Origin of the sequence: Thauera aminoaromatica S2, from assembly GCF_000310185.1 — a bacterium.
Lineage (GTDB): Bacteria > Pseudomonadota > Gammaproteobacteria > Burkholderiales > Rhodocyclaceae > Thauera > Thauera aminoaromatica.
Map to the genome: position 1 here is coordinate 1 of NZ_AMXD01000013.1, position 51734 is coordinate 51734.

At 62.6% G+C, this 51734-nt stretch carries 43 protein-coding genes and 3 pseudogenes; 8 read left to right on the plus strand and 38 right to left on the minus strand.

The window, feature by feature from the left end; genetic code table 11:
- The 7 genes from nadD to C665_RS03925 form a co-directional block, all read right to left on the minus strand.
- The coding region (nadD, locus tag C665_RS03895; protein WP_004300673.1) for a nicotinate-nucleotide adenylyltransferase at positions 1-527 on the minus strand (527 nt) is incomplete at its 3' end.
- Complete coding sequence (locus tag C665_RS03900) at positions 517-1320, minus strand: BPSS1780 family membrane protein (protein WP_245537136.1); 804 nt, start codon at positions 1318-1320, stop codon at positions 517-519. The genes C665_RS03900 and nadD, both read right to left, overlap by 11 nt.
- A 13-nt stretch (positions 1321-1333) precedes the next feature.
- Positions 1334-2341 carry a BPSS1780 family membrane protein gene (locus C665_RS03905; protein ID WP_004300677.1) on the minus strand — a complete coding sequence of 336 codons (1008 nt, stop codon included), beginning with the start codon at positions 2339-2341 and terminating at the stop codon, positions 1334-1336.
- A gap of 50 nt (positions 2342-2391) precedes the next feature.
- Positions 2392-3348, minus strand: coding sequence for a homoserine kinase (locus C665_RS03910; protein ID WP_004300679.1), 957 nt, complete (start codon positions 3346-3348; stop codon positions 2392-2394).
- Positions 3349-3378: 30 nt separating this feature from the next.
- Positions 3379-3945 carry a DNA-deoxyinosine glycosylase gene (locus C665_RS03915; RefSeq protein WP_004300681.1) on the minus strand — a complete coding sequence of 189 codons (567 nt, stop codon included), beginning with the start codon at positions 3943-3945 and terminating at the stop codon, positions 3379-3381.
- Positions 3942-4262 (minus strand): DUF2782 domain-containing protein, encoded by a 321-nt coding sequence (locus C665_RS03920; RefSeq protein ID WP_004300684.1) that lies wholly within the window; start codon positions 4260-4262, stop codon positions 3942-3944. The genes C665_RS03915 and C665_RS03920 overlap by 4 nt, the downstream gene beginning before the upstream one ends.
- Positions 4263-4307: 45 nt before the next feature.
- A complete protein-coding gene (locus C665_RS03925; RefSeq protein ID WP_004300686.1) occupies positions 4308-5033 on the minus strand; it encodes an LOG family protein in 726 nt (241 codons plus the stop codon).
- Positions 5034-5056: 23 nt separating this feature from the next.
- Between C665_RS03925 and polA the strand changes: the two genes are divergently transcribed.
- Positions 5057-7876 (plus strand): DNA polymerase I, encoded by a 2820-nt coding sequence (gene polA, locus C665_RS03930; protein WP_004300688.1) that lies wholly within the window; start codon positions 5057-5059, stop codon positions 7874-7876.
- 285 nt (positions 7877-8161) lie between these two features.
- The gene (msbA, locus tag C665_RS03935) at positions 8162-9922 is read left to right on the plus strand and encodes a lipid A export permease/ATP-binding protein MsbA (RefSeq protein ID WP_004300689.1); all 1761 of its coding nucleotides are present in this window, start codon (positions 8162-8164) and stop codon (positions 9920-9922) included.
- A gap of 390 nt (positions 9923-10312) precedes the next feature.
- Here the strand turns inward: msbA and rfbC are convergent, their stop codons facing one another.
- The 4 genes from rfbC to C665_RS03955 form a co-directional block, all read right to left on the minus strand.
- Complete coding sequence (gene rfbC / locus C665_RS03940; protein ID WP_004300691.1) at positions 10313-10849, minus strand: dTDP-4-dehydrorhamnose 3,5-epimerase; 537 nt, start codon at positions 10847-10849, stop codon at positions 10313-10315.
- Complete coding sequence (gene rfbA / locus C665_RS03945) at positions 10846-11724, minus strand: glucose-1-phosphate thymidylyltransferase RfbA (protein ID WP_004300693.1); 879 nt, start codon at positions 11722-11724, stop codon at positions 10846-10848. The genes rfbC and rfbA overlap by 4 nt, the downstream gene beginning before the upstream one ends.
- A 331-nt stretch (positions 11725-12055) precedes the next feature.
- Positions 12056-13609: a phosphomannomutase gene (locus C665_RS03950; protein WP_004300695.1), complete on the minus strand. Its 1554-nt coding sequence runs from the start codon at positions 13607-13609 to the stop codon at positions 12056-12058.
- A 223-nt stretch (positions 13610-13832) separates the two neighbouring features.
- A complete protein-coding gene (locus C665_RS03955; RefSeq protein ID WP_004300697.1) occupies positions 13833-14396 on the minus strand; it encodes a Uma2 family endonuclease in 564 nt (187 codons plus the stop codon).
- A 98-nt stretch (positions 14397-14494) separates the two neighbouring features.
- On the opposite strand from C665_RS03955, the gene C665_RS21055 reads away from it, so the two are divergent.
- Together C665_RS21055 and C665_RS03960 are read left to right on the plus strand one after the other, a co-directional pair.
- The gene (locus tag C665_RS21055) at positions 14495-14650 is read left to right on the plus strand and encodes a hypothetical protein (RefSeq protein WP_245537137.1); all 156 of its coding nucleotides are present in this window, start codon (positions 14495-14497) and stop codon (positions 14648-14650) included.
- Positions 14651-14662: 12 nt separating this feature from the next.
- The gene (locus tag C665_RS03960; protein WP_004300702.1) at positions 14663-15136 is read left to right on the plus strand and encodes a Uma2 family endonuclease; all 474 of its coding nucleotides are present in this window, start codon (positions 14663-14665) and stop codon (positions 15134-15136) included.
- A 145-nt stretch (positions 15137-15281) separates the two neighbouring features.
- On the opposite strand, the gene C665_RS03965 is transcribed toward C665_RS03960, so the two are convergent.
- From C665_RS03965 to C665_RS21065, 8 genes and pseudogenes are all read right to left on the minus strand, one after another.
- Entirely contained in the window at positions 15282-15758 is a 477-nt protein-coding gene (locus C665_RS03965) for a PD-(D/E)XK nuclease domain-containing protein (protein ID WP_012586153.1), read from the minus strand.
- Between the two features lie 155 nt (positions 15759-15913).
- Positions 15914-17077, minus strand: a complete 1164-nt coding sequence (locus tag C665_RS03970; RefSeq protein ID WP_012586151.1) for a glycosyltransferase family 4 protein — start codon at positions 17075-17077, stop codon at positions 15914-15916.
- 78 nt (positions 17078-17155) lie between these two features.
- Positions 17156-18292 carry a non-hydrolyzing UDP-N-acetylglucosamine 2-epimerase gene (wecB, locus tag C665_RS03975; protein ID WP_004300708.1) on the minus strand — a complete coding sequence of 379 codons (1137 nt, stop codon included), beginning with the start codon at positions 18290-18292 and terminating at the stop codon, positions 17156-17158.
- Positions 18293-18403: 111 nt separating this feature from the next.
- Positions 18404-19531: a UDP-2-acetamido-2,6-beta-L-arabino-hexul-4-ose reductase gene (wbjC, locus tag C665_RS03980; RefSeq protein ID WP_004300710.1), complete on the minus strand. Its 1128-nt coding sequence runs from the start codon at positions 19529-19531 to the stop codon at positions 18404-18406.
- Positions 19532-19535: 4 nt separating this feature from the next.
- Positions 19536-20582: a polysaccharide biosynthesis protein gene (locus C665_RS03985; RefSeq protein WP_004300712.1), complete on the minus strand. Its 1047-nt coding sequence runs from the start codon at positions 20580-20582 to the stop codon at positions 19536-19538.
- Between the two features lie 3 nt (positions 20583-20585).
- Positions 20586-21776 carry a glycosyltransferase gene (locus C665_RS03990; protein WP_040828529.1) on the minus strand — a complete coding sequence of 397 codons (1191 nt, stop codon included), beginning with the start codon at positions 21774-21776 and terminating at the stop codon, positions 20586-20588.
- Complete coding sequence (locus C665_RS20605) at positions 21773-23119, minus strand: polysaccharide biosynthesis protein (RefSeq protein ID WP_004300716.1); 1347 nt, start codon at positions 23117-23119, stop codon at positions 21773-21775. The genes C665_RS03990 and C665_RS20605 overlap by 4 nt, the downstream gene beginning before the upstream one ends.
- Before the next feature lie 437 nt (positions 23120-23556).
- A pseudogene (locus C665_RS21065) lies at positions 23557-23862 on the minus strand (transposase); the annotation flags it as partial.
- Between the two features lie 93 nt (positions 23863-23955).
- On the opposite strand from C665_RS21065, the gene C665_RS04000 reads away from it, so the two are divergent.
- Positions 23956-25278, plus strand: coding sequence for an ISL3 family transposase (locus tag C665_RS04000; RefSeq protein ID WP_004300719.1), 1323 nt, complete (start codon positions 23956-23958; stop codon positions 25276-25278).
- A 215-nt stretch (positions 25279-25493) separates the two neighbouring features.
- On the opposite strand, the gene C665_RS04005 is transcribed toward C665_RS04000, so the two are convergent.
- The 9 genes and pseudogenes from C665_RS04005 to C665_RS04030 form a co-directional block, all read right to left on the minus strand.
- The gene (locus tag C665_RS04005) at positions 25494-26531 is read right to left on the minus strand and encodes an IS5 family transposase (protein WP_004265463.1); all 1038 of its coding nucleotides are present in this window, start codon (positions 26529-26531) and stop codon (positions 25494-25496) included.
- A 119-nt stretch (positions 26532-26650) separates the two neighbouring features.
- Positions 26651-27049, minus strand: a pseudogene (locus C665_RS21070) (transposase); the annotation flags it as partial.
- Between the two features lie 81 nt (positions 27050-27130).
- Positions 27131-28384 (minus strand): O-antigen ligase family protein, encoded by a 1254-nt coding sequence (locus C665_RS20610; protein ID WP_157277015.1) that lies wholly within the window; start codon positions 28382-28384, stop codon positions 27131-27133.
- Positions 28385-28406: 22 nt separating this feature from the next.
- Complete coding sequence (locus C665_RS20615) at positions 28407-29405, minus strand: glycosyltransferase family A protein (protein ID WP_004300721.1); 999 nt, start codon at positions 29403-29405, stop codon at positions 28407-28409.
- Positions 29406-29465: 60 nt separating this feature from the next.
- Positions 29466-30503: an NAD-dependent epimerase/dehydratase family protein gene (locus C665_RS04010; RefSeq protein ID WP_004300723.1), complete on the minus strand. Its 1038-nt coding sequence runs from the start codon at positions 30501-30503 to the stop codon at positions 29466-29468.
- A 148-nt stretch (positions 30504-30651) separates the two neighbouring features.
- Positions 30652-31749 carry an MraY family glycosyltransferase gene (locus C665_RS04015; protein WP_040828533.1) on the minus strand — a complete coding sequence of 366 codons (1098 nt, stop codon included), beginning with the start codon at positions 31747-31749 and terminating at the stop codon, positions 30652-30654.
- 29 nt (positions 31750-31778) lie between these two features.
- On the minus strand, positions 31779-35561 hold the full coding sequence (locus tag C665_RS04020; protein ID WP_004300727.1) for a YjbH domain-containing protein: 3783 nt from the start codon (positions 35559-35561) through the stop codon (positions 31779-31781).
- 4 nt (positions 35562-35565) lie between these two features.
- On the minus strand, positions 35566-36246 hold the full coding sequence (locus C665_RS04025) for a YjbF family lipoprotein (RefSeq protein ID WP_004300729.1): 681 nt from the start codon (positions 36244-36246) through the stop codon (positions 35566-35568).
- A gap of 248 nt (positions 36247-36494) precedes the next feature.
- On the minus strand, positions 36495-36806 hold the full coding sequence (locus C665_RS04030) for a hypothetical protein (RefSeq protein WP_004300731.1): 312 nt from the start codon (positions 36804-36806) through the stop codon (positions 36495-36497).
- Between the two features lie 243 nt (positions 36807-37049).
- Between C665_RS04030 and C665_RS04035 the strand changes: the two genes are divergently transcribed.
- From C665_RS04035 to C665_RS04045, 3 genes are all read left to right on the plus strand, one after another.
- On the plus strand, positions 37050-39461 hold the full coding sequence (locus C665_RS04035) for an SLBB domain-containing protein (protein ID WP_083854676.1): 2412 nt from the start codon (positions 37050-37052) through the stop codon (positions 39459-39461).
- A gap of 3 nt (positions 39462-39464) precedes the next feature.
- Positions 39465-40694, plus strand: a complete 1230-nt coding sequence (locus C665_RS04040) for a GumC family protein (RefSeq protein WP_004300736.1) — start codon at positions 39465-39467, stop codon at positions 40692-40694.
- Positions 40695-40926: 232 nt separating this feature from the next.
- Positions 40927-41292 (plus strand): diacylglycerol kinase, encoded by a 366-nt coding sequence (locus C665_RS04045; RefSeq protein ID WP_004300738.1) that lies wholly within the window; start codon positions 40927-40929, stop codon positions 41290-41292.
- Positions 41293-41313: 21 nt separating this feature from the next.
- On the opposite strand, the gene C665_RS20040 is transcribed toward C665_RS04045, so the two are convergent.
- The 10 genes and pseudogenes from C665_RS20040 to C665_RS04070 all read right to left on the minus strand — a co-directional run.
- Positions 41314-42705 (minus strand): undecaprenyl-phosphate glucose phosphotransferase, encoded by a 1392-nt coding sequence (locus tag C665_RS20040; RefSeq protein ID WP_211207574.1) that lies wholly within the window; start codon positions 42703-42705, stop codon positions 41314-41316.
- Positions 42706-42757: 52 nt separating this feature from the next.
- Positions 42758-43924 carry a glycosyltransferase family 4 protein gene (locus C665_RS04055; RefSeq protein WP_040828531.1) on the minus strand — a complete coding sequence of 389 codons (1167 nt, stop codon included), beginning with the start codon at positions 43922-43924 and terminating at the stop codon, positions 42758-42760.
- 2 nt (positions 43925-43926) lie between these two features.
- The gene (locus C665_RS20045; RefSeq protein WP_004300743.1) at positions 43927-44931 is read right to left on the minus strand and encodes a glycosyltransferase family 4 protein; all 1005 of its coding nucleotides are present in this window, start codon (positions 44929-44931) and stop codon (positions 43927-43929) included.
- Positions 44897-46192, minus strand: a complete 1296-nt coding sequence (locus C665_RS20050; protein WP_083854677.1) for an O-antigen ligase family protein — start codon at positions 46190-46192, stop codon at positions 44897-44899. The genes C665_RS20045 and C665_RS20050 overlap by 35 nt, the downstream gene beginning before the upstream one ends.
- A 137-nt stretch (positions 46193-46329) precedes the next feature.
- Positions 46330-47055, minus strand: a complete 726-nt coding sequence (locus C665_RS20055) for a glycosyltransferase family 25 protein (RefSeq protein ID WP_082047821.1) — start codon at positions 47053-47055, stop codon at positions 46330-46332.
- A 43-nt stretch (positions 47056-47098) separates the two neighbouring features.
- Positions 47099-48343, minus strand: coding sequence for a flippase (locus C665_RS20060; RefSeq protein ID WP_004300746.1), 1245 nt, complete (start codon positions 48341-48343; stop codon positions 47099-47101).
- 87 nt (positions 48344-48430) lie between these two features.
- Positions 48431-49264 (minus strand): Wzz/FepE/Etk N-terminal domain-containing protein, encoded by an 834-nt coding sequence (locus C665_RS20065; protein WP_082047823.1) that lies wholly within the window; start codon positions 49262-49264, stop codon positions 48431-48433.
- 9 nt (positions 49265-49273) lie between these two features.
- Complete coding sequence (locus C665_RS21335; protein ID WP_306414993.1) at positions 49274-49651, minus strand: cupin domain-containing protein; 378 nt, start codon at positions 49649-49651, stop codon at positions 49274-49276.
- Positions 49652-49776: 125 nt separating this feature from the next.
- Positions 49777-50724 (minus strand): annotated as a pseudogene (locus C665_RS21340) (mannose-1-phosphate guanylyltransferase); the annotation flags it as partial.
- A 187-nt stretch (positions 50725-50911) separates the two neighbouring features.
- Positions 50912-51734 (minus strand): HipA domain-containing protein (locus C665_RS04070; protein WP_040828535.1); only part of this gene is annotated, 823 nt, incomplete at its 5' end.

The window sequence follows — 51734 nt, forward strand, 5'->3', positions numbered from 1 at the left end:
CGGCCCGCGCAGGCGGCGTCGAGCGCGGGCGACAGGGTGGCGGGCCAGCGCCGGCCGTGGGGCGCGTAGCCGGGGCGGTTGGCGACCGCGATGTGGGCGAGCGCGAACAGATCGGTCCAGCGGTGCCAGGTCGGCAGCCCGGCGAAGGCGTCGGCGCCAAGGATCAGCACCAGCGGCTGCTGCGGGCCGATCTCGGCGCGCAGGCGCTCGAGGGTGGGCACGGTGTAGCTCTTCTGCTGCGCGCGCACCTCGCCGTCGTCCACGCTGAAGCCGGGGTTGCCGGCGGTGGCGAGCCGTGCCATGGCGAGGCGGTCCTCGGCGGTGCTGCCGGGCTCGCCGCGGTGCGGCGGCTGGCCGGCGGGGATGAAGCGCACGCCGTCGAGGCCGAGCGCCTCGCGCGCTTCTTCGGCGAGGCGCAGGTGGCCGGTGTGGATGGGGTCGAAGGTGCCGCCGAGCACGCCGAGCGGGGCCCGGGCGGGCGGCTCGAAAGCGGCTCTGGCCGGCGAAGGCGCGGGCTCAGTCGCCATCGCGCGCGTCGTCGAGTGCGGCGGGATCGCGCGCGGGGTTGCTCTCGGGGAGGCCGAACACGTCGCGGGTGGCGGTGTAGAAACTCGCGAACACGATCGGCAGGATGATCAGCGGCACCGGCAGCGCGGCCACGCTGCCCAGCGTGGGCGAGAGCAGGCCGAGCACCGCGACCACGAGGCCGGGCAGCAGGCCGGCGAAGATCGCCAGCCCGAGCGCGTAGGCGACGAAGGGCCGCCAGTTGCGCAGGCAGGCGTAGAAGCTGAAGAACATCGCCTTGGGTGCGGGCAGCTTCCACCAGCCGGCGAGCGCGGGCGCGAACCAGTAGGCCATCATCACCGGCGTGCTCAGCACCAGGCCGACCACCAGGGTGAAACCGAGCGAGGAGTCGGCCGCGGCCTGCGCGTCCATGTCCTCGCCGCGCATCACAGCGGCCAGGCTGCCGTCGTCGACCAGCATCACCAGCATCAGCACCACCAGGGTGGCCGCGAGGTAGAGCCCGCCGACCACCACCAGGCCCTGCAGGTTGGACTTGAAGCCGGAGAAGAGCACGTCGGGACCGGTCTTGCGTCCGCCGTCGATGGCGCGGCAGGCGTTCAGCACGCCGACCGAGAGCGCAGGCATCAGCAGCGAGGCGACGAGCTGGCCGAGCAGCGGCACCAGGCTGATCACGATGATCGAGAGCAGGTAGCCGAAGGTGGCGAAGGTGAGCAGCGCCGGATTGCGCCGCCACAGCTGCAGGCCTTCGCGCAGCCAGGCCCAGCCGCGCGGCATGGGGAGTTGTCGTGCTTGCATTCGTTTCCAGGGGTCAGGGTTTCGGGGGCGTGTCCGCTGGCGCGGAGTCGGGAGCCGGATCGGATTCGGGGCCGGGCGCGGGGGCGGGAGTGGAGCCGGGCGCGAGGTCCGGGTGGGGGCCCGGTTCGGGAGCGGGCGGTGCCGCGGAGGTGGCTGCGTCATCGGGCGCGGGGTCGGCCGCAGGCGCGAGCAGCACGGGGGCGGGCGGGACGCTTTCGCCCGACGTCGCCCCCGCTGCGGGCGCGGGCGGGGCCGCGGGGGCCGGCAGCAGCGGCGAGAAGGTCTCCTTCCACGCCGCGTAAAGCGCGCCGGCGATCATCGGCACCAGCACCAGCATGCCCAGGCCGGCGGGGATCATCGCCACCCACACCAGCACGTAGAGCAGCGCGGCGAGCACCACGAAGGCGAGCAGGTTGTGGAAGCAGGCGCGCGCGGACAGCCTCATCGCATCCAGCGGCGCGACCTCGTGCAGCATCACCAGCGCCGGGGCGAACCACAGCGCCATCATCAGCAGGGCCCACAAAACGGTGAACACCACCACGCCGAGCATCATGCCGCCGGCGGCGACGCCCGCCCCGGCGATCGCGCCGAGCGCGCCCGCCGCCGCGCCGGTGAGCATCGCGCTACCGCCGATCGCGGCCGCGGCCAGCGCCGCGAGCAGCAGGCCGAGGAGGTGGAAGAGGCCGACCAGCAGCAGGTTGCCGGCATGCTGGCGCAGGCCGTCGAAGAGCTGGCCGACGTGCAGGCGCTCTCCGCGGTCGAGTGTGCGCGCACCGGAGAGCATGCCCGCGACGAGCACCGGCAGGGTCACGGGTGCGGCCGCCCAGCCGAGGAAGGGCACCATGCCGAGCGCGGCGAGGATCACGAAGAAGATCAGCGCCTGCAGCGCCCACACCAGCGGCGCCCGCATGAAGATGCGCCACCCGGCGGCGAGCCAGTCGAGGGCGTGGCCGGGCACCACGTCGCCGGGGGCGGGCGGCGGCGGATGCGGGCGGCGGGGCGGGGGCAGGGTGGCGTTCATCGGCGTCGGGTCGGGGATGGGGCGGGCGTGACAGAGCGGGCGGGGCGGCGTCAGCGCGGCAGGGGCGGCGCCGTGGCGATGCGCAGGCGCAGGATGTCGCGGTACTCGTTCGGGTCCTTCACCAGCACCATCTCGCCCGCGCGCGGCAGGTGGAAGTCGGCCGCGCGCGACATCCAGAAGCGCAGCGCGGCCGCGCGCAGCATGGCCGGCCAGGCGGCGCGCTCGGCGTCGGTGAAAGGGCGCTCGGCGTGGTAGGCGTCGAGCAGCGCGGCGGCACGCTCGGCATCCAGCCCGCCGTCGGGGGTGGAGCACCAGTCGTTGACGGTGACGGCGACGTCGAACAGCAGCGCGTCGTAGCCGGCGAAGTAGAAGTCGATGACACCGCCGATGCGCACCCCGCCGTCGGCATCGGTGTCCCACAGCACGTTGTCGCGGAAGAGATCGGCGTGGATCGCGCCGGCGGGCAGTGCGGCGACGTCGATCGTGGCCTGGAAGGCGATCTCGGCGTCGAGCAGGGTCTGTTCGTCGGCGGGCAGGAAGGGCCGCAGCACCTGCGCGGTGGCGGCGCGCCAGGCGGCGCCGCGCGGGTTTTCCTGGCGGCGGCCGTAGGACTGGCCGGCCAGGTGCAGGCCGGCGAGCATGGCGCCGACCCTCCCGCAGTGCGCCAGGCCGGGGCTCATCTCGGAGCGGCCCGAGAGCCGTACCACCAGTGCGGCGGGGCGCTCCTGCAGGGTGCCGAGGTATTCATTGTGGCGGTTGGCGATCGGGCCCGGCACGGGCAGGCCGTGGCGCGACAGGTGCGCCATCAGGTGCAGGTAGTAGGGCAGCTCGGCGCGCGGGATGCCCTCGAAGAGCGTCAGCACGTAGCGCCCGAGCGTGGTGGTGACGAAAAAGTTGCTGTTCTGCACGCCGGCCGAGATGCCCTCGAGTTCCACCAGGCGGCCGATGGCGTAGTCCTTGAGCCAGTCGGCGAGCACGGATTCGGGAACGGGGGTGAAGACGGACATGCGGACTCCGGGTAAGACGGTCGGATGGGGTCAGGCGGCCTGGGCGGCAGGGATCTCGATGCGGGCTGCGGCCGCGCGGTGCGCTGCAGCCTTCACGACCTGCCAGGCGGCGAGCTTGGCCTCCAGCCCGCGCGCGGCGTGTGCCGGGCTGGTCGAGGGCAGGCGGGTGAAGTGCAGCGGCGGCAGCGCGATGCGGCCGCGCACATGGCGGCGGAAGGCGGTCTCGGCGGCGGTGCCGTTGAAGAAGACGTGGCCGATGTCGGGGCAGGCGGCGAAGAGGCCGGCGAAGTCGTTGGCCTCGATGCTGTCGGGCGCGATCGCGCTGTCGAGGCTGCCGGCGCGCTCGCAGCGGCCGATGACGTCCCACAGCGCGACGCCGGCGGCGGCGAGGCGCTCGAGCCGCTGCGCGTAGGGGAGTTCCGCTCCGGCGCCGAAGAGCGCGCCCATGATCGGCCAGAAGGCGTTGCGCGGATGCGCGTAATACTGCGCGGCGGCGAGCGAGGCCGTGCCGGGCATGCTACCGAGCACCAGCACGCGCGCGTCGGCGCGGAACAGCGGGGCAAAGCTGCGCACCAGCGGTGCGGCGGTCGTGCTCACCAGGACTTGATCACCCACATCGGCACGGCGAGTTCGGGCGTGCCGTCGTGGCGCACCATCTGGCCGTTGCCTTCCTTGTCGATCAGGTAGTAGGGCACGCCGTGGGGCGGTGTGACCTTGACCATGTAGAGCTTGCCGCGCAGGCGGTATTCGGTGACGGTGTCCTCGCCGCGCTTGACGATGGTGACCTCGGGTTCGTCGGCTGCGCCCTCGGCGGGCATCGGCGGCGGCTCGGGGATCGGTTCGAGGTTCGCGGGCTGCTGGGCGAAGGCCGGCACGGCGGCGGCCAGCCACAGGACGATCAGGGTGCGGCGCATGATGTTCTCCGGAAGATGCTGCAATTCTAGCCGGTAATGCGGCACTCAAAGGTTCAGCATCATCTCGCGCTCGGCCGGAAGGGGCTGGAAACCGCGCCGCTCGTAATGCTTGAAGATGGCCTCGACCACCTCCTCGGGCTCGTCGATCACCTGCACCAGGTCGAGGTCTTCGGCGTTGATCATGCCTTCGGCGACCAGGCGCTCGCGCAGCCAGTCGAGCAGGCCCTGCCAGAACGGGCGGTGCACCAGGATGATCGGAATCTTGCGGCTCTTCCTGGTCTGGATCAGCGTCATCGCCTCGAGCAGCTCGTCGAGGGTGCCGAAGCCGCCCGGCATCACCACGTAGGCGGTGGCGAACTTCACGAACATGAACTTGCGCGCGAAGAAGTGCTGGAAGGTCTGCGAGATGTCCTGGTAGGGGTTGGCGGCCTGCTCCAGCGGCAGCTGGATGTTGAGCCCCACCGAGGGACTCTTGCCGAAGAAGGCGCCCTTGTTGGCCGCCTCCATGATTCCCGGACCGCCGCCCGAGATCACCGCGAAGCCCGAATCCGACAGCAGGCGGGCGATCTTTTCGGTGAGCATGTAGTACTTGTGGTCGGGCGGCGTGCGTGCGCTGCCGAAGATCGAGACCGCCGGCCGGATCGCCGCCAGGCGTTCGGTCGCCTCCACGAACTCTGCCATAATCCCGAAGATCCGCCAGGATTCGCGCGCGTTGAAGCGCGGTGCGGTGCTGTCGGGCACGCTGCGGGGGAGTTTGTCTTTCGCGGTCATGTTGTTGTTCTCTAGGATTCGGAATGCCCACCCTGCTGCTCGTCGACGGCTCCAGCTATCTCTATCGCGCCTTCCATGCCCTGCCCGACCTGCGCAATTCGCAGGGCGAGCCGACGGGCGCGATCCGGGGGGTGCTGTCGATGCTAAGGCGGCTGGAAAGCGACTACAAGGCAGAATTTCGCGCCTGCGTCTTCGACGCCAAGGGCAAGACCTTCCGCGACGACTGGTATCCCGAATACAAGTCCCACCGCCCGCCGATGCCCGACGACCTGCGCGCGCAGATCGCGCCGCTGCACGAGGCGGTGCGGGCCGAGGGCTGGCCGCTGCTGTCGGTGGAGGGCGTGGAAGCGGACGACGTCATCGGCACGCTCACCCGCCTGGCGCTCGAGCGCGGCTGGGAGGTGGTGATCTCGACCGGCGACAAGGACCTCACCCAGCTCGTGCGCCCCGGCGTGCGCTGGGTCAACACGATGAGCGAGGAAGTGCTCGACGAGGCCGGCGTGGCGGCCAAGTTCGGCGTTCCGCCGGAGCGCATCGTCGACTACCTCGCGCTGGTGGGCGACACGGTGGACAACGTGCCGGGCGTGGAGAAGTGCGGTCCCAAGACCGCGGTGAAGTGGCTGACCGAGTACGGCACGCTCGACAACCTCGTCGCCAACGCCGACAAGGTGGGCGGCAAGGTCGGCGAGAACCTGCGCAGGCATCTGGACTTTCTGCCGCTGGGCCGGAAGCTGGTGACGGTGGCGACGGATGTGGAGCTGCCGGTGGGGCTGGACGAGCTGCCGGCGCGCGCGGACGACAAGGCGGCGCTGCGCGCGCTCTACGAGCGCTTCGAGTTCAAGTCATGGCTGAAGGATCTGGATGGCGGTGCGGAGAGTGTCGCCGCCTCGAAGGCCGCGTCCGATGCGCGCCGCTTCGACCGCCAGGAAAATCGGGGACAGACCCCGATTTCCGAGGCTGCGACCACGACGCCAGGGGAGGGCGGGGTGTGCGCAATCTCCGCGGATGAGCAAATGAAAGACCTGACCCCGGTCTATCTTCCCATCCTCGACTGGCCGACCTTCGACGCCTGGCTGGCGAAGATCTCCGCTGCCGAGCTCACCGCCTTCGACACCGAGACCACCAGCCTCGACCCGATGGCGGCCAGGCTGGTCGGGATGTCCTTCGCGGTCGAGCCGGGCGAGGCGGCCTACCTGCCGCTGGCGCACCGCGGTGCCGCGCAGTTGCCAGAGGCGCCGGAGCAGTTGCCGCTGGACGAGGTGCTCGACAGGCTCAGGCCCTGGTTCGAATCCGACCGGCACGCCAAGCTCGGGCAGAACCTCAAGTACGACGCCCACGTGCTCGCCAACCACGGTATCGCGCTGCGCGGCATCGCGCATGACACCCTGCTCGAATCCTACGTGCTGGAGAGCGACAAGGCGCACGACATGGATTCGCTCGCCAAGCGCCATCTCGGCCTCGCGACGATCCCTTATACGGAGGTCTGCGGCAAGGGTGCCAAGCAGATCGGCTTCGACGAGGTCGATGTCGCGCGCGCCACCGAATACGCCGCCGAGGACGCCGATGTCACCCTGCGCCTGCACCAGCACCTGTGCCCGCAGCTCCAGGCCCTGCCGCAGCTCGAAGCGCTTTACCGCGAGCTCGAGATGCCGGTGCTCGGCGTGCTGCAGCGCATGGAACGCACCGGGGTGCTGATCGACCCCTTCCTGCTCGGCCAGCACTCGGAGGAGCTCGGCCGCCGCCTGTACACGCTCGAGGGCGAGGCACATGCGCTCGCCGGCCAGCCCTTCAACCTCGGCTCGCCCAAGCAGCTCGGCGAGATCCTGTTCGGCAAGCTCGGCCTGCCCGTGGTCAAGAAGACCGCCACCGGCCAGCCCTCCACCGACGAGGAGGTGCTGGAGAAGCTCGCCGAGGACTACCCCTTGCCCAAGCTCCTGCTCGAGCACCGCGGCCTGTCCAAGCTCAAGAGCACCTACGCCGACAAGCTGCCGCGCATGGTCAATCCGCGCACCGGTCGCGTGCACACCAGCTTCTCGCAGGCCACCGCGGTCACCGGCCGGCTGTCGAGCTCCGAGCCCAACCTGCAGAACATCCCGATTCGCACGCCCGAAGGCCGCCGCATCCGCGCCGCCTTCATCGCGCCGCGCGATCATCTCATCGTCTCGGCCGACTACTCGCAGATCGAGCTGCGCATCATGGCCCACCTGTCGGACGACGCCCGCCTGCTCGAAGCCTTCGCCCGCGGCGAGGACGTGCACCGCGCCACCGCCGGCGAGGTCTTCGGCGTGGCGCCGGCCGAGGTGACGAGCGAGCAGCGCCGCTACGCCAAGGTGATCAACTTCGGTCTCATCTACGGCATGAGCGCGCATGGCCTGGCCAAGAACCTCGGCATCGAGCGCGCCGCCGCGCAGGCCTGGATCGACCGCTACTTCGCGCGCTACCCCGGCGTTGCAGAGTACATGGACCGCACCCGCGTCGAGGCGCGCGAGCAGGGCTACGTCGAGACCGTCTTCGGCCGTCGCCTCTACCTGCCCGACATCCGCGCCAGCCAGGCCGGCCGCCGCGCCGGCGCCGAGCGTGCGGCGATCAACGCGCCGATGCAGGGCACGGCCGCCGACCTCATCAAGAAGGCGATGATCGCGACCGACGCCTGGCTGGCTTCCTGCGGCTTGAAGTCGAAGCTGGTGCTGCAGGTGCACGACGAGCTGGTGCTCGAGGTACCCGAGGCCGAGCTCGAAACGGTGCGGGAAGAGCTGCCCCGGCTGATGGGTGGCGTCGCCACGCTGAAGGTGCCGCTGCTGGTGGAGGTCGGCGCCGGCGACAACTGGGACGAGGCCCACTGAGGCGGAAGCGCCGCAATCGCGACTCGCGTCGCTCCTACGAGAACCGCCGGGCTTCCGAAATCTCCGGTAGGAGCGACGCAAGTCGCGATCCGGCGGTCGAATGACGCAGGCGGTCCCGGAAGCGCCGTGATCGCGACTCGCGTCGCTCCTACGAGAAACGCCGCGGCCATCGTTGCTGCCGCGCGCTTGCGGGCTTGGCATATCATCCGGGCCATGACTGCCGTACCCGATCCGATCGCATCCAGCACGCCCGCCCCCGCCGTCGAGAAGCCGCCCGCGAGCAGCATGAAGGTCTACCTCCGCCTGCTCGGCTACACCCGACCCTTCATCGGCTACTTCGCGCTCAGCATCCTCGGCTTCGCCATCGCGGGCGCCTGCAAGGCGGGCTTGGCCAGCGTGCTCAAATACTTCATCGACGGCCTCGCCACCCCGGACGCGCCGATCGCCACCGGCCTGCCCTGGGTGGACGCGCTCGACCTGATCTTCGCCATCCCGCTCATGATCGTCGTCATCGCGCTGGTCGAAGGCCTCGGCACCTTCCTCGGCAACTACGGCATCTCGCGCGTCTCGCTCGGCCTCATCCACGACCTGCGCACCCAGCTCTTCGGCAGCTTCCTGGTGCTGCCCAACCGCTTCTACGACGCGCACAACTCCGGCCACCTCGTCTCCAAGATCACCTACAACGTGTCGATGGTGACCGACGCGGCCACCGACGCGGTCAAGATCCTGTTCCGCGAGGGCCTCACCGTCGTCGCGCTGCTCGGCTACCTGCTGTGGATGAACTGGCGCCTCACCCTGACCCTGCTCGTGGTGCTGCCCGCGATCGCCTGGCTGGTGTCCAACGCCAGCCGCAAGTTCCGCCGCCTGTCGAAGAACATCCAGACCTCGATGGGCGAGGTCACCCACGTCGCCTCCGAGACCATCCAGGGCTACCGCGTGGTACGCAGCTTCGGCGGCGAGGCCTACGAATCCGCGCGCTTCCGCAAGGCGAGCACCGACAACACCCGGCGCCAGTTGAAGATGGTGCGCACGCAGGAGACCTTCTCGGCGCTGATGCACCTGATCGTGTATTCGTCGATGGGCCTGCTGCTCTTTACCGTGCTGAAGGTGCGCGGCGACGCCTCGGCCGGCGACGTGGTCGCCTACATCACCGCCGCCGGCTTGCTGCCGCGCGCGATCCAGCTGCTGGGCGGCGTCAGCGCACGCATCCAGCGCGGTGTGGCCGCGGCCGACAGCATCTTCGAGCAGCTCGACGAGGCGCCCGAGCCCGACGCCGGCACGGTCGAGCGCGAGCGCGTCGTCGGCCGCGTCGAGGCGACGGGGCTGGGCTTCACCTACCCCGGCGCCGAAGGCAAGGCGCTGCAAGGCATCGACTTCAAGGCCGAACCCGGCCAGATGATCGCGCTCGTCGGCAAGTCCGGCAGCGGCAAATCCACGCTCGCCAACCTCATCCCGCGCTTCTACCAGCACGACGAGGGCCGGCTGCTGGTCGATGGCGTTGCGGTCGAGGACTACAGGCTGGCCAACCTGCGCCACCATATCGCGCTGGTGACGCAGCAGGTCACGCTCTTCAATGGCACCGTGGCGCAGAACATCGCCTACGGCGAGCTCGCCGGCGCCAGCCGCGAGCAGATCGTCGCCGCCGCCGAAGCGGCCAACGCGCGCGAGTTCATCGACCGCCTGCCGCAGGGCTTCGATACCGAGATCGGCGAGAACGGCGTGCTCCTTTCCGGCGGCCAGCGCCAGCGCCTCGCGATCGCGCGCGCGCTGCTGAAGAACGCGCCCATCCTGATTCTGGACGAGGCGACGTCCGCGCTGGATACCGAGTCGGAGCGGCTGATCCAGGCGGCGATCGAGCGCCTGATGGAGGGACGTACGACCATCGTCATCGCGCACCGGCTGTCGACGATCGAGAAGGCGGACCAGATCCTGGTGATGGAGGCCGGCCGCATCGTCGAGCGCGGCACGCATGCGGAGCTGGTGGCCCGCGGCGGCGTCTACGCGCGCCTGCAGGCGATGGGGATCGAGCCGGACGCCGCAGCTTGAGTTGCGATCGTGCGCGTATCGAGCCGCGCAGCGATCGCTCCGCCGCCGCAATCGCGACTCGCGTCGCTCCTACATCTACGCCCGCGCCGGTTTTCGTAGGAGCGAAGCAAGTCGCGATCGGGCGATGGACCCACCGCGATCCGCATCGGAGCCGTGCATCGCGACTCGCGTCGCTCCTACATCTACGCCCGCGCCGGTTTTCGTGGGAGCGACGCAAGTCGCGATCGGGCGATGGATCGACCGCGATCCGCATCGGAGTCGTGCATCGCGACTCGCGTCGCTCCTACATCTACGCCTGCGCCGGTTTTCGTGGGAGCGACGCAAGTCGCGATCGGGCGATGGACCGACCGCGATCCGCATCGGAGCCGTGCATCGCGACTCGCGTCGCTCCTACGCGCGCTTCAGATCCCGCAGGCGGGGGTTGTTCGCGTCCTTCGCCGACAGCTGCGGCGCTTCGATCGGCCACGGGATCCCCACGTCCGGGTCGTTCCATGCCAGACCGCCCTCGTCCGCCGGGAAGTAGAAATCGGTGCACTTGTACTGGAAGTCCGCCACCTCGCTGAGCACGCAGAACCCGTGCGCATACCCGGGTGGCACCCACATCTGGCGGTGGTTGTCGTCGTTCAGTTCGACGCCGACGAACTTGCCATACGTCGCCGAGGCCGGGTCGATGTCCACCGCGACGTCATACACCGCCCCGCGGCTCACGCTCACCAGCTTGCCCTGCGGGCGCGTCGTCTGGAAATGCAGCCCGCGCAGCACGCCGCGCTGCGAGCGCGAGTGGTTGTCCTGCACGAAGGGCAGGGTGATGCCCGCCTCGCGGTAGCGCTCGACCTGGAAGGTCTCGAGGAAGAAGCCGCGGTGGTCGCCGAAGGCCTTCGGCTCGATGATCAGCACCCCGGGCAGTGCGGTCTCGATCACCTTCATTGCCCGCCCTCCTGGCGCAGCAGGCGCTTGAGATACTGGCCGTAGCCGGTCTTGCTCAGCGCTTCGGCCTGGCGGGCCAGTTGCGCGGCCGACAGCCAGCCCTGGTTGTAGGCGATCTCCTCCAGGCAGGCCACCTTCAGGCCCTGGCGCGCCTCGATGGTCTGCACGAAGTGGCTCGCCTCCATCAGCGAATCGTGCGTGCCCGTGTCCAGCCAGGCGAAGCCGCGTCCGAGCAGGCTCACGTGCAGATCGCCGCGCTGCAGGTAGGCGTTGTTGACGTCGGTGATCTCGAGCTCGCCGCGTGCCGAGGGCTTCACCTGCCTGGCGATCTCCACCACCGAGTTGTCGTAGAAGTACAGCCCGGTGACCGCGTAGTTCGACTTGGGCGCCTTGGGCTTCTCCTCGATCGAGATCGCCCTGCCGCTGGCGTCGAACTCGACCACGCCGAAGCGCTCGGGGTCGGAGACGTGGTAGCCGAACACCGTCGCCCCGCGCTCGCGGCGCGCCGCCTCGCGCAGCATGGCGCTGAAGCCGTAGCCGTAGAAGATGTTGTCACCCAGGATCAGGCAGACGTGGTCGTCGCCGATGAACTCCTCGCCGATCAGGAAGGCCTGCGCCAGGCCGTCGGGCGAGGGCTGCTCGGCGTAGCTCAGCGCGATGCCGAAGTCCGAGCCGTCGCCGAGCAGCTTGCGGAAGTTGGGCAGGTCGTCCGGGGTCGAGATCACCAGGATCTCGCGGATGCCGGCGAGCATCAGCACGGACAGCGGGTAGTAGATCATCGGCTTGTCGTAGATCGGCAGCAGCTGCTTGGAGACGCCGCGCGTGATCGGATGCAGCCGGGTGCCGGAGCCGCCGGCGAGGATGATGCCTTTCATGGTTCGAAGGTCCTGGGTGAGAGGGAGCGGACGGTCTGGTGACGAAGTGCGTGCGGCGATGGGGTGCGAGTCGTTTCCGGTTGGAAGTCTACGCCATCGAGCCGCCGGCGTGACCGTCGGAGGGCGCGATGCACGTCGTGCGTGCGGGGAGCCATCGATGCGGTCCTTGCGTGGTCAGGCGCCGCGATCGCGACTTGCGTCGCTCCTACGGGAACCGGCGCGTTCATTGGCGCTCGGCTTGGCCTGTAGGAGCGACGCAAGTCGCGATCGCGGCGTTCGGATGTCCGCAGCGGATCGGTGTCTGGACGGCCCATCGCGACTTGCGTCGCTCCTACGCGGAGGCGGCGATGCGGGCGAGGCAGGCATCGCACAGGGCGCGGGCGCGGGGCTCGTCGGCGGCCTCGGCGTAGCAGCGCAGCTCGGGGGCGTTGCCGGAGGGGCGCAGGTGCACGATCTCGCCGGTGGCGAAGCTCGTGCGCAAGCCGTCGGTGGTATCGATCGCGATCACGTCGCCGGCGTCCGGCGCCATCAGCGCGGCCGCCTCCGCGGGGGTCTGCTGCAGGCGCGCGATCAAGGCGCGGCTGAACTCGGTCGGCACGTTCTGGATGCGGTCGCTCGCGGTGAAGCGGCGCGGCAGGGCATCGGCCAGCTGCGACACTGGACAGCCCTTGGCGCGCGCCATGGCCAGCAGGGCCAGCATCGGCAGCAGCGAATCGCGCGTGGGCAGGGCCTTGAGCCGTGCTGCGCCGGCGGGCAAGCATTTCTGCGTCGCCTCGGGCCCATCCGTCGCAACTTCGGCAGATCCAAAGCCGCCCGTCCCAACGCTGCCCGCCCCAACGCTGGCGGTTTCCGCCGCACTTGCCCCGATCGCCTCCCCATACTCGACATCGCTCCCGAGCAGGAATCCCCCGTTCGCCTCGTAGCCCACCACCCGCCCCGCGCCGCGCTGCGCGTCCATTCCGGCGATCACGTAGGGCGAGCCGATGCGCGTCCGCAGCACCTGCCGGAACGCGCCGCACTTCTCCACTGCGGTGTTGCTGCTCACCGGCGTCACCACCACGTCGGCGTGCAGATACTGCGCGCACAGGATGCCCACCACGTCGCCGCGCAGCCAGGTGCCGGTCTCGTCGCCGATCAGCGGGCGGTCGGCATCGCCGTCGGTCGACAGGATGGCGTCGAAGCGATGCGCCTGCGCCCATGCGCGCGCCTGCGCGATGTCCTCGGCGCGCACGGCCTCGGTGTCGATCGGCACGAAGGTGTCGGTGCGCCCGAGCGACAGGACCTCGGCGCCGAGGCGCTCGAACACCGTGCGCAGCACGTCGCGCGCCACGCTCGAGTGCTCGTACAGCGCCACGCGCATCCCGGCGAGCGCGCCTTCGCCGAAGAAGGCGGTGTAGCGCGCCACGTAGGCCTCCAGCGCGGAGGCGTCCACCGCGGGCAGGGGCGCCGGCGACAGCGCATCGGGCACGGCCACCTCCGCATCGAGGATCGCCTGCTCGTCCGCCTTGTCGATCTCGCCGTCGGCGCGATAGAACTTGATGCCGTTGCGGTCGAAGGGGATGTGGCTGCCGGTGACGACGATGCCCGGAGCGCGCTGCAGCGCGCAGTAGTAGGCGAGCGCGGGCGTGGGCAGGGCGCCGACGAACACCGCCTCGCGCCCCGCGTCGCGGATCGCCTGGATGCAGGCCGCGGCGATGCGCGGGCTGCTCGGGCGCAGGTCGTGCCCGACGACGACGCGCGCGCTGTCGGTCGCAATGCTGCGCAGGAAGGCCTGCGCGTAGGCGTAGCAGACCGCGTCGGAGAGGTCGCTGACGAGGCCGCGCACGCCGCTGGTGCCGAAGCGCGCGTTGTGGGCCTCGGCGAGGTGGTGGAGTCGTGTGTTCATCGGATGTCGGTGAATCGGGGGATGGAGAAAGTGGATGTCGCCCGCGCGTGCCGATCGTGCGGCAGCCTTCCGTAGGGTCCTTATGTAGGAGCGACGCAAGTCGCGATCCGGCGATCCGGCGATCCGGTTGCTCCGGGCGTATTGCAGATCCCGGACGCTTGGATCGCGACTTGCGTCGCTCCTACAAAAGCGAAACCGCGGGCGCTACTCGTATATGTGCATTTCAGGCGCCGACGTCCTCGAACACCTCGTCCAGCCCGATCTCCAGCTCCAGTGCCGCCAGCACCAGGCCGCGCGCGCTGTCGCCGGTGGCGAGCAGCCAATCGTTGGAGGGCAGGCGGCGGAAGATCTCGACGCTGCGTCGCTCCGGATCGACCAGCACGTACTCCTGCAGGCTGTCGAGCATGCGATACGCGGCGAACTTCGCACCGCGGTCGTAGGCGGCGGTGCTGTCGCTCAACACCTCGATGATCACGCGCGGATGATGCAGTACGCGCTCGGCGGCGAGGTCTTCGGGGTGGCAGCTCACCATCACGTCGGGGTACAAAACCGCGTCGGCCTGCACCACTTCGAGCTGCATGTCGGAGATGTAGGCGCGGCAGGGCGTGCCGCGAAGCTTCTGGCGCAGCGAGGTGGCGATGTTCAGGGCCACGACGACGTGATCCTGCCGCGCCCCGGCCTGGGCGAACACCTCGCCGGCGACGTAGTCGTGCTTCATGGGCTGTTCGGCTTCCCAGGCGAAGAAATCCGCGCGCTCGAAGCGCGCGGCGGGTTGAGGCAGGGCCATAATGGGCGAGCTCCCGATCCTTGATATGGCTGAAGTCTAGCAGGGCGAGGGCGGGGCGCTCGATGCACGCCGAAGGATATGGGCGGGGCGGCGAGCAAATGAAAGACCTGACCCCGGTTTTCTGTCCCAAATCGACCCGCTATGCTCGACTAAACGAAGGAGTTCCCGCCATGGACTTGCCCAAGCGCAGACCCGATTTCGGCATCGACGCTTACATGGCGTGGGAAGAGGATCAGCCCGAACGCCACGAGTAGCTCGGCGGCGAGGTGTTCGCCATGTCCAGTGGCACGGATGCGCATTACACGATCCTGCTCAACACCGCGACGAACCTGAAGGTCGCACTTGCCGGCAAGCCTTGCCGCGCCTTCATCTCCGGCATGAAGCTGCGCGTCGACCGCGCCGACGCCGTCTTCTACCCCGACGTCTTCGTCACCTGCGACCCGCGCGACCGCCAGCCCGAGGCCAGCCTGGCCAAGCAGCACCCGGCGCTGATCATCGAGGTCCTCTCCGACTCCACCGCCGCGTTCGATCGCGGTCGCAAGTTCGAGCACTACCAGCAGATCGATACCCTGCAGGAATACCTGCTGGTCGAGCAGGACCGCAAGCACGCCGACCTTTTCCGCAAGAACCGCGAGGGGCTGTGGGTGCTGCACCCGGCGGGCGAGGGCGACGTGGTGAGGCTGGAAAGCGTGGGGACCGAGCTGGTGCTGGAGGGTCTGTACGAGGATGTCGAGTTGTGAGCGGATTCCGTGCCTGAACTCGTCGCAGCGAGGAAGGGTGGAACGCAGAAATCGCGACTTGCGTCGCTCCTACGGCAAACCGCTGCGCTTCCGGAGGCGCCTGTAGGAGCGACGCAAGTCGCGATCGCTACCCATGGCAGCGCCCTCAGCCGTGTCGCTCGCCGCTCCGCGCTCCGACGCTGTCCACCTCGAATCCCACCACGCTGCGGCTTTCCCGGCTGAGCTCCACGCCGATCAGGTGGATCGGCTCGCCGCGGGCGCGGTACTTGTCGGCATAGGCCCGATCGCGCAACTGCTGCAAGGCCTTGCCCTCGGGCACCAGCTCCACCACCTTGAACTCGAACAGATACACCTGCCCGTTGAACAGCACCGCCATGTCGATACGGCCCTTGTTGGTCGCATCCTCCAGCCGGATGTCCAGCCCCAGCGCGGCGAAGTGGCTGTAGAAGACGCTGGCGTAGTAGCCCTCGTATCGGGCAATCGGGTTGTTGCGGTACCAATCGTGCGGAATGCTGGCGAAGAAGGCGGTGATCAGCCGCTGCAGCCCGGCGAAATCGTTGGCCATCAGCCGGCGATACAGCTGGCCGGTGTGCTGGCCCGACAGCAGCGTCTCACCGCCCACCAGGCCCGCCAGCACCGCTGCCGTTGAGGCTGGCCTGCACCTCGAGGTTGGGGTATTTCGTTCTTCCGCTATCGCCCTCAAGTTTCAGATTCTATCGAGTCGACAGCTGCTATTTTGACCCAGAGGGCCCGGGAAGACGAAAGCGAGGAGGGATTTCATTGCTCATTGCTCGATTTCAAGTGGTGCCGGCCTCTGCGCAGCAGTTCGCTGTACACAGAGAGTGTTTGTTGCAGGATGATCCTTTCGTCGAATTCCGCTAGCGCCTTCTTGCGTGCATTGGCGCCCATGTGGACTCTCAGATCAACATTGTCGTCGAGCATCGCAATGGCATCCGCCAGTGCGCCCGGAGCCTTGATCGGGATCAGAAGGCCGTTTTCGCCGTTGGCAACGACTTCGCGACAGCCTGGGACATCTGTCGTGATGATTGGCAATCCGCAAGCACAGGCCTCGATCAGGCCTTTCGGCAACCCTTCACGGTAGCTGGGCAGCACCACGAGATCCACTGTGCGATAGAGCCCGGGCATATCGTCCACATGCCCCAACCACTGCAACAGGCCGTCGTGCTGCCAGCCCGCCACCTGTTCCTCGGGGACCGCTGCAGGGTTGCCCTTGTCCGGCTCCCCCGCTAGCAGAAAGTCAATGTTCCTGCCGGTGTTTTTGAGCTGCCGAGCAGCCTCTACGAACTCCGCAATACCCTTGTCCCATAGCAAGCGGGCCGGTAGAAGCACCTTAAGAGCCGAGGTGCGCTCACGTGCCTGCTCTACCGGACTGAACCGATTGCAGTCCACGCCCGAGCCCAGAATCAACCGTATCCCCTCGGGTGTGGCTAGTCCCGTCCTCCTGAAAAGTTCTACATCATCGGGATTCTGCAGGATGAGACGTGCATCAGGACCCTTTAGCGCCAGCCGAAGCAGGGCACGTACGATCGGGCGCAGCAGGCGCGCCTTAAGGTCGTCGCTGCTGAAAACGTAGCCCATGCCGGCCACTGCATTGATACGTGCCTGAACGCCGGCCAGCCTTGCCGCCAGCGATCCATAGATCGCATTCTTTATGGTAAACCCATGGACTAGCTCTACCCGCTCTTCGATCAGTAGTCGTCGTAGCCAGAATATCAAGGCGAGCTCGCGCCAAGGGTTGAGGCTGCGCCGCTTCATAGGCGCAGGCAACCATCGCAGACCCATTTGGGTCAGTCTGGGGCCATAGGGGCCGGCTGGTGAGACCAGAAGGACCTCGTACCCAGCGTCGCGAAGCGCGAGAGCTAGTGATCGTCGAAAGTTGAACAGATACCAATCGGTATTGGCGAATAGCAGTACTTTCACCGTGATTTGCCTCTGCGGGGTGGCTCGGACGGACGTTGAACGTTTGATTCAATCTCGCACATGTACGGCTGATTCCGGTTAGTACTGCCTCCACACCACCCGCTTCACGTAATCCGTGTAGCTGTGGATGATGCGCACCACCTTGTCCGACACGTTCGGCATGCTGTAGTCGGCCACCTGGCGCAGGCTGCGTTCCTCACCGCGCGACTGCGACGCGAGCACCGCCAGCCCCTGGCGCACCCGGTCGACCTCCAGCCCCACCATCATCACCGCCGCCTCTTCCATGCCCTCCGGCCGCTCGTGCGCCTCGCGCAGGTTCAGCGCCGGGAAGTTGAGGATCGACGACTCCTCGTTGATCGTGCCGCTGTCCGACAGCACCGCCTTGGCCGAAAGCTGCAGCTTCACGTAGTCGTGAAAGCCCAGCGGCTTGAGCAGCCGCACCATCGGGTGGAACTTCGCGCCGGTGGCATCCACGCGCTTCTGCGTGCGCGGGTGGGTCGACACGATCACCGGCAGGCCGTGGTCTTCCGCCACTGCGTTGAGCACCGCCACCAGCTTGGTGAAGGACTTCTCGGATTCGATGTTCTCTTCCCGGTGCGCGCTCACCACGAAGTAGCGCCCCGCCTCCAGCGCCAGGCGCTGCAGCACGTCCGACGCCTCGATGCGCGGGCGATAGTGCGTCAGCACCTCGAACATCGGGCTGCCGGTCTTGATCACCTGGTCGGGCGGCAGGCCCTCGCGCAGCAGGTAGTCGCGCGCGATGGTGCTGTAGGTGAGGTTGATGTCGGCGGTGTGGTCGACGATGCGGCGATTGGTCTCTTCCGGCACGCGCTGGTCGAAGCAGCGATTGCCCGCCTCCATGTGGAAGATCGGGATCTTGCGCCGCTTGGCCGGGATCACCGACAGGCAGCTATTGGTGTCGCCCAGCACCAGCATGGCCTCGGGCTGCACCTCGCCCAGCACGCGGTCGACCGCGATGATCAGGTTGCCGATGGTGTGCGCCGCGCCGGTGCTGCCCTCGGCGCTGTTGAGGAAGTGATCCGGCTTGCGCACCCCCAGGTCGTCGAAGAAGACCTGGTTGAGCTCGTAGTCGTAGTTCTGACCGGTGTGCACCAGTACGTGCTCGCAGTGCTCGTCGAGCGCCGCCAGCACGCGCGACAGGCGGATGATTTCGGGCCGGGTGCCGACCACGGACATGACTTTGAGTTTTTTCATGGGGATGATCGTTTGGTTCGTGTTGGAGCGGCGTTGGCGATCGACGGCATATCGCGACTTGCGTCGCTCCTGCGGCTGATCCTGTAGGAGCGACGCCAGTCGCGATGCCCGTTACAACGGACACGCATACGTATCCGGCTTCGCCCGGTCGAACACCTCGTTCGCCCACAGCATCACCACCATCTCGTCGCTGCCGATGTTGGTGATGTCGTGCGTCCACCCCGGCACCGTCTCCACGATCTCGGCCTTGCTGCCGCTGGTCACCCGCTCGTGCGTCTCGCCCGTCTGCATGTGGCGGAACTTGAAGCGGGCCTCGCCCTTGATCACCAGGAACTTCTCGGTCTTGGTGTGGTGGTAGTGGCCGCCGCGGGTGATGCCCGGGTGCGCGGTGAAGAAGGAGAACTGCCCGCAGTCGGGCGTCTTCAGCATCTCCACGAACACGCCGCGCGCGTCGCCGTGCATCGGCACGGAGTAGGCGAAGAGTTCCGGCGGGAGGTAGCTCACGTAGGTGGAATACAGCGCGCGCACCAGGCCGGTGCCCACGCGTTCGGTCACCAGCGTGTCGCGGCTGGCGCGGAAGGTCTCGATCAACCGCGCCAGCTCGCCCACCGTGGTGGTGTATTGCGGCGTCACCGTGGCGAAGCCCTCGGCGTCCACCGCCGCATCGGCGCCGTCCATCAGCTCGATGAAGCGCTCGACCACGTCGTCCACATACACCAGCGTCACCGGTGCGGCCGGGTCGTTGATCTGGATCGGCAGCCCACGGGCGATGTTGTGGCAGAAGGTCGCCACCGCCGAGTTGTAGTTCGGCCGGCACCACTTGCCGAACACGTTGGGCAGGCGGAAGACGTGCGCCGCCGCGCCGCTGCGCGCCGCAAAGGCCTGCAGCGCCGCTTCGGCCGCGCGCTTGCTGGCGCCGTAGGGGTTGTCGCGGGCGGCCTGGGTGGACGAGCTGCAGACGATGGCGATCCTGCGCCCGCTTGCCTGCATCTCACCTTCCACCGCCGCCACCAGCGCCGCGGTCAGGTCGGCGTTGCCGGTGACGAACTCCTGCGGATCCTGCGGTCGATTCACCCCGGCCAGGTGGAAGACGAACTCCACCCCGTCGAGCAGGCGCGGCAGCTCGGCCACGGTGTTGGCACGCGTGAAGCACACCACCTCCACGTCCTTGCGCTCGGCCAGGTGCTGCTGCAGGTTCTTGCCGACGAAGCCGCCGGCGCCGGTGATCAGGACCTTCATCGCCTCAGCACTCCTCGACGGTGGTCGTCTCGCCGCGGGCTATGCGCTGCATGCCTTCGAGCTTCAGCAGCAGCTGCGTCATGCCGTCCACGTCCAGCCGCGTGGTGTTGTGCGAGTTGTAGTCCTCACCGTGCGTGGTCTGCGTCAGCTTCGCCTCGCCCTGGTCCACGAACTTGCCGTAGTTGAGGTCGCGCCCATCGGCCGGCACGCGGAAGTAGTCGCCCATGTCCTCGGCGCAGGCGCGCTCCTCGCGACTCAGCAGCGCCTCGTAGAGCTTCTCGCCATGGCGGGTGCCGATGATGTTCACCGCGTGCTCGGGCTTGCCCATCAGCCCGGTCACCGCGCGCGCCAGCGTCTCGATGGTCGCCGCCGGCGCCTTCTGCACGAAGATGTCGCCGTTGTTGCCGTGCTCGAAGGCATACAGCACCAGGTCCACCGCATCGGCCAGCGTCATCATGAAGCGCGTCATGCTCGGGTCGGTGATGGTGATCGGCTTGCCCGCCAGCACCTGCTCCACGAACAGCGGAATCACCGAGCCGCGCGAGGCCATCACGTTGCCGTAGCGCGTGCCGCAGATCACCGTGCCGGTGCCTTCCAGGTTGCGGCTGGTGGCCACCATCACCTTCTCCATCATCGCCTTGGAAATGCCCATGGCGTTGATCGGGTACACCGCCTTGTCGGTGCTCAGCACCACCACCCGCTTCACCCCGGCGGCGATCGCCGCCTCGAGCACGTTCTCGGTGCCCAGCACGTTGGTGCGCACCGCCTGCATCGGGTGGAACTCGCACGACGGCACCTGCTTGAGCGCCGCGGCGTGGAAGACGAAATCCACCCCGCGCATCGCCTGCTCGACGCTGCGCTGGTCGCGCACGTCGCCGATGTAGAACTTGAGCTTGGCGCTGTTGTAGCGCTTGCGCATGTCGTCCTGCTTCTTCTCGTCGCGGCTGAAGATGCGGATCTCGCCGATGTCGGTATCGAGGAAGCGCTTGAGAACGGCGTTGCCGAAGGAACCGGTGCCGCCGGTGATTAGTAGTGACCTTGAAGCGAACATGAATCAAACCTCTGCAGATTGGAGAAATTTGGATAAGGGTTCGATAAACGCCCGGTAATCGAAAGCCTCGGTGGCCTGAGCACGGCAGCGTGCACGCATGGCCGCATGTTGTTCGGGGGTCATGGCAAGCGCGCGGGTGAGGGCGGCCTCCAGGTTTTCCGGAGCCGGGCCTGCGCAGGTGAAACCGGTATCGCCGTCCCTCAGGTAGCGGTGCAGATCGCTCGTGAGGTTGGCAATGACCGGCGTACCCACCGCAAGGCTCTCGACAAACTTGGTGGGAAATCCCGCACGGGAGTAGCGCGCATCGTTTCGCAGCAAGAGCGAGAAATCGGCCTTGCGGACCAGATCCATCGAGGCGCCGTGACTGAGCATGCCGACGAAATCCACTCCTCTCGATACCTCGTCGCCCTGCCGCGAGCGCACGGCCGCGTAGCGGCCGGCCTCCTCGGCCTGAATGCCCGCTACCGACAGATGCAGCTTGTGCCCCGCACTGCGCAGGCGCAGCACTGCTTCAAGTATGTTGTCCAGCAGGTCCTTGCGGCCGGGTGACCCGGCGTACACCAGTTCCAGGGGGCGCAGGGGATCGCGTCCCTCGGTTCGTATCGGTGTGGTCGACACATCCAGCGTGGGAGGTACGACCACGCTACGGCAGCCACGCCCGATGTAATAACGATGCAAATAGTCGCTGATCGAGATGACATGACCTGCGTGCGGCAGCAGAAGCCTCATCGCTAACTCGATGTTGAGCTGGTAGGGCGACAGCCAGCCCATGGGTGAAGCGGGGTCGTACCACTCGACGGCATCGAAAACTAGTCGAACGCCATGACGTCGGGTCCATGGCAGCAGATGGAAGAGATAGGGCGAATAGCCGCTGTATAGCACCACGGTGTGCGGCTTGTGCTCCAGCGAGTCCAGCCACGCGAGTGTTTTGCGGCCCATGGTGAGGTAAGCGAAGTGCTTCAGGAGGCGCGGCAGGTGCTCTGCGGTGCGTTCATTCAAGGAAAAGACTTCTATGCCCTCGAACCACTCTGGAGACGGACCGGCATTCGCCGTCTGGCCACTCGCCACCTTGACCTCGAATCCGGCAGCTTGCATGGACTTGGCGATACCTAGAACCCGACGGGCGGCGGCGCCTCCGTTGGGGAACGAGAAAGGGCCCACGTAAACAACGTAATTTAAAAGTCGGGGAGTCACGATGTGAGATCCGGGTTTGTCAAATAGGTTTTCCAGACTTTAATTGATTTGAGCGAAAAAGTAATTACAACAAAAAGAAGCCCAATTGTGGTAGAGATCATTACAGGGTCGGTTTCGATCTTGAGGCCAACAAGTGCGATTAAAATGATAATTTTCGCGAGTAACCCAATCCCAAGCGCTTTTGCTTGGAATCTAATGAGATCATATCCGCTTAGGATTGAGGATGTCGAATGAAGAATGCAAGTAAAAATGGATGAAATAGAGAATATTAGTAACATGAGGTCAGATGCAAGGAACGCGCCTCTTCCGAGCCATGCGTCTAGTATATCTTGATAGAAATACACTAAAGGGGCGGCTGCAATGGCGACAGGAATGTTTAATAAAATTATGGAGCCAAAAAGTTTACGGGTTTTTTTGTGATCTTTGTTTAGCTGGCTTATGCGGATTGCAGACCAAAAAGGAAGTGAGATAATGCTAAAGCCAACTGAAAACAAAGAAAACGGTCTGAAATAATACTGATAATGAACTATGTCTACTGTGGTGCCTGCTACTAGGTAAAACAGTTCGTTGTAGCCGTATAAAAATATGATGAAGATCTGTACTAAAAAAAACGGGAAGGCATGCCTAATCTTTCTTATTTGCGATCTAAATAACAAGGATAGTGGTTTTTGGTAAATTTCTTTAAAGAGCGATTTTATTTTTAAATCAGGAATAAATACGAATGGTGAAAGGTATGCGGCAACGTTTGCAGTCAACAAGACTGAAGCTAGGGCAAGAAAATCTGGTGGCGGTGTTAATCTATTGGTGGCGATCGTTGCGTAGAGAAGTACCGCTAATTGCGGCAATAGTGCTATCAAGGCGCTAGCGGCATTCCGTTGTTGAGCTTGCAGGATAAAATACGACAAGCGTAAAGGCATCGAAAATACTATGCACGCGATGGCGAATATCAGTAGTTCAGGGTGTTGTTGAGCTATTCTCCCGATTTCAGTTGATGCGTCCGGTGTGCTCCACATAGTTAGGCTGCCGGCAAGAACAATAAAGCTTATTGCAAGAGAGACTAAAAATTGAGATCCAAGAGATTCTGTTATTAACTCGCTGTAATCACAATTGCAAGATATTCTGCTTAGGATGTCATTTTTTAATCGATTTCCGATTCCGAGATCGAGCGATATTGCTATGGCTGTGAATGTGAAAAATGCCAGCCATGTTCCAAGGAGGTTCTTATTTCCATCAAAATAAGATAAAAGTGCGGGAATGGTTGCTAAGCTTGAAGCCATTGAGATTGCTTTAATGATTAGCAATCCAAGAATGTTGAGGCCTATGGTCTTTCCTGACGTCGCCATGGAGATTTTGTTGCCGGTGAAAGAGGTTTTGGCTAGCCGCTGGCTGAATAATAAGGGTATTATAAAATTCTACGGTGTCAATCGCTATTTCCCGGTGGCATGAGGGTTTGAAGAGTTTGCTCAACTAAACGAATGCGTATTCGCGTTATGATGCAAAATTATCATTAAGTGGTATCGCTCAAAATATAGCGGCACTCTGGCTGCCTGAAGATCGACTTCACGAGTTTCGGGGGCTTGTGGATGCTACGTAATTCACGGAGGGCGAGCCGCTCCCGTCCTCGGCGCTCTCGGTCAACTGGCGAAAAACCCTCCGTGGCATATGAGCCCAGATCGTTTTATCTAGGTTTAGGTGCGGGACTTTTGTCGTAGATCGTCATTATTTTCATCGAAAAGCTCGCCTGCGCCTAGCCGATGATGTGGATTAACTTTCTGATGTCGATTAACTTCCCGCACATCTGATCGAAGCCCACTAACGGATGTTGCACCCGCCCGCGCGCCTGGGCGAAGCGCGTGTTGCGCCGCTGCTGGCGTTCGGATCGCTAACTGTTGCGCTGCCCCTTGCGCTGGATATAACTGCGAAAGCCGTTCTGTTTCAGCCAGGTCGACCGCTCCTTGGACCGATAGCCGCGATCGGCATAGACGTCGCGGCTGGTGTTGCTCGTGTAGGAGACGTTGTCGAAATGCCGACAGTCGTGCGCGCTGGCCGTGTCGGTCTCAGTCTTGCAGATGAACTTGTATTTCTTGGGCTCTATGCCGTTTCCAGTGGGAATTGACTTCTCAACAAACATGATGATCGGTGGTACAACCGCCCGACACTGACGCTGACCTCGCACCGCATGAACACCCAGATTGAAGCCCTCTTCACCACCGCGCTCGGCCTGCAGCCGCCCTGGCACGTCGCCAAGGTCGAGCTCAACACAGCCAAGCGCCGGATCGACTTCGAGGTCGAGCACACCGGCGGTCGTGCGACGTGTCCGGCGTGTGGGGTCGAGCACCAGCTGATCCACGACCGCGTGCGGCGCAGCTGGCGTCACCTGGACTTCTTTCAGTTCGAAGCGTGGCTGCATGCCGAGATCCCGCGCGTGCAGTGCAAGGGCTGCGGCAAGACCACGCAGTTGCCGGTGCCGTGGGCGCGTGAGGGGAGCGGCTTTACCCTGCTGTTCGAGGCGCTGAGCCTGTCGCTGTGCCGGGAGATGCCGGTGCGTCAGGCAGCCAACCAGTTGCGGGTCGCTCCGAAGCGCCTGTGGCGTCGAGTGCGCCATTACGTCGAGGTGGCCCGTGCCAAGGACGACATGTCGGGCGTGCGCTACGTCGGGATCGACGAGACCAGCGTCAAGCGCGGGCACGAGTACATCACCGTGGTGCATGACCTCGAGGCCAAGCGCTTGCTGTTCGCCACACCAGGGCGAGATCACGCGACGTTGCAGGCCTTTGCCCAGGACATGCGTGCGCACGGTGGCGATCCGCTGGCCATCGAGCATGCCTGTATCGACATGAGCGCGGCCTACGCCAAGGGGATCGGCCAGTCGCTGCCCAATGCCCGGATCAGCTACGACCGTTTTCATGTCGTGGCGCTGGCCAACGCGGCGATGGACGAGGTGCGTCGCGAAGAGATGCGCAGCTCGGCGGCAGCGGTGCGCGAAGCGGTCGGCGCGCAGAGCAAGAAGACGCTGCGACAGCTGCTGTGGGGCATGCGCAAGAACCCGGTGGGCTGGACCCATGCCCAGTTCGAGGCGATGCACTGGCTGCAACGCTCGAATCTGAAGAGCGCGCGCGCCTGGCGCCTGAAGCAGGCACTGCGGCTGGTCTATCGCGATGCAGCCGCGAGCAACAACGAAGAGATCGCGCAAGGGGCCATGAGCAAATGGCTGAGCTGGGCGCGCCGCAGCCGCCTGGAGCCCTTCAAGCGGCTGGCGCTCACCCTGAAGGAGCACCTCGGCGGCGTCGTGCGCGGCATGCTCGACGGACGCAGCAACGCCTACGTCGAAGCGATGAACGGCCTGCTCCAGCAGACCAAGACTGCCGCTCGCGGCTTCCGCAACATCGAGAACTTCATTGCTATGGCCTACCTGCGCATGTCCAAGCTCAAGCATCTACCGCAGAACCCCCTGGTGCCGGCCGTCGCCCGCGACTACGGGCGCTACCGTCATGTTTGTTGAGAAGTCAATTCCCACTGGAAACGGCATAGAGCCATTTCTTGTCGACGTTTGGGCACCTCGAATAACCCGAGGTTTTCAGTGAATCCCGCCGCGCAATGATGACCGCGACCGAGTTCGGTCCAATTTCTCTGGCAACCCACCGTCTTTCTCGGCGGGGTTGCCCCGTTTTTGCCTCGAATCGCCCCAGGCATCGGCGATTTGGCCCACTTCGGGTGTCAGAAGGCCTGGATTCCGGCCTTCTGGAAATACGTCAGCCGCTTCAGGTTGTAGCAGGCGGCCATCATCGTCATCGCGAAGCTCGCCCGCGCCTGGCCGATGGTGCGCAGCAACTTGCCACCCATCTGCTCGATGGCGGCAAACACATGCTCGACTCGGGCGCGCGTTTTGGCGATGCGCTGGTTACGCCGCTGCTGGCACTCGGACAGCGGCTTGTTACGCTTGCCCTTCCTCTGGATCTGATTCCGGAAGCCCTTCTCTTTGAGCCAGGCTTCACGCGCCTCGGACGGGTAGCCCCGGTCGGCATAGACGTCCCGACTCGTGTTGCCCGCATCGAAGACGTTGTCGAAGTGCTGGCTGTCGTGCGTACTCGCCGTGTCGGTCTCGATTCGGCGAATGATCTTGTATTTCTTGTCGACGTTGATCGAGAGCTTGTAGCCGAAGTGGCTCTTGCCGTGCTTCTTGGTCCAGGTGGCGTCGATGTCCCTCTGCCGCCGCTTCGCAGGCTTCCAATCGGCGGGCATCGCACCTTGCTCGATCAGTTCCTTCTCGCCTCGGCTGTTGTGCTGCTTGGGGGCGGGGACCAAGGTGGCGTCGATGATTTGACCGCCGCGCGCGATGAAACCCTTCCTGAGCAGCTGCGCCGAGACGCCGTCAAAGAGCGCCTTGGCACCGGCTTCACCGATCCGGTTCTCGAAGGTCCATACGGTAGTGCGGTCCGGGACATTGGTCGCGTTCGCCAGTCCGCAGAAGCGCTTGTAGCTCATCCGGTCGAGCAACTGGTACTCCATCTGCTCGTCGGACAGGTTGTACAGGCGCTTGAGCACCAGGATCCGTACCATGGTCTCGGTCGGGTACGGCGGGCGCCCGCCCTGCGCGCTCACCGGGCGCGGCGCAACCTCATCCACCTCGGCCGCCAACGCCGCAAAGTCGATGTGCGACTCGATCTCGACCAGCGGGTCGCCCAGCGAGTCGAGCTTCTTGCGGTGGTGTTCGTCAGCGAACAGGTCAGTCTTGATAGCGCTACGCGGTTTCATCGGTGCAGGTTGCTGGGTTCAGGACGTCGTAATTTTAGCAAGGGCGGGCGGGACGGAGGTTTTTCGAGGCGCCCGTTTATCGACAGGCTGTAGCCTAAGTGGCTCATACAGAGCCTTTGAATCGAGGTGGCGTCGATGATCTGCCCGCCGCGCGCGATCAAATCCTTCTTGAGCAACTGCGCCGTAATGCCATCGAGGAGTACCCTTGCACCGGGCCGGTCTCGCCGATCCGGTGTTCGAAGGTCGACACAGTAGTGCGATCCTGAATCGTGATTGCGCTTGGAAGCCCGCAGAAGCGCTTGTAGCTCGTTCGGTCGAGCAAATTACTTCATCTGTATATCTGACAGATTGTACAGACGTTTCAGAAACAGGATTCAAACCAACGTTTTGGTCGGTTATGGTGTACGGTCATCTCGGATGCCGATCGTGCATGGTGCGACCCGATCGACCTCGGCGGCCAGCGCCGCGAAGTCGAGGTGTGACCCGATTTCGGTCAACAGATCACCAACCGAGTCGATCTTCTTGTGGTTATGCTACTCCGCGAGCAGGCCGGCTTTTATGGCTCTCGCGTTTGGCATTGTGGAACAATGCAGCAGAGTTCAGGATGGTCTGATTTTAACAATAGGAGGCCAGTGGGGATTTTTCGAGCCGTCCTTTAATGATGTCTCTAGTGAGAAAAATATGAGAGCATACGACAAGGTGAAATATATATGAGGTTCTTTGTTTGCGATAAAAAGAAATGCGAAAATCAAGGTGAGACGAGAAAAGAAATTAATTTTTTTTGCTCGCGCAATTCCGATAATTGGAATTGCAGTGAAAAGAATTCCGCAGATTCCGATCGCTGACATTAGATAAGCTGAGGATGATGTTAGTGCAATTTCGTCGTTTATTTCTCTGTATTTCTCAATGGCGCCCGTAAGTCCCCAGCCTAAGATTGGTTGTTCAAGGAAAATCTTGAGGCTAGTGATTGGAGAAAGGAGTCGTGTCGATTGAGTGTCTTCTGGGTCAGTTAACTTTCCTGCAAGTCTTTCGAGATATGTATACGCTTCGGGTTGCGTGTTTGCCACATATAGTGCTGCGACACAGGCCGTCAAAATTATTGCGAAAATCGGTAAGATATGCCCGCGCAGATTATTTTTCCCGTGCCTTGGTGGCTGAGAAAAAACGAGGGCTGTATAAAGGATAAACAAAATTATTCCTGCGCCCGAGAACGTTGAGGTGAGCGCGATTAGGAATATTGTTGTTCTTAGTGCGCTTGCCTTATTTTCGGAGTAAAGGTCAGCAAGGAGTGCGCAGTAAATCATTGTTGCAAAAATTCCAGGTTCCCAAAACACACCGACATTTCGATATTGCAGGAATCCGTCAAAGGAAATAAAAAAAATGGCGAATTTGTATTCCACTTCATTAATGTTTGTGACAACGGGGAGGTTGTCTAGTAGATCTGTGAAGTTTGTAAGCAAATAGCCTGGAAGCGATATAATACAAATTGCGAAGACGGCATTGCAGAATGTGTTTTGGAAATTCTTAAAGTCAAACGAAAGAAACAGCACGGCCCCAAAGGTTAGTGCTAAGGCTAGCTTAAAAAAGCTAAAAGCATTTTCTATAGTTGAATTTACAGCAAGGCCGGCGACTGCTGGTAGTAAGAGAGATGATAGGAGTAGTAGAGCAAGTTGAGCCTTTCGAGGGTTTATTCGGCCGTTTGATGTGGCGGTTCGAATGATAAATAGCGCGAATCCAGCCGCGCAAAATAGGTAAATTATCGGGGAGTATCTTGTTGTTGCGAGTGCATATCCGCTTGTCAATATTGCGATCGCCATGTAGGTGTTCGAAATAATCAAGCGTTTGAAATGCATTTCATTTCTCTTTTTGACGACTTTATTTTCGAGAGGATTTTAAATTCTTAAGAATTAGTGTCAGACTGTCGTCTGGGTCAATGCCGCATGCGCGTTTAATTATTCGTCCGATGTGCCGAAGTATCCTTCCCGTGAGGGGTTGAAGGATTATGTTCGCCGTTTTTTTTTCAAAGATTTCGTTTACGGCAAACTCGTCTGGCGAAATTAGTGGGAAATCAAGGGGGTGCGTCGGAATTTCACAAAAACGGGCAGTCATTGTTTTCCTTGTGGAGGTGCCTCCATGTATCGAATGCTCGTCAGCGCCAATATTTCGAATTTGATTGACTGCAGGTGCTATTCCGAATTTTAGCTTAGATCGAACAGAGAATGCCATTTGCCGATCCCATGATACTGATTTTGGGTTTCTCAGATAGTTGAATCTGGTTTGTTTTATTGTTTGAAGTTCTTGTAGGAAAAGTCGCTCGTCTTGATATGTTGAGCGCATTACGGAAATTGATTCTTCGCTAAGGCTATTCAGTTCTCCATCGTAATTTTTCAAAAACTTCGATGACCAACTCGCCCATCCGCAGGGTAGTAGGTGCCTTGTATAATAGTAGCTAGATTGGGCGATGTTACGTGAGTCTTCGAGGTAGTTTGTTCCGCAAACCCACAGAATCTCGGTGTTGTTTTCATACTTTTCTAAAAGATCGTCGCAATACCTAAAAAATGTTGGTTCAGGTAGATTGTCATCTTCGAGAAAAATTGCTCTGTCTTCTTGGTTAAAAATCCATTTTGCGCCCTCGCCGATATTTCTGTAAACTCCAATGTTTTCTTTTGAAAATTTTGTGATTACCTTGCAATTCCACGTGATAAGAGATAGCGCAAGGGATCGAGTCTTTTCGGTGAGAATTTCTTCGTTGGTGTTTCTTGGTCCGTCAGCTAGGAGGTAGATTTTATCAGGGGCATACAGGCGAATTCGTTCGATTATCGCCGGTAAGGTCTCGCTTCGTTTAAATATAAATAAAACTACAGGCGACTTCATTGGCGTTTGTCTCGTGTAAGGATGTAGGGTTTCTCTATAAGTGAAAAGTTGCTGATGATGCTATTCAGCTTGTTTCTTTAAATGGCGCACGTACCAAGGCGCAGCCTCCGCCAAGCCATCGGCGAGCGTGTGCGTAGGTTTCAGCCCAAGAAGCCTCGTTGCCTTGCTGATGTCTGCTTGGCTGTGACGTACGTCACCGGAGCGAAAGTCTCGGTACTCCAATTGCTGCAACGCATGCACTCCATTAGAGGAAAGTGCTTTTTTGACCAATCTGAAAAGGGTGTTGAGTGTGGTGCGGTCACCGACAGCCACGTTGTAAACCTGATTCCTGGCCTCGGGGTTGCTTGTGGTGGCGGCCAGTATGTTGGCCTGAACCGCGTTGGCCACGTAGCAGAAGTCGCGGCTGGTTTCGCCGTCACCATTGATATAAACAGTGTCACCCTTGAGCAGGGCAGCGGTCCATTTGGGAATGACTGCAGCGTAAGCGCCATCAGGGTCCTGACGGCGGCCGAAGACGTTGAAGTAGCGCAGGCCGATCGTGGTGAATCCGTAGCTGCGGGCGAAAACGTCGGCGTAGAGTTCGTTGACGTACTTTGTGACCGCATAGGGCGACAGTGGCTTGCCGATGGTGTCTTCCACCTTGGGCAGGCCGGGGTGGTCACCGTAGGTCGAGCTGCTGGCCGCGTACACGAAACTCTTCACGCCTTCGTCGCGCGCGGCCACCAGCATGTTGAGAAAGCCGTCGATGTTGGTGGCGTTACTGGTGATCGGGTCGGCGAGGCTGCGTGGCACCGAACCGAGAGCTGCCTGGTGGAGAACGTAGTCGACACCATTGCAGGCGCGACGGCAGTCTTCCAATTCGCGGATGTCGCCCTTGAGGAAAGCAAAGCGCGCCCATTGTTCGCGGGTGACCACGCTGCGAACCTCGTCGAGGTTGCGTTGGTGGCCGGTGGCGAAGTTATCGATGCCGACGACCGTCTGGTCGAGGGTAAGCAAGGTTTCCAAAAGGTTCGAGCCGATGAAGCCGGCGACCCCGGTGATGAGCCAGGTCTTTGGTGCGCGAGGTAGGTCTTGCAGTAGTTGTTGGTAGGGGGTCATGGGGTTCGCTTGGTGCAGGAGGGAGCGTAGTTCTGTGCGCTGGATTGCGACTTGCGTCGCTCCTACAGAGAGTAATCCGGAGATTTTAGGCTGTGGGCGCAGGTCGTCGGGTTGATGCTGGCTTGGGTATGCACCGTGTGGCTCTGAGTTATTGCGGGGTTCGTGCGCAGTGATGCCGTTTGAGCCACTTCGAGACGACCCAGGCATGCTGGGTGATCGATGCCTGTATCGCGAACAGCCCAACGTAACCAAGTGCCAGAGCCCATTCCGGCACACCCGAACGCCAGCCTGCAAAGCCGACCAGACCGATCAGAGCGTTGAGCAGCATCAACAGCAACGTCGTCTCGCCCGGGCTAAAACCCGCATGCATCCAGATGTGATGCATGTGATCCCGCCCGGCGCTGAACGGGCTGCGTCCCTGCAGCATGCGGCGGATCATCAGCACCACGGTGTCCAGCACTGGCAACCCCAGCATCCACAGGATCGCGAAGGGCGGAGGTGGCGGTAAGGCGGTGCTGCTGTGCGGGAGCTGGATCGCGAACCATGCCAGCAGCGCACCCAGCATCATGCTTCCGGCGTCGCCCATGAATACGGCCGCCTTGTGGCGCAGTGGGGTGCGCATGTTGTAGCAGAGAAAGCCGACCGTGACGGCGAGCAGGATGACGAGGTCGAGGGCCATCGACTGGTTGCCGACGACGAGGGCGCAGGCGATGAACCAGACGACGGTGGTTGAGGTGAGGCCGGCCGCGAGGCCGTCGGCGCCGTCGGCCATGTTGACCGCGTTGATGAGGCCGACGACCGCGAATACGGTGAAGGGCAGGGCCAGGGGGCCGAGGCTGATGTTCCCGATCCCCAGGATATCGCCCACATGCGTGATGTAGACGCCGCTCGGCAGCACGATGAGCATGGCTGCGATGGCCTGGACGAGGAGCTTGGTCTTGGCACGGATGTCGAGGAAGTCGTCGAGTACGCCGACCACGACCAGCAGGGCGATGCCGCCGAGGACGTTGAGGCCGATCAGGGTCTGGGGTTCGGCGAGCTGTACGCTGAGGATGAGCGCGATTGCCATGCCGAGGCCGCCGATGAGGGGGATTTCGCCGTCGTGCTCCTTGCGGCCGCCGGGGCGGTCTACCAGGCCGATGCGCCGGGCAGGCTTGATCAGCACCTGGATCACGGCCAGGGTCAGCAGCAGCGGCACGACGGCGAGCACTGCGGTTTTGGTGAGGACGGGGAGCTGGGTCAGCATCGTGTTCACAGAAAACGGTTGGGCTCGGCTTAGAACATCCAGTGCGCCTGAAGGCTGCGATCGGCCCCGAGGGTGATCGCAGGCCCGTTGCGGCTGCGCTGTTCGTCCACCAGCAGTGACGCGATGCCGTAGCCCATCAGGCTGCCGGCGACCACGTCCGAGAAGAAATGCTGGCGTTCCTGGATGCGACCGAAGCCGGTGGCGGCGGCGAGGCCATACAGCCACGGCGCATCATACTTTTGTGCAAACGGGGTGGCGAGTGCGAATGCTACGCCCATGTGAATCGAGGGAAAGCTGGAATCCGAACCGCCGTTGCCGGGGCCGCGGAATTCGTGTGGGCCGAGGCCGGCTTCGGGGCGGGCGCGGTTGACCGCGTACTTGGTGGCGAGCTGGGCGCCGAGCGTCCAGCCGGCGGCGAGCAGGCTGGTGCGCGCAGTGTCGCTTGCCGTGTCGTCGGCCAGGCCCATCCACAGCGCGCCGGCGCCCGCGGCGAGGCCGAAGGGGATGAGGCTGGCGGCCTCGCCGAGCGTGTCCCAGCTGCCGCCCTGGTGCTCGTCGGCCCAGTCGGCGAGGGGGCGGTCGAGCGTGGCCGAGAGGCCGGTGAGCCCGGCGCCGAGCAGCAGGGGGCGTACGGCCTCGGGCGAGAAGATCTTGTCGGCGAGCCAGCCGCCGGTGTGGCCGAGCTCGCCCCAGATCGAGCGGCCGTCCTCGCGGTCGTCGTCCAGTGCCAGCCAGGCCTGCGAGCCCGCGGGGGCGTAGCGGCCGGCGCGGCGGTCGCGCAGGCGGGTGAGGTCGAAGAGCGCGAGCGTGCGCGACAGCATGGCGCCGCCGTCGCGGGTGAGCGGACGCCAGATGATGTCGGCCGTGCGTGCACTGGAGAAGGGGAGCATGGCGTCGAAGGGGATGCTGAGGTAGATGCCCTTGTCGAAGCTGCCCTCGCCGAATTCCTCGGCGGAGACGTCCGTCTTGGTGGCGAAGACGCCCATCTTGACGCCGTTGTCGAACTGGCGCGCGATGTCCACGGTGACGCCGCGGTCGCCGGCGAGGTACTGGCCGGCGCTGAGCTTGACCAGCGTGTTCTCCCAGCCGGTGTGCCAGTACAGGGTGGCGTGGCCGGTGGTGACGTCGTAGTCGCGCAGGCCGAAGTGCTGGTCGAAATCGCGCTGGCGCACGTGGTTGAGGTCGATGCCGAAGGCGAAGTGGCTGTTCCACGGGCGGTAGAGCCATTCGCCGCCGACGCCGGCGAACATCGGCTCGAGGTAGCCGCCGTAGAGGCTGGCGTACTGGTTGGTGCCGAGCGCGCGCACGTGGTTGAGCTGCAGCGTGGGCAGGGTGAGATCCGACTCGGTGACGTACTTGCGGATGTCGGTGCGCACGCGCGGCAGGTTGCTGGGGCCGTCGTATTCGAACTTGTCGTAGTTGTCGATGAGGCCCAGGTTGGCGCGGCCCGACAGCCAGGTGTCGTCGGCGAGGCGCAGCTCGGTGGGCGCGGTGATGCCGAGCTGGAACAGGATGAAGCCGTCCGGGCCGCCCAGGCTCTGGCTGTAGCTGGGCTCCAGCCCGGTGCTGAAGCGTTCGGCGGGGCCGGCCCAGAGCTTTTCCTGGCTGTGCGCGGGCCAGTGCTCGGCGGCGACCACGGCCTCGAACTGCTCGGCATGGGCGCGATAGCGGGTCTGCCGGGCCACCCATTCGTCGCGCAGCACGACCCAGTCGGTGAGCGGCATGCCGCGTTCGTGGAAGCTGAGCACGAAGCGGCGGACGTCGGCGGGGGCGTGGAGGTGCAGCACGGCGACGGCGCGGTCGATGCGGTCGCGCAGGTAGATGGTGTAGGGCTCTTCGACGACGAGCTGCAGGTCGGTGCCCTGGCGGCGCACCTCGCGCACCGACCAGCGCGTCTGCTCGGCGAACTCGGCGCTCATGCGCGCCCAGTCGGTGGGACCGGCGGGGTAGGTGGAGAGCGGCCGGGGGTAGCTGGGGTCGAGCAGCTTGGGCACGGTGAGGTCGGCCAGGCTGCCGTGCAGGGTGAGGCCCAGCATCAGCGTGTTGCCGCGCTCGAGGCCGGCGGTGAGATCGAGGCCGGAGGCGTAGCGATAGACGACGCCGAGGTTGAAGGGGCTGTCGTGCTTCTGGTTGTTGCCCTGGGGCTCGTTCTGGTAGTCGTTGCCGTCGTATTCGAGCTTGAGGACCCAGTCGTCGGAGGGGGCGTACTGGACGCCGCCGAAGAAGGAGGTTCGGCCCTTGAAGTAGTTGCTCGCGCTGAACTCGCCGCCAGAGCCGCCTCCGGCACCCTCCTCGCGCTCGGCGAAGCTGTCGTCGAACCAGGTGAAGGGGTTCTTCACCCTCCCCGCGTTGCCGACGTAGCCCCAGCCGAGGCCGAGCGACCAGTCGAAATCGCCGCTGCGCTTGCTGGCGACGAGGTATTCGCCCGAGAACAGGCCGGTGCCGCCGATGTCGGTCATGCCGATGGCGAGCGCGGGGGTGTGGGCGGTTTCCTGCGCCAGGCGCAGCTTGAAGTCGATGCTCTTGTCTTTGTAGCTCTGGCTGCCGGCGATTTCGGGGCCGTAGAGGCGGTTGCTGACCGAGGTATAGCGGAAGCCGGCCTCCAGCCAGTCGAAGGGCTGCGCCACCACGCTGCCGCGGGTGTAGGGCTCGACACGGCTGAGGTGGAAGCGCAGCTCGCCCGCCGGCGACATGCGCGCGGTGGGGGTTTGCAGCAGGCCGATGAAGCCCCAGTCGTTGGCGGTAGGTACCCCTGGCCGGGCCACGACGGGATCCGACGGGGAGATCGCGACTTGCGTCGCTCCTACGGGAGGGGGGGCCGGCGCGGTGGTATCTGTAGGAGCGGCGTGAGCCGCGATCGGGCGCTCGTCGTGCGCACCGGCGGCGGACGTGGGGTCCGACGGCGGGATCGCGACTGGCGTCGCTCCTACGGGGGCGCTAGCAAGCGTGCCGGTTTGTGTAGGAGCGGCGCGAGCCGCGATCGGCGTGGTGGTTTGTGTAGGAGCGGCGCGAGCCGCGATCGGCGTGGGGGACTGCGTCGCCAGGAAGGTGGCGAGGCGGTCGGAGAAATCCTCGGGCCAGGCGGCGCTACGGCGCGGCGCCCAGATCCAGGCGCCGGGAGCCGGTTCCGATTGCGGTTCGGCGTTCCATGTGGCGATTCCGAACCGCTGCACGCGACCATCTGGTTGCACGATCCAGGCCATGTCGGCCTCGCTGGCCGCTTCGCCGATGCAGGCCTGCAGGTAGCCGCGGGCCTGGGTGCCGGGCCGGTGCGCGACAGCACAAGGGCGGCCGTCGTCGGCGAGCAAGGTGACGGTTCCGGGGCGCTGTGGCAGCACGAGCGCGTGGCCGGGGGCGAGGATCGGATCCTGGTCCGGATTGGCCTGCAGCCAGCGTGCGTCGACGATCGCCAGCGGCACGCGGCCGGTGACGGGCAGGCTGCGCAGCCAGTCGGCCAGGCGCTGGCGGGTGGTCTCGTCGGCCTGCAGGTCGCGTGCAGACCACAGCTGGGCGAGCAAGGCCTGCTTGAGCTCCGCCTGGGCCTGGCGGGCGCTTGGCACTTGCCAGGCGAGTGCAGCGGGGTCGTCGCCAGCGCCGGGCGGGTTGCGCAGCAGCCAGTCGCTGAGGCGTTCGCCCGCGCGGATGGCCGTTTGTGCGGACGCCACGGACGCGGTCGCGCCGCCGCCGGCCTGGGCGTTGCCGGCCGCGGTCGGCATCCCCAGCACGATGCAGACCTGCGCCACGGCGAGGCACAGACGTGATGGCCGGACGGGGCGTGCGAGCGTGGTCGCGGCGGGAAGCGGGCGCGTCATCGAGTCACCGTGCCGGCCAGCGCTGCAGCGAGAGGCAGAGCTCCGGGCCGAGGCAGTGTTCGGTGTAGACGACCTCGATCGCGCCGCTGTCGACGCGCAGGGCGTAGCGCGCGGTGAGGCGGACGGCGCCCGGCGTGCCGGCGGGCGGGACGATCGGTTCGGCGCGCTCTTCGAACCATTGCAGGCTTTCGGGGGCGAGGCCGGCGAGCTCGGTGCCGCGCGGGGCGGCGATGGCATGCACGCTGATGCGGTCGATGACCCCCGAGCGGTAGGCGGATTCGTCGCGGGTGCGTTGCCAGGTGGCGAGCGCTTGGCCGGCAGCTCGGTCCTGAGTTGCGCTCGCGACCAGGCTGCCCCAGGTGGGGGCGTCTGGTGCGCGGGTGCTGCGCCAGTCGGTGCTGAGCCCGCTGGTGCCGACGACGCGCCCCTGCTGCAGGCGCACGACCTCGCCCTCCGCGCTATACCAGACCTCGATCGGAGGCGCGTCGGGCGTCGCTGGATCGGGATCGGTGTAGCCCAGCACGAGCAGCGCGCTGCGACCGTCGACCACCGTGCGCAGGTAGCGATAGGCCGGATTCGGCGCAGCCCGGTCCGCCAAGGAGCCGCCGCGGTAGGCGAGCTCGAAGGTGCGTGAGATGTTGGTCGAGTCGGTGCTGCAGGCCGCGCAGGCGAGAATCGCCAGCACGGCCAGTCGCTCTGGTAAAGCGCGCGACATCGGAACAGAAGGTACGGCGTTCATCAAACGAAAAGCCCCCAAAGGGTGACCCCCGGGGGGCTTGTGCTTCGAGTCGGGTGGTCGTCGAGCGCAGCCGTTCGCGGCTTCCGCCGCTTCTGCAAAGGCATTGCCGCAGCAGTCTCGCCGTAGGAGCGACGCGAGTCGCGATCTGCGCGAATTCCCGTCGGGCTATCGACCCACCAGCCTGACGCGACGGCTTAGCGCGTGGTGCCGGTGGTGCCGGTGGTGCCCGAGCTGCTGTCGCTGCTCGCCGCCGCGGCCACGGCCGCCACGCCGACTGCGACGGCGGCCACCGTGCCTGCGGTCAAACCACCCACCGCAGCCGCGCTGGCACCGGCGGCGCCCGCTCCGCTACCCGCAGCACCGGCTTGCGCACCGGTCGCACCCGCTTGGGCCGGCGCAGGGGCTGCCTGCGCAGGAGCGCCCGTGCCGGGGCGCGGGGCGGTTTGCGCCAGCACGGGCGCGGTGGAGAAGGCAAGGATCGCGGCGATCAGAGCGGTTTTTTTCATGGAAACTCCTGTCGAGGAAAGCGCGACCGGCTGGCCGAGCGCTGGAAAAGTTTGTTTCGGACGCAACTATTCTAGCTTGTGCCGAACGTGGTTGAAACATGAACAAGTCCTTGAAGGAGAAGAATACGACAATCGAGGCCGCCCGATTCCGGCTGCCCCGCCAAGCCGTGACCGAGCGCAGCCAGTCAGCCGACTTTTTCCAGCTACAATCCACGCCCTCAAGCGTCCTTATGTTGTCAGAAAATGAATACCACCGAACATTGCAACCGCCTGCGGAGCGCTGCGAAGGCGCTGATCCTGGGCTTGGCGCTGGCTTGCTCGTCCGTGACGATGGCGCAGAACGCCCCCGCTGCAGCGGGCTTCGCGGCGGCGGGCGGTGCTCCGGCTGCCGTGGGGAGCGGCGGGTTGGGCATGGGGGCCCCTGCCTTGTCCGGTGGCGCGCCGGGTGCGGCCGTCGGTGCCGCCAGCGGTGCTGCGGCATCTGCCGGTGCCGCGGACGGATTCGAGACCCAGGCTGCTCCGACCGTGATCGGCGGTGAAGGCCTGAGCCCCTCCCAGGATGCCGCGCTCGACCAGGCGGTGACGGTCGACGCCGACGGCAACGACCGCGTGGGCGGCACGGTGCGCGCCGCGCGGGTGCTCAACGACTTCCAGCAATTCGTGGCGCGCAGCACCGGGCAGGTGCTGCCGCTGTACGGTTCGGGCTTCTTCGCGGGCTCGCGAGTGTTCAACAGCCCCACCGCGCCGGTCGCCGACGACTACGTGCTCGGCCCGGGCGACCAGGTGCTGGTGCGGATCTGGGGGGCCTTCGAGTCGCAGACCCGGGCGCAGATCGACCGCAGCGGCATGATCACGCTGCCGACCATCGGCCCGGTGAGCCTGGCCGGGGTGCGGATCGCCAATGCGGTGCAGGTCATCGAGAACCAGGTGGGCCGCATCTACCGCGACGTGAGCGTCAGCGTGAGCCTGGACCGGGTGCGCGGCATCACCGTGTTCGTGGTGGGCCAGGCGCGGCGTCCGGGCACCTACACGGTGTCGGGCAATTCGACCCTGATCGGTGCGCTGTTCCAGAGTGGCGGCCCGGGGGCCAATGGTTCGCTGCGCCGCGTGCAGGTCAAGCGCGACAACCAGGTGATCACCGAGATCGACCTGTACCGTTTCCTCGCCAACGGCGACACCTCGGCCGACATCCGCCTGGTGGACGGCGACGTGATCGTGATTCCGCCGGCGCACGGCTACGTGGCGTTGACCGGCCAGGTGAAGGCGCCGGCGATCTACGAGCTCAAGGACCGTGCGGACACGCTGCGCAGCGTGCTGACGGTGTCGGGCGGGCTGCCCGTCGTGGCCGACCCGCGCCTGGCCTTCGTCGAGCGCCTGGACCCGAGCGCGGACCAGCCGCGTTCGGTGTTCGAGGTGTCGCTGCAGCCGGGGCAGCCCGACTTCGTGCTGAAATCCGGCGACCTGGTCGCGGTGCAGCCCATCCTGGCCGAGTTCGCCAACGCGGTGACGCTGCGCGGCGGGGTGAGCGCGCCGGTGCGCCTGCCCTACCGCGCCGGCATGCGGATCTCGGACCTGATCCCGGACAAGGCGACCCTGATCAACCGCTACGTGGTGGACAACCAGAACCGCAGCCTGCTCGATCGCGGCAGCTTCGTCGGCGATGTCGGCAACCTATTCGTCGACATCAACATGGATTACGCGGTGGTCGAACGGCTCGAGCGCCCGCAGATGGCGCTCAAGCTGATCCCGTTCAGCCTCAACGGGCTGTTCGCCGACCCCAACGGCCCGGACAACCTGCGCCTGCAGGCCGGCGACACGATCTCGATCTTCACCGCGGGCGACGTGCGCGTGCCGGTGAGCCGCCGCCGCGTGGTGATGCGGGTGGAGGGCGAGGTGAACCGCCCCGGCGTGTACGTGGCCGAGCCGGGCGAGACCTTGGTGAACATCATCGAGAAGGCGGGCGGACCCACCTCGGACGCCTACCTGTTCGGCGCCGAGTTCTATCGCGAGTCGGTGCGCAGGTCGCAGCAGGCCAACCTCGACAAGCTGGTGCAGCGCCTGGAGCAGCAGGCAGTTGCCGAGTCGGCGCGGGTTTCCGCCAACATCATCGGGGACGCCCAGGCCGTGGCCCAGGCGCAGGCGCAGCTGCGCGCCGAGCGCGAGGCGCGTGGGCGTTTCCTCGCCCGCATGCGCACGCTGAAGTCCTCGGGCCGGATGTCGCTCGGCCTGCCGGCGGACGAGCCGAGCTTCGCGCAGATCCCCGGCTTCCGGCTGGAGAACGGCGATCGCCTGGTGATCCCGAATCGGCCCGATTTTGTGCAGGTGTTCGGTGCGGTCAATACCGAGTCTGCCCTGCTGTGGCGGCCCAGCCGCACCGTTTCCGACTACCTGGAGCAGGCCGGCATGAGCCGCGAGGGCGACCGCAGCGCGGCCTTCGTGCTGCGCGCCGACGGCACGGTGGTGGCCGAAACGGGCAGTTGGTTCAGCAGCGTGATGGGGACGACGGTGCTGCCGGGCGACATCATCGTGATTCCGGAGCTGATCGATCGCGAGTCGGGCTGGACGGCCTTCGCGCGCATTGCCAAGGACTGGACGCAGATCTTCGCCAACCTCGGCCTCGGTGTGGCCGCGGTGCGCTCGATCGAGAACGACTGAGCGATGACCATGAACGAAAGCACGATGCAGAAGGCGGCGATCGAGAACCCGCAGGGCCAAATGGTGGTGGTGGAGGACGACGACGAGATCTCTCTACTCGATCTCGCGATCGTGCTCGCCAAGTTCAAGAAGCTGATCCTCGGCCTGCCGGTGCTGGTGGGGGCCTTGACGGTGGGCGCGACGCTTCTGATGACGCCGATCTTCACCGCGACCACGGCCATCCTGCCGCCGCAGCAATCGCAGTCGACCGCCTCGGCGCTGCTCGGCCAGCTCGGAGGGCTCGCCGGCATTGCCGGCGCAGCGGCCGGGATCAAGAACCCGAGCGACCTCTACGTCGGCATGCTGAAGAGCCGCACCGTGGCCGATGCGATGATCGCGCGCTTCGACCTGGTGAACTATTACGAGGATGAGTTTGCGGAGGACGCGCGCAAGTCGCTGGAGAATGTATCCAGCTTCACCGCCGGCAAGGACGGCATCATCACCATCTCGGTCGATGACAAGGACCCCGAGCTTGCCGCGAAGATGGCCAACGCCTACGTGGAAGAGCTGAACAGGCTCACCGAGGTGCTGGCGGTGACCGAGGCCTCGCAGAAGCGCCTCTTCTTCGAACGCCAGATGGTCGACGCGCGTGACCGCCTCGTGGCGGCCGAGATCGAGGCGCGCTCGGCGATGGAGCGGGGTGGCCTGGCGAGCATCGACGCCCAGGGCCAGGCGATGATCGAGGTGACGGCGCGGCTGCGCGGGCAGATCTCGGTGAAGGAGGTCGAGATCGGCGCCATGCGCGCCTTCGCCGCCGAGGAAAACCCCCGCCTCAAGGCTGCGCAGCAGGAGCTGCTTGCGCTGCAGACCGAGCTCGCACGCATCGAGGGCGCGAGCGCGCTGCGCGACACCCAGGTCGGTGGCGAATCGAGCGCCGCCGCGACCAACCTGCAGTTGCTGCGCAACGTGAAGTACTACGAGACGCTGTACCAGATGCTGGCGCAGCAGTTCGAGCTCGCCAAGATCGAGGAGGCCAAGGACAGCGCGCTGATCCAGGTGCTGGACACCGCCATCCCGCCCGAGCGCAAGTCCAAGCCCAAGCGCGCCCTGATCGTGATCCTCGCCGTGCTCGCCGCCGGCTTCGTCGCCGTGCTGATCGCCTTCATGAAGGAAGCCGCCCAGCGTGCCGCCGAAGACCCCGAAAGCGCGGAGCGCATGCAGTTGTTCAAGAAATATATGTCCTGGCGGGCGTGAGAAAGTCTTGATACGAGCCCGCCCCGCGCACCACGCTTCAACGCCCCCGTAGGAGTGACGCAAGTCGCGACTACAGTCGGCCCGGATCGCGACTCGCGTCGCTCCTGCAATAGGCGCCATGGCTCGACGCCCCTGTAGGAGCGACGCAAGTCGCGATCACAGCCGCTGAGGTCGCAACTCGCGTCGCTCTTACAACACCGTCTGACTCTCGTCTCGTCGCTGGAGTGAAGAGATGCGACCTCCCGCCAAGGGCCTTCCCTTCTCCCGCCGCGTTCGCTTCGCCTGGGCTGGCGTGCGCGACGCCTGGCGGCTGGAAGCCAGCTTCCGCAGCCAATGCCTCGCGGCGCTCGCCGCGCTCTTCGCGCTCGCGGTGCTGCGCCCCGGCTGGCTATGGTCCGCCATCGTCGTCGTGATGATCGCCCTCGTGCTGGCTGCCGAGCTCATCAACACCGCGCTCGAAGCCGCTCTCGACGGCCTCCATCCCGAGCACGCGCGCTTCGTCCAGGTCGCCAAGGACTGCGCCGCGGCTGCCGTCCTGGTTCTCGGCGGGGCCTCGGTTGTCGTGTTCGCGTGCATGCTGGCCGACCTGTACGGATAGGCAACGGCCGGGTGACCCGGCTCAATACGCGTTGGGGTTCACGAAGCCCTTGAACACCGTCAGGAAGATGATCTTCAGGTCGAGCCAGAGCGACCAGTTCTCGATGTACCAGAGATCGCATTCGATCCGTCGCTGCAGATCCGTGTCGCCGCGCCAGCCATTGATCTGTGCCCATCCCGTGATGCCCGCCTTCACCATGTGCTTCTGCATGTAGCCCGGGATCTCGTGCTTGAACTGATCCACGAACACGGTGCGCTCGGGACGCGGTCCGACAATGGACATATCGCCTTTGAGTACGTTGATGAACTGAGGCAATTCGTCGAGACTGGTTCGGCGGATGAACGCGCCGAAGGGCGTGGTTTTCTTGGCGCTGCCCGCGCCACCCCATTGGACACCGTTTTTCTCAACGTCCACCGGCATGGAGCGAAATTTCAGCATCATGAACGGCTTGCCGTTCCAGCTCACGCGTTCCTGGCGGTAGAAGATCGGACCGGGAGAGCTGAGGCGGACACCAACGGCGAGAATGATCATAAGCGGGCTGATCAGGAGCAGGATTGCGCCGGCGATCAAGCGGTCCTCCAGCGCCTTCAGGAAGGCGTTGAAGCCTGTCATCGGCGTACAGCTCAAATCGAGGAGATAGAGCCCGGCCACGTCCGAAACACTGTGGTTGATCAGCCGGAAGTCGCGCATGTCGGGCATGTAACGGACGTTCGCGGTCGACAAGCTCAGTGCAGACTGGATCTCCTTGACGATCTCTCCCTTGGATAGCGGCAGGCAGATCCAGACCTCGTCCTCGTCGTGATCGATCGGTGAGTCCTTCTGATACGCTTCGTACCGGACCCCGCTTAGTTCCATGGCGGGGTCGTCGCCGATAACGATCACGCGATCGGGATCGAAGCCCGCAATCGGCACCTTTCGCAAATGACGTATTGCGGTCGAACAAGAATGGGCGTCTCCGACTAGAAGAACTCGGCGGCGATTGCGGCTTTGCAGGCGATGATTCTTTATAAGAGGATATGCGATCAAGCGAAATCCAATTGACCCCGCTGCCGCGCTACCAATCCAATAGACCAACCAGAGACGTGAAAAGTCCGCTCCAAGCTTAGTAAAAAAAAGCAGCGCTGTCATCGCCGCACCAATTGTGCAGTATGCGGTAACCAGTTTCGCAACGAGCCCGATCTGTAGCTGACCATGCCAGGATTTGTACACGCCAAAACCAGGCAAGATTATCAGAGCGAGCAACGCGCCGACCAATAGCGCGCTTGTATATCCAGTAGAGTCTATTGTTGGTTGACCAAAGCGAATCCAATATGCAGCCCATCCGCCAGATAGAACGCACAGTAAATCTACGGCTCGCGAAAATGCTTTAGTGTAGGCATGATTGCCATGCAGCTGGCGTGCGGGCGTGAACACCTTGGCTCTCTTCCTGTAAGAGGGTGATGGTGAAATATAAACGTTCCTGGTTCTATGAGGCTTGATCTGCTCTATTGTAGCGATACTGCTTATCTTTCAGAAAGCTTTCATATTTTGTCAAAGCAAAGGCCCGGAACTGGTTGCAGAAAGAGTCAGTGGAAAATCGTATTGCATTCTCACGACAGTTCGCAGCCGAAAAGCATTCCATTTCGCGCTCAAAAAGCTTCACTGCTTCCACCACGCTTTGTACCGTCTGTTGCTCGAAAAACACACCGGTTGGCGCCTCCAATTCCCCGAGTCCGCGGATTGTTTCGAGGGCTCCTCCCTTTCCAAATGCCACTACCGGAGTGCCACAAGCCTGCGCCTCGACCGGCGCGATGCCGAAATCCTCCTCTGCAGCGAAAAGAAATGCTCGGGCGCGTTGCATGTGATCACGTAGGACGTCGAATGGTTGATATCCGAGAAGCTGGATGTTCGGACTGGCTCTCGACCGCACCTTTTCCATGTCTGGGCCATCCCCGATCACCACCAGCTGTTTATCCGGCATGGATCGAAAGGCATCAATGATCAAATCGATCCGCTTGTAGGGTACAAGACGTGAGGCCGTAAGATAAAACGCGTCCTTTTTATCCCGTAACGTGAAACTGGAAACGTCCACGGGCGGATAAATGACATCGGCAGTTCTTCTGTAGACTTTCTTGATGCGCCTCGCTATAAAATCAGAGTTTGCAATAAAGTGATCCACGCCGTTCCCTGTTCGGGAGTCCCACAGTCTGATCTTATGGAGTAACCACTTGGCTACCCAACCCTTCATTCCTCTTTCGAGATTTGATTCGCGTAAATATTGGTGCTGTAAATCCCAAGCATAACGAATCGGGGAGTGCACATAACTGATGTGCAGCTGATCTGGCCCTGTGAGGACTCCTTTGGCTACCGCATGGGAGCTTGATATTATCAAGTCATAGCCGGAAAGATCGAATTGCTCAATTGCAAGAGGCATAAGGGGAAGGTAGGACCTGTAATGACTCCGGGCCTTTGGCAATTTCTGTATGAAACTTGTTGAAGGGCGTTTTCCCTGAAGGAAAAACCGCTCCTCGTCAGGCAGGAAGTCACAGATTGTGTACAAGTCTGCATCGGGGAAAATGAAAATCAGCTGATCGAGAACGCGCTCCGCCCCAGCATAGCCTACAAGCCAGTCATGTACGATAGCAACTTTCATGATTATAAATGCCCTCCAAGGGACTGGGTCAGAGCTTCTAGGATCTTATCCGCAACCTTGTCCCAAGTGAAACGGGCTGATTGTTCAAATCCTCTCTGAATCAAACTTTCACGTAACATCATGTTCGTGACGATCTCGTGAATTCCCGCTGCGATCTCCTCGGTACTGCTTGGTTCGACAAGTAGTGCCGCACTGCCAGCCACTTCTGGCAGTGAAGTGGTGCTTGAGGTCAACACCGGGATCCCCGACGCCATCGCTTCAATTACAGGAAAGCCGAATCCCTCATAAAGCGACGGAAAAATAAGCGCTATTCCGCCTCGGTATACCGATGCAAGTTTTTCGTCATCCATCGGTCCGAGAAAGACAATACGTCGATCAACCCTCTCCTGCATTGCAACGTCAATCAGGCGCGGTGAGGGTTCTCCGTTAAAAACGAGCCGGATCGCGGAGTCTATGCCCGCTCGAGCGAATGCTTGAACGACGCGCTCCTCATTTTTATGCGGCTTTCGGTTGCCGATGCAAAGCAAATATCTGTAGCCTGGATTGTAAATCGTCCCGGTCGTTGAAAAAGCTGGCGATAGCCCGTTTCCTACATTGACCACCTTTGCAGGCGAAACTCCGGCCCAGTCGACGATCTTCTTTCTCGAGAAATTGGATACCGTCAGGATGAGCGGCGCTCGTTGGCATGCTCGCTTTAGTATCAGCCGATAATACAAAGACCTCAACAGCCCCGATCCCGTGTCGATGTGGTTGAGGTCGTGGATTGTCGGGATGAACCGTTTACCTCCAAATAAAGGTGAATTGAATCCAGGTGAAATCAAATATACATCATTTAAAGCTAGATAAAAGCTAAGCCTCAAAGGGTCAAGTGGTTGAACCGGTGATCCTTTCAGGTCGGCAGGGGGGAATTTTAAGCGTTGATTGACTTCTCTTGCGAAACGGCCGATCCCATGGTCACCCATCCATCGCTCATCAAAATAGATCCGTTCTTTGACACTGTCTGACATGGTTGTCGCTAACTCTTTCAAATAGAAATATAAAGGCAAGCGTTGGGATGAGCCAAAATGGGTAGAAAAGAACTTGATTGAAGTGGGCAGCCCATAGCAAAGTCATGACAAAGTAGGAGGCCACGATTCGCCACAGGACATGAGTAGAAGTCAGCGACGGGAGTGTGGGGGTGTTGGATATTTGTCTTAAATTGCGATCTATAATGTAGAACTTGATTGCGAATATTATTAGTATAATCGTTGCTGGCAGGGCGCCGTACGTTAGAAAAAATAGCTGTAATGATGAGTCGATGCCGTTGCGTCCACTTTCTCGAATAAAAGATAGTGCGAAGTTGTAACCATACCCAAGCAGAAATTCATCTTCCATTAATCTTAGCCCGAGCGAAAAGGACTCGAATCGCGCAGTGGAGCTGCCATCCCCAAGCCCTTGCGCAAGTCGCATTGCAAGCCTCTCCACTTGCTCAAAGCTCAAGAGAGTCGCGGTTGAGAGGGAGAAGATCAAAAGGGGTACGGCGGGAAGAATTATCTGTGGCAGTTTTATTAGGTGCAGTCTGGGAGACTGGAGTATGGCGTAACCTATGGCAATTAGGAAAAGGAGAGAGATTCCACTTCTTGAAACAGTCAGGAATAAGGTCAAAATCAATAGAGCAGAAGAGGCGATGTAGGAGAGCTTCTTTTCGCTCAGCGCGCCGTGGAGCGCGATGATTGTTGGTAAGACGATTATTGTTGCGTAAAAATTTGGATCAAAGTAAAGGGATACAAGGCGATTTATATGCGGGTCTCCCGCAAATTCGACGCCAAAGGAGGAAAGCGTTTTCCAGAGATCGGTCGAATTTGGGAACAGAATAAGTAGTGCAATCGCGATGGCAGCCATTGCAGTGTAGGTGAGTAGATAATTTCTTACAATCAGATTCTGAGGCGAATATAGCTTTTCGGCAAGAATGCCGGCTACAAGATGAGCAATTGTAATTTGTATTAACAGTCTAGATGAGTAGACCAAGGCCGTAAAGTCAATTCCCCACTTTAGCAGGCCGACGCAGGTTGAAAAAACTGTCCCGAGGATTAAAGTTACACCCAGGCTTGTCCGAAAGATGCTGAAGGAACGAATCGGAAATATTAAGAGTGAAATGGCATAGAGCAAGACTTCTGACAAATTTACGTTGCCAAAAGCCGTGGGCATCGGCAAGAAACGCGGCAGGTTTCCAAGAATCAAGAAGCCAGCAATGATGAGCAGAAAGAGGCGCTCGCGAAGGCTGAGCATGAATTTATTCCATATTTTTGCGAGTATGTGTGGGCGCGCTTTTGAGACGGTTTTTGCGTTGGGGCGGACGGCGGAGACTCTGTATGGTTACTAAAATAAATATAGAACGTGCTGTTGCAACGGTTTTTAATTCATCGCTATTTAAAAATCAGGAGGGCGCTTCTTACAAGGCCTGCGATATGTCGGAGCCATAGTGGTCTGACAATGTGGGTCTTCCTGTCGGCCTCAAGATTACTTCCCAAAATTTCGTAATTTTCCAGTGCGCAAAGTGGTTTCACGTGGTGCACGGAAATGCCTTGCCTTTCGATAAACTGCCAGTCATCGGCGACAATATCTGCGCCCTCTAGTGCTCGCGTATATTTTTCAGCTCCGCTTTTCGATACTGCATACGCAACGGCACCGCATTTCCATTGAGCGTATGGGCGTGAGACTTGATGAGTTCGGTCTAACGGGTAAAGCGGTTTTACAGGCCTAAAGCGCTGTATTGCTTGGCGAAGCTCGGGAGGAACCTTCGAGTAGCCGAGAATCAAGATGTCACTTCTTTCCAGGGCCGCGGAAAGGTGTGGTATTAGTTCTTTGAACTCGGGGGAGAGTTCTGCGTCATCTTCCAAAACGATTAAACTATCGTCGGTACTCGAGGTGGAGAAGGCCTTGATGATCCCGTAGTGGCCGAGGAAGCAACACCTCTCGCCTGGGGTGTGAGCGGTGTTCGACGTGTCTGAGGAAAGCTGGCTCGGAGTTATTGCGTCATAAAATTCGCAACTGAGTCCGAGTGAGGCCATTTGTCTGCTTATGGACACTCTTCTGGTGGTGTCTTCTTTTCTTGAAAGAACGACTATCTTGGGCTTTCTGCTGGGGTTCATTTTAAAGTTTTTTGATTAAAGAAAGTGCGGTAGTTATTGCATGTTAATGTTTTAGAAAGTTTGTTTTTCGGGATTTTAAGATAAAAAAGGTGGTGATCATTGCTTCGGTCGCGACGTTGGCAAGAGCGGCGCCGAGAGCGCCGAAGAAATGCGCCATGAGGGGGAATGTCGCGAAGTTCAGTCCTGCGCCAAGTATGATGATTCTGCTGAACTCCCGGCTGAAGCCAAACGCCAGGAGTTTTTGCTTTCCGATGATATTGGAGATTACGATAATAAATGGAAGAGGTGCCATTGCCTGGATGATTTCAACTGAGGCGGAGAAGTCGGGGCTGAATAGCAGGGGGACGATCCATGGCGCGGTAACTGCAAGCGAAATGCTTGAGAGAAGACTTGCAGCTCCGGCCCATTTGAGCATTTTTTGATTGAAGTCAAGCGCGGCCTGAGGGTTGTCTTGGGCTAATTTGCTGATATATGGGTAAACTGCTTGATTGATGGGTTCAAAAAGATATTGAACCGCCCTGACCGTTTTTTCTGCTACATGATAGATCCCCGCAGTGCTGGGGTTCGTCAGTACGCCAAGAATAAAAAGGTTGCTGCTCGTGTAGAGGTTGATGGCTGCGGACGAAAGAAAGATGTGCCAGCCCTCCTTCAATTGCTGCGATATGTTCTCGAGTTTCGGCGGGACAATCCGAGTGGCGCCTATGGCGCCGGGAACTAGAGGTAAACAAATAAAGGCAGCTGCCAGGTTGGTGGAACCTTGCAAGAATGCAGCAAGGACGATGTCGTCTGGGCTCTTGACAAGAAGGATTGTTGCAATGAATCCAGTGAATTTTGTTCCAATCTGGATCAGGCTTGCCAGCTTCATGCGCTCTAGGCCTTGGAAAAGCCATAGAGGAAAGAGGGCGTTGCCCGCGACGAGGATATAGCTCGCCAAGTATAAATTGGCGTCGCTTTGTAGTCGCGGTATGGTTTGAATCAGGAGGTATAGCAGTAATAATCCCGCGCTGGCAAAGGTTATGCGGAGTGTTGTAACAGCCGCAAAAAGGTGATTTAGCGCGGTTGGTTCGTTGCGGTGGACAGCGGCTTGGCGGGAGGCGCTAAGATTGAAGCCGTAATCAATTAATACAGAAAACAACTGCATTAGGGATATCGCGAAGGCGAGCAGCCCGAGTTTTTCGACCCCAAGGGTGTGTGCTAAGTATGGAAGCAACAGCAAAGGAAGGGCGTAGTTGGCTGCTTGTAGAGCGCCCAAGGAAAAGATGTTTTCAAGAAGTCTCTTCTTGCTCATTGAGTGGTCTGGTGGGAATCCAATGGAGTGCTGCGCATCGTCGGTGCGCTGATTGTCGGAATTCTTGGAACTTTGGGTGAATGGCCCTTATCTGCTCTGTTCTCTGGCCCTTGAGAAAAATTCCGCTGTAAATGCGAGCATGATGCTCGTCATTAGACCCAAGACTGCCGCGACCGCGAGGACAAGTGCTTTCTTCGGATGAGAGGGGTCGATTGGCGCTGTGATTTCGCCTAATACCGTGGAAGGGCGAGTTTGTGGGGCGAGAGTTTGTTGGGTTAGGCGGAGGCGCTCGGCGTCTTGTTGATCAAGGGATTGAGTGAGCGGCCCCCGCTCGAGCATGAGAAGAGAGGCCTGAACGGGGTCGTGTTCGGATATCTTTTTGGAAAGGGCGCTCACGTCTTCGTATTGTTGTTGTAGCGCTTCGCGTTGGGCTGCCAGGTTGTGTATACGGCCCGAAAGTGGATCTATGTTGCCCTTGTATATATCGAGGTGGTTCTCCAAAACACTTTTTACGATATTATTTAGAAGTTCTTTCGCGTCATCTGGAGTGTCCCCCTCGACTGTCAGTTCGAGGGTGGTGGAGCCTTCTTTTCGCGGACCTGCTTTCGTGAGGAAGGGACGCTCGCGCTCGACTCCTTCGGCAACTTTTTTTCCGAATGCAGACAGCAGGCGGTATTCAAGCTCTTCTGGCTTTTCGAGTGGTAGGGGCGATTTTTCGCTGGAAATTTGAATTTGACCGATGCTGAGTTGAGCGGTGACTTCATAGATTGGGGGTTTCAAGAAAGCGTAGGCTGCGCCTCCTGCTATGCAAATAATGAAGCTCCAGAACATCAGTGCTCTGCGCTTGAGAAAAATTTTCCAGATATCAACGATGCTGATTTCTTCTTGCTGTCGGCGAGAGGTTTGCGCTGGGGATGGCATATTGGAAATTCAAGCTCTTGAATGGTGGGTTTTGGCGGGGCTGGAGTCGTCACACAGGGAAGGCTCCTGCGCGAGCTCATTCCGAGCAGTACGGCGGTAAATGTTCTCGAGACGAATGATGTCGTCCTCTACGAAATAACTCCCCACCTGCATCTCGATGATCTCAAGTGGCAACTTGCGTAGGTCGGCCATGCGATGAACGTGATCGAGCGGGATGAAGGTGCATTCGTGCTCCGGCAGGATCATCACTCTGTCACCGTTGGTGGCTTCGGCCGTGCCCTTGACAACGACCCGGTGTTCGGCGGATTGGTGGTGCATCGGTGGGTTGAGCTTGGCGTCCGGATTGGCCGCGGGGCGCTTGGCCTGGAAGCGGTTACCGAAATCGATGGAGTCGTACCTGCATCAAGGGCGGTAGATCTTGTTGTGCGTGTCGGCGATGCTTCGGCCTTGATGCGGGTGACGATCCCCTTGACGACATGGGTGCGGGACTTGTCGGCGCCCAGCACGGCGTCCAGAGTTTCGACGGCGATGACGTCTTTCAGACCGAAGCCGGCGACCAAGCGCTTGCCGCCATACAGCAGGCTGTCTTCGCAGCCGTCGAGGATCGTGTCGGTGTGAGTGGTGTTGCCGTGCGCGCCCTTGGACATGACTTCAGAGGTCGTGTCCCAAGCACCGACATCGGGCCAGCCTGCGGACATCGGGACGCCGCCGCCCGGGATGCCGGCTGTAGCCTGCCGGGAGAGTTTTTCGATGACTTCGTCGTCGGTGGAATCCGACGGGCAGGAGGCAAGGGGGGCGCTGTCGACGCGTACGAAGTCGGCATCGACGCTGCTGTGTTCGAGCGCGTCGCGACAGGCGGCCGACATCCCAGGCTGCAGGGCCGCAAGGGCCTCGACCCAGACCGTGGCTCGCATCGTATGCAAACCGCTGTTCCACAAGTACTGTCCCAGGGAGACGTATTTCCGAGCTCGCTCCGAGTCTGGTTTTTCGACGAAGGCGGCGATTTCGAGCGCGCCTGAGCGCGCAGCGTCGTGCCCGAGTGAAACGGCGGCGTGGAAGGCGTCGCTATCGGTGAATACATGGTCGGCCGACATCACGAGCACCGTGGGGGCCCTGCCGTCCCGCACTGGCAGACATGCGGTGAGTGTCAGCGCAGGCGCGGTGTTCCGGTCGATGGGTTCGAGTGCGATACGCACACCCTCGACGCCTGTAGCACGCAACTGCTCCGCAACCATGAGGCGATGTTCGTGGTTGCAGACCACGATTGTCGGCGTACCCCCGAGATTGCCTCCGCCGAACCCGTTCAGGTGGCGGGCAGTCTCCTGCAGCATGGTGTGCTGGCCAGTGGGGGCGAGAAGTTGCTTGGGCCGGCTTTCGCGCGACGATGGCCAGAGGCGGGTACCGGATCCGCCCGAGAAGATGACGGTTGTTAGCATTTGGAACCCTAGATTTCGACACATCACATTGTCGCACTGCACTGCAGCACTTGGCTATTCAGCGAAGGTAATAGGGTGATGCGCGGGTTGGGGGTGACTTCAGGGGCTCCGCACTCGGAATGCGACACGGTCGAGGACCTCCCCTTCTTGAGAGGCGGGATCCATGGGCGGCAAGACCATCGCGGTCGCCGCTCAATGCCCTGCCGGTGCCCTAACCCAGCCTGGCGATCTTGCGGCCAACCCGCGCGATGTGATCTTCCAGTGCCGCGATGCAGGGAGCAAAGCGGCGGGAGAACCCGCTCGCCGCCCGGAGACGGTGAAGGAAGGCCTGGCTCAGCGGCTCGGCACGCCGCCAGACTTCGTTGGCGATACCGGGATGAAGCGCCGCGTCAGCAATGGTGTCGGGCAAGCCTCCGCCAATTCGGGGGGCGAAGCACATCGGTGTCATGTCGTAGGCTGGCGCGATGGCATAAGGCCGGCCGTGCTCCGAGATGAACGACAGGTTTCCACTGTGCATGTCGGTGTTGCCGATCAGGGTGCCGAATGACCACAGGAGGTTTGCCGCGTCCGCGGCTTCGGTAACGATCTGCCCTGCTTTAGCCAGGCGCTGCGCGATGCCGGGCCAGCCGCCGGTTCCGGCGCCGATAAATTCCGCGTCCATCGCGGCCAGGGAGATCAGCGCACGCCGACCGGTCGGGCCCACGCGATCGAAACGCTCCACTTCGAGAAAGCGCTGGGCGCCATGGTCGGCGACGCGCGTGACAGCGGCAGGAATGCCGGCTTCTCGCAGTGTCTCGAGGGCGAGATGTTCGGCCAGCAGGAGGTCCCTCCAGCGCTCGCTCACCGGCCCTTCCACGACTTCACTGAACTTCACGATGACGTGGCAGGGGCCGTTCGGTGTTGCCGCGAAGGCGGTGAACTTGGGTTGCTCGCCGCCTGCGGAGGATCCAGGCACTTCGCCTCTGGCGGCTTCCCCTGCCAGCCGTGCATATTGGGCCGCCTTGCCTTCTTCTTCGATTGGGCTGGGGGGGGGG

Excerpts from the sequence above, each read along its gene's own strand:
- rfbC (WP_004300691.1), bottom strand. The coding sequence starts at position 10,849 with ATGAAGGTGATCGAGACCGCACTGCCCGGGGTGCTGATCATCGAGCCG.
- C665_RS04055 (WP_040828531.1), bottom strand. The coding sequence starts at position 43,924 with ATGAAAGTTGCTATCGTACATGACTGGCTTGTAGGCTATGCTGGGGCG.
- C665_RS03905 (WP_004300677.1), bottom strand. The coding sequence starts at position 2,341 with ATGAACGCCACCCTGCCCCCGCCCCGCCGCCCGCATCCGCCGCCGCCC.
- C665_RS20050 (WP_083854677.1), bottom strand. The coding sequence starts at position 46,192 with ATGCTCAGCCTTCGCGAGCGCCTCTTTCTGCTCATCATTGCTGGCTTC.
- C665_RS04030 (WP_004300731.1), bottom strand. The coding sequence starts at position 36,806 with ATGAAAAAAACCGCTCTGATCGCCGCGATCCTTGCCTTCTCCACCGCG.
- C665_RS04010 (WP_004300723.1), bottom strand. The coding sequence starts at position 30,503 with ATGACCCCCTACCAACAACTACTGCAAGACCTACCTCGCGCACCAAAG.
- C665_RS04005 (WP_004265463.1), bottom strand. The coding sequence starts at position 26,531 with ATGAAACCGCGTAGCGCTATCAAGACTGACCTGTTCGCTGACGAACAC.
- C665_RS04040 (WP_004300736.1), top strand. The coding sequence starts at position 39,465 with ATGACCATGAACGAAAGCACGATGCAGAAGGCGGCGATCGAGAACCCG.
- C665_RS03950 (WP_004300695.1), bottom strand. The coding sequence starts at position 13,609 with ATGAACACACGACTCCACCACCTCGCCGAGGCCCACAACGCGCGCTTC.
- C665_RS20045 (WP_004300743.1), bottom strand. The coding sequence starts at position 44,931 with ATGTCAGACAGTGTCAAAGAACGGATCTATTTTGATGAGCGATGGATG.
- C665_RS04045 (WP_004300738.1), top strand. The coding sequence starts at position 40,927 with ATGCGACCTCCCGCCAAGGGCCTTCCCTTCTCCCGCCGCGTTCGCTTC.
- C665_RS20065 (WP_082047823.1), bottom strand. The coding sequence starts at position 49,264 with ATGCCATCCCCAGCGCAAACCTCTCGCCGACAGCAAGAAGAAATCAGC.
- C665_RS04000 (WP_004300719.1), top strand. The coding sequence starts at position 23,956 with ATGAACACCCAGATTGAAGCCCTCTTCACCACCGCGCTCGGCCTGCAG.
- polA (WP_004300688.1), top strand. The coding sequence starts at position 5,057 with ATGCCCACCCTGCTGCTCGTCGACGGCTCCAGCTATCTCTATCGCGCC.
- C665_RS03920 (WP_004300684.1), bottom strand. The coding sequence starts at position 4,262 with ATGCGCCGCACCCTGATCGTCCTGTGGCTGGCCGCCGCCGTGCCGGCC.
- C665_RS20055 (WP_082047821.1), bottom strand. The coding sequence starts at position 47,055 with ATGAACCCCAGCAGAAAGCCCAAGATAGTCGTTCTTTCAAGAAAAGAA.
- C665_RS20060 (WP_004300746.1), bottom strand. The coding sequence starts at position 48,343 with ATGAGCAAGAAGAGACTTCTTGAAAACATCTTTTCCTTGGGCGCTCTA.
- C665_RS20610 (WP_157277015.1), bottom strand. The coding sequence starts at position 28,384 with ATGCATTTCAAACGCTTGATTATTTCGAACACCTACATGGCGATCGCA.
- C665_RS20615 (WP_004300721.1), bottom strand. The coding sequence starts at position 29,405 with ATGAAGTCGCCTGTAGTTTTATTTATATTTAAACGAAGCGAGACCTTA.
- C665_RS04020 (WP_004300727.1), bottom strand. The coding sequence starts at position 35,561 with ATGACGCGCCCGCTTCCCGCCGCGACCACGCTCGCACGCCCCGTCCGG.
- rfbA (WP_004300693.1), bottom strand. The coding sequence starts at position 11,724 with ATGAAAGGCATCATCCTCGCCGGCGGCTCCGGCACCCGGCTGCATCCG.
- C665_RS03910 (WP_004300679.1), bottom strand. The coding sequence starts at position 3,348 with ATGTCCGTCTTCACCCCCGTTCCCGAATCCGTGCTCGCCGACTGGCTC.
- C665_RS04035 (WP_083854676.1), top strand. The coding sequence starts at position 37,050 with ATGAATACCACCGAACATTGCAACCGCCTGCGGAGCGCTGCGAAGGCG.
- wbjC (WP_004300710.1), bottom strand. The coding sequence starts at position 19,531 with ATGAAGGTCCTGATCACCGGCGCCGGCGGCTTCGTCGGCAAGAACCTG.
- C665_RS03900 (WP_245537136.1), bottom strand. The coding sequence starts at position 1,320 with ATGCAAGCACGACAACTCCCCATGCCGCGCGGCTGGGCCTGGCTGCGC.
- C665_RS03985 (WP_004300712.1), bottom strand. The coding sequence starts at position 20,582 with ATGTTCGCTTCAAGGTCACTACTAATCACCGGCGGCACCGGTTCCTTC.
- C665_RS03955 (WP_004300697.1), bottom strand. The coding sequence starts at position 14,396 with ATGGCCCTGCCTCAACCCGCCGCGCGCTTCGAGCGCGCGGATTTCTTC.
- msbA (WP_004300689.1), top strand. The coding sequence starts at position 8,162 with ATGAAGGTCTACCTCCGCCTGCTCGGCTACACCCGACCCTTCATCGGC.
- C665_RS03925 (WP_004300686.1), bottom strand. The coding sequence starts at position 5,033 with ATGACCGCGAAAGACAAACTCCCCCGCAGCGTGCCCGACAGCACCGCA.
- C665_RS21055 (WP_245537137.1), top strand. The coding sequence starts at position 14,495 with ATGAAAGACCTGACCCCGGTTTTCTGTCCCAAATCGACCCGCTATGCT.
- wecB (WP_004300708.1), bottom strand. The coding sequence starts at position 18,292 with ATGAAAAAACTCAAAGTCATGTCCGTGGTCGGCACCCGGCCCGAAATC.
- C665_RS20605 (WP_004300716.1), bottom strand. The coding sequence starts at position 23,119 with ATGGCGACGTCAGGAAAGACCATAGGCCTCAACATTCTTGGATTGCTA.
- C665_RS04015 (WP_040828533.1), bottom strand. The coding sequence starts at position 31,749 with ATGCTGACCCAGCTCCCCGTCCTCACCAAAACCGCAGTGCTCGCCGTC.